Raw genomic sequence first — 57,671 nt, forward strand, 5'->3', positions numbered from 1 at the left:
AAAGGTTAAACACCACTCGTTTTCAAAAGCCGTGCCAACTCGGCGCGGCTTTGTATCCTTCTTCCGACCGGGGATATTTTAAGCAAAATACGCGCTTCTATTTTCCGAGAGGTTCTAAAAAATTCTATCTTCTTTAAGCAGAGAGAATTTGGTCTAATCTCTAGATTTTGATCGATTAGACTCTTGACTGGAGATGAGTCGGAATTCTATTATGTCCCTTACAATGCAGGATTTCGCCCACCTACATCTGCACACAAACTACTCCATGCTCGACGGCGCGATTCGAATCAAAGAATTGATGCAGCACGTCAAGGAATGCGGTATGTCTTCGGTCGCTATGACCGATCACGGAAACATGTTCGGAGCGGTGGAGTTTTACAACGAGGCGATGAAACAGGGAATCAAGCCGATCATCGGCAGCGAATTCTACGTTTCTCCGAACCGCAAACAGGAAACGGAGATGGTAAAGATCGCGGACGGAAACGCGTATCATCTTATCCTTCTCGCAAAAAACGAAGAAGGTTACAAAAATCTAATACGTCTTTCGAGCAAATCCTACACCGAAGGTTTTTACAAAAAAGCGAGAATCGACTACGACCTTCTCGACAGACACAGCGACGGCCTTGTCTGTTTAACGGCTTGTCTTGCGGGAGAAGTGAATCGGAAAATTCTCGAAGGAAAAATCGACGAGTCGTTTCAACTCGCTGGAAAACTGAACGAGATCTTCCGCAAAGAGGATTTCTACATGGAAATCCAAAACCACGGAATCCCCGAGCAGATGACCGTGGCAAAACAAATCTACGACTTCGGAAAAAGAACCGGAATTCCGCTCGTCGTCACGAACGATTCCCACTTCTTAAAAAAGAACGACCAGGAAGCGCAGGATATTCTTCTCCGAATCGGAATGCAGAAACGCATCACCGACCCGATGGAATTCGGCTTCAACGGAGAATTCTACGTCAAGAATCGGGACGAGATGGCGAGACTATTCCCCGAGATTCCGGAAGCGCTCAATAACACATTAGAAATCAGCAATAAAGTAAATTTAAAACTTCAGTTCGGAAATTATCTTCTCCCCGAATTCGAAGTTCCGGACGGATACGACGCGGACTCGTATTTGGAAAAATTGATCTGGGAAGGAATCGAACGAAAGTATCCGAGTCTTTCTCCCGAGATCAAGGATCGCGTCGTTTTCGAACTCAACACGATCAAGAATATGAAGTTTGCCGGTTACTTCTTGATCGTTCAGGATTATATCAACTACGCCAAAAGAAACGGGATTCCGGTCGGACCGGGAAGAGGTTCGGCCGCCGGTTCCATCGTAGCTTATGCGCTCGGAATCACGAACGTAGAACCACTCCAACACAATCTTCTCTTTGAAAGATTCTTAAACCCAGATCGTAAGGACATGCCCGATATCGATACGGATTTCTGCGTGGAAAGACGGGAAGAAGTCATTAATTACATCCGTAGAAGATACGGCGAAGAAAGGGTCGGACAGATCATCACGTTCAACTCTCTGGCTGCAAAGGCCGCGCTCAAGGACGTCGCTCGCGTATTGAATCTTCCGTTCGGTGAAGCGAACGAAATGACGAAGGCGTTTCCGAATAAACTCGGAATGTCCATCGCGGAAGCCTTGAACACTTCTTCGGAGCTGAAAAACTTTTCCGAAAAGGACGATATCAATCATAAGATTTTTGCGATCGCCCAAAGGCTCGAAGGAAACTATCGTCAGCCGGGAAGACACGCCGCGGGCGTTGTGATTTCTCCGTATCCATTGGAAGAAGTCGTTCCTCTTTCCACAGTCGCGGAAAAAGAAAGACCCGGTTCCCGTTCGATCGTAACTCAATACGATAAGAACAACCTCGAAAGCATCGGTTTGATCAAGATGGATATCTTGGGTCTGAAAAACTTAACGACCTTGGATTACGCGATCAAACTTATCGAACAAAGAAGAGGAATTCGAATCAACCTCGACGAGATTTCGTACGAGGACGCGAACACATATGCTTTATTAAGAAAAGCGAATACACTCGGTATCTTCCAGTTAGAATCCACCGGTATCACGGATCTGGTCGCGAAAAGTCAGGTGAGCAATTTTGACGAGATCGTGGCCTTGATCGCGTTGTATCGTCCCGGTCCGATGGGCGAAGGGATGTTGGACGAATATTTGGATCGTAAGTCGGGCAAAAAACAAGTCACCTATCCTCTTCCTTCCTGCGAACCGATTCTGAAGGAAACGTTCGGAGTTCCCGTGTATCAGGAACAGGTGATGAGCATTTCGCGCGTAGTCGGCGGTTTTTCGGTCGGAGATTCCGACATGTTGCGAAAAGCGATGGCGAAGAAGAAAGCCGATCTGATGGAAAAGCTCAAAATCCAGTTCGTGGAAGGTGCGGTTAAATTAGGGAATCAGGAAAAAGTCGCCAAGGATCTCTTCGAACAATTGGAACGTTTCGGTGGTTACGGATTCAACAAATCCCACTCCGTCGCGTACGCAATTATCACGTATCAAACCGCGTATCTCAAAGCGAATTATACGATCGAATATTTGACCGCGCTTCTCGCATCGGATCACGGTAAAACGACCGATATCGTAAAATACATCAACAACGCTCGGGAGATGGGAATTCGAATTCTCAACCCGGATGTTTCCGAATCGCAAGCGTCTTTCAGCGTGATCGACGATACGACGATCCGTTTCGGTCTTTCCGCGATGAAGGGCGTGGGAGAAACCGCGGCCAACAGCATCATTCAAGCAAGAACGAAGATCGGAAATTTTAAGACGTTGCAGGATTTCGCTCTCAACATCGATACGAGGTTGATCAACAAAAAGGTTTTCGAAGCGCTGATTCAAGCCGGCGCTTTAGATTCCTTCGGTTATACTCGAAAATGTCTTTTTGAATCGGTGGATTCGATTCTTACCTTTGCTCAAAAAGAGCAGGAAAGAGCGAACGAAGGTCAGTTCTCCTTGTTCGGAGGCGCGGAAGGTTCTTACACTCTCAATCTTCCGAAAGACGCGCACGAATGGGAGATCGATGAAAAACTCAAACGGGAAAAAACCGTGGCCGGACTTTACTTATCCGGTCACCCTCTTGATAAATACGAGAAACAACTCAAGAGCCTCAAAACGATTCCGATCGAAAAGTTCGACGATCTCAAGTCGGGAACCAAGGTGGAAGTCGCGGGAGTGATCGCATCCAAAAACATCAAACTGAGCAAACGCAACGAAGAATTCGCCAACTTCAAATTGGAAGATCGAACCGGCGAGATCGAATGTGTCGCCTTCGCAAAAACGTATCAGAAATATAAGGAATTCATAAAGGAAGATCAGGCGATCTTCATCAAAGGGGATTTGGATAAGATCGAAGTAGGAGATGCCGAACTACGCGGTCAGATCAAGGTGAACAGCATCGAGATCTTGGACGATTCGACGATCGAAGAAAAACTCGAAAAATCGCTTCACCTTCGTTTGGAAGAAAGGCATACCGAAGATCCGGAACTCATTCCAAAACTCTACGCCCTTCTCGCTTGTTACAAAGGAGAATCCTCCGTTTACTTTCACATCGTGGAAAACCAAGAGGAAAAGAGCGTAATTCGAGCGCACGACGCGTATTCGATTCAACCGATCAGCGAACTCTTTCTCCGATTGGCGGATCTATTGGGCGATAGTACCGTTTTTTATTCCGTCGGAGAACAGATCAAACCGATCAATCGAAACCAAGTCGCGGGCAACGTCGGTTAAAACGCTCTTCATCGCCCATCGACGGGAATTCTCCTATCGAAATTGAATCGGAAATTTTCCGGAAAAGAATCCTTGCTCGTTGATGAAAGAAGATTCCTTTCGTGATCTTCGTTTCCTCTATTCGCCAGGAATCATGCTCGCAGCTTAAATCGAAAATTTTCCCTCAAAGACGACTAACGTAGAAGGTAAAACTTCTTTCGTTCACGTTGCCGCGAAAGTCCCAAGCCACGACCTTGATCGTATTTTCACCGGACTTCAAATTCAGATTTCCGATCAAATATTGGTCTTTGTGATACAGACTCGTGAACGAATAACCGTCCGGATTCTTCCATTCGGAAGTAGAATACTGCAAAGCGCCGAAGTCCGCCGAGCGAAGCGCTTCTCCGTTTAAAAAGTATTGAACCTTGGTGATTCCCCTTCTCTGGGACTTTTTCTCACCCGCGTCGACGATCGAAACCGTAAACGGAAATTCTTTGGAAAGATTGATGTTGTCCCCGTCGTTGATGTTCGTAAACTTCCCGTTTACGTGAACGAGAAGGCTGGAAATCTCGGGAACGGCGCTATCCGGAATGGGAGAAAGAAATTTAAGAGGGTCTAAAATTTCCAATCCGTGTTTGCGAAGTACAACAAAGTGGAGGTGTGCTCCGCTTGAGTGACCGGAGTTGCCGGTAACTCCGATTTTATCTCCGGCTTTGATCAGATCCGGTTTTAACAGCTTTGAAATTCGGCCGTCTTTCAAATGGTAATAGGCAGTAAAGTTCCCGGAACCGTGGTCCAACCAAACCGAGTTTCCGGTTCCGAGTTCGTCTTCAAAAGGATGATCTTCCGCATAACGACTGTATAAAACTTTTCCGTCGGCCATCGCGAGGACGGATTCGTTCATGGAAGAAATATCCATTCCGTTATGAAAGTGATCCCCCCTGGATTCCCCGAAAGTCGAGGTGATTTTGTTTTCCAGCTGATCGGTTTTGACGGGGACAAGATAATTTATTACTTTATTATTTTCCGCTTCCATGCTCAGATGGAACGCGGTCCAGACGGCGATTAAGAGAAATCTTTTCATTCAGGACCCAAACCCTAGTGCAAGTAACTCATACAAAATGAATTTGTCAAAAGATAAAACCCTGGATCTGGTTTCTCGCTGTGGAGACGGAGAAGAAGAAGCTCTTAAACAATTCTTCGAAATCTATTCGGAAGATATCTACAATTTCCCGATGAAGATCTTTCATCTGAGCGAAGACGACGCGGGTGATTTTTTTATCTATGCGTTCGAAAGGCTGAAAACCGGTTCCCGCTTCGGCAGCTTTAAGGGAAAATCCAGTTTCAGAACTTGGTTTTATTCGGTCCTCAGAAACATGCTGATCGATTGGCAAAGAACCAAACGGGAACTCAAGGTCACCAATTTAGGAAAGATCAGCAAAGAAGGAAAAGAATACGCGACCATCGAGGACGAACCCGACAACCGTCCGGAAATGCAGGAAGAAGCGAGCGAACTTTCCGATCGATTCAACCAAGCCTTGCAGGAAATCGGAGTCGATAAACGGGTTATTTTCAAACTCTCTTATATTTATTATCTCAACTTAAACGAAGACGAAGTTCAGTATCTTTTGGAAAAAACCGGATTATCCCCGGATGCGCTGAAAGAAAAAATTCTTCATTTGCGGTCGGAACTTTCCAATCGGGAAGAAGAGAATATTAGAATGGAAGACAAAATTACGTCTCTTTATTTGAACATTCTCGACTTAAAGGAAAAACAGCAAAACACCGCGAAAATCGCACCGATTCTCCCGATGGAAGTGGATAAAACGTCTCATGCCTTAAAGAAAAAATACGAACAGCGCAAGAAGCTATTGGAAAAGAAGAAGAAAGGCCATTTTCTCGCACGAACTCCTTACCGCGAAGTCGCCGACCTAATCGGGATTTCGGAAGGAAACGTAAGCGTGACGCTTCTGCGTTTAATTGAAAAAATTCAGAAAAAGCTAGATTTTAGTGATTTGGATTTCTAAAAAATTCCGTCTTTTTATGCTATTGGAGAACCAAAATGGATTCGGGATCTGAATTGAACCAAAAAAACGAGCTTCTGCTCTCACTCTTGAATGGAGAAGAAGCCAATGCAGATAAAGATACAAATCTGCAGAACCAGCTCATCCAACTGGAAGAGTCGATCCAAGCCGGTATCAGCGCGGCAACCTTGTCGTATTTAAGGGAAGCTTCTCAAATCGGAAAATTTTCCGAACTTCAAGAAGCGATCGATCTGCAAAAGGCCGATCTGTCAGGCTATCTTTCGAAAGAAGTACCCGAGTATTTAAAACGTTATGTCACTCTTGAACTTGCGAGAAAGGCTCCTACAAAGGAATCGATCGTCGTAAAACTGGGGAAGTCGGGCGCCCGTATCTTCGAAAGTCTTGTAGAATCTCTTCAAATTAACACAAGAGTTGACTATGCGCCTTCCATGCGTTCGGCTTTGACAAAAGATCCGTCCGAGTTTGTCGTTTTTGAGGAAAAGGTTCTCGATAACTCGAAATTTACGTATCAACTCGTTCAGGAAACTCCCGAAACCGCATTCTTAAGTGTTAAAATAGAAACTCCGGACGCGGATTCTTTTCAGAGAGTCAATCTTTACAAGGATACAAGATTCATTCTTTCCAACCAATTCAACAACGAAGGAATCGCGAATTTCTCCGGGTTGAGAGAAGGAAAATACACCGTCGAGTTTCAAGGAAAAGAGAATTCCAAATCTTTGGATCTCTTCATTCTTTTAGAAGCCTAAACCGGAAAAATCCTAGGAAATAAATTTCCATCGCTGCGTGAATTCCAAAACGCGGCGAGGGATTTTCGTTTTTATTTTTCCGTATAAAAAGAATTCTGGAAAAAACACTCCAGTGTTATAATCTGATCCTGGATTTTCAACCATGCTAAACCTGATTATCGATAGAGTCGGAACCGTAAACGTATTCAACATCTTGGATACGTCCGGAAGCGGGTCGGAATCCCATTTACAGTCAACAATCGACGAAGACCTCATCTTAGAGTATATTAAAGAAATCGAAAATTTAGTTCGAGTTTCCAATGCGGTTAATTCCAAAGGGATGAACCACAAAACCCTCGAAACCGAAATTCTTCACGAGCTGAAAATCCTCGGTGAAACGTTTTACGATCAATTTTTTCCCGCTCCGATTCAGGAGAAACTCAGACTGACTACGGAAAAATACCTCCATTTAAATATGGATCCGAAACTCGGAGTGATTCCGTGGGAACTCCTACACGACGGAACCTGCTTTTTGTCGGATAAATTCTTTATCGGAAAAACCGTCCGCGGAGAATCCAGTCAAAGCACATTTAAAGAAAAAGAAAAGTTGAGAATGCTCATCATCGCCGATCCGACGGAAGATTTGGAGTGGGCCCAAAAAGAAGGAGAACAGCTCTTCAAAGTATTGAGTGAAAAAGTTTCTCCGTCCCGTTTGGAAATCGAGTTCATCGGAGGGAAACAAGTCACAAAGCTGAAACTTCTTTCCTTGATTAAAGGTAAGAATATCATTCACTACTCCGGGCATCTTTACTTTTCCGACGATCCTTTGGAAAACGGATGGTTGATTTCGGAGGGCAAAATTCTCAAAGCGAGAGAAATCAAGAACTCCGGCTTTAACACCGATTTAGTGTTCTCCAATTCGTGTCAGTCAAACTCGAACGCGTCCAGAACTCTCAACTCGGATTTGATGAACAATTTCGCCGGAGCGTTTTTGATGTCCGGGATCAAAAGTTTCATCGGAACCAACTGGGAAATCATCGACAATCAGAACACGATCGATTTCACGATTCAGTTTTATACGTATCTATTCAGCGATCGAAGCATCGGGGAATCTCTCTTCTTGGCAAAAGAATACGCTAGAAGAATTTTCGATACGAACGACTTGACTTGGACCAATTATTCCCTTCACGGAATTCCGAACCAACAAGTGATGATGGATCCGACCAAAGGAAAGCCGATCCAAAAGATCATCAATCCGTCTCTGATCAACAAATTCTATCCTTCGAACATCGCCTCTTCCTATTCGAATTTTATCCAAAAACAAAAGGAAGAAAGCGAATCATCGTTCGAGTTGATTCAGTCCCTGATTTTTTCCTTCGAGGAATTTTCCAAGATCGTGGGTGGAATCATTTTCAGCGATCACCAACATCATTCTTTGGGAAAATACATTCCGAACAATCCGGACGACGCGGTGGAAATCAAAAAATGGTGGGAGCTCATCTATCAATGCCTCGCCGACTTCCGAAAATTGGAAATCAGTCCTTTGATCAGCAATATTCAGGAAGTGTTGCAGGTGAACAAGGACACGATCCAAAAAATGATTCAATGGATCGAACTTTACAGAAGAGGACAGATTCTACGCGATTCGGCGGACGGTTATCTGATCTCCTTTCAGTATTATTACGAAAATCTTTTGATGGAATTGGAGGAATTGGAAAAGACGAGCATCTTTCTCGTATCCACCAACTCGAACAACCATCTCTTTTTCCGGGGCATCAAACCGGAAACTTCTCTCGTTGTAGCACCCGTCGTCAAACAGGATTACATCGGGGAACAGATCGAAAAGTTCCGCGGAAAAGTGATCGTGTTCAACGAAAACCGGATGACGATTATTCCGATGCTCTGCAGCGTTATCGAAAATCCAGAAACGAAGGATTTGGAACTTAGTTTTCCGGGATTTAAATCGGAAAGAAACTCTATTCAAAATCTTTAATATCTTGTGAGCCTTTGCCAACCCGATCGGGGTAATTTTTCATGCGGTTCCTGTTGCGGAATTTTTAATCTGGATTTAAGCCCGGACGAAATCCGAACGTTGATTCTCGAAAGAACCGAAGAATTCAAAACCGCGGTCGATTTCGAAAAGCCGTGGACTATGGCCGAATACAGAAAAGTCCGAGAAAAAAAAGAAGAATCGATTCGAAGAAAGGATGAACTCACGTATAACTGTCCGTTCCTCGGCGCGTTCGGAAAAAAAATCGGATGTATGATTCATCCGGTTTTCAGCGGAGATCCTCTCAGTCAAAATTATTCCTTTTACGGCTCATCCATCTGCCAAGGTTATGAATGTCGAAACATGGAACGTAAAAGTTCCAAACTCTGGGAATCCTTTTTAGGCGAAATGGAGTTGGATTCGTTCACTTACTCAGCGATCGCATCCGATTACAAAACCTTGGATTTAATCGAACAAACCTTTTCTCAAAAAGGAATTTCAACGGAAGAATTATTTCAAACTAAACGCGATCTATTAAAACGATTGATCGAAAGAAAAATCGAACGCAATGTCGCGATGATGAATACTTCTTTCGAAATTCCGATGGAAGAAGAAAAAGAGTCCGCTATTTACAGACTGATCCAAAGACTCGATCTGAATTCTGCTCATGACCTGTTGAAAGAAATCGAAAGTTGATCGCAACGTTCAAGATTTCGAAGAATTCCGAACCGAAGACTCGATAATTTTCGATTTCAAATCTATCTTTCTAAAATTCTATATGTCGCGCTGAAAAGAGCAAATTCTCGAATCTTCTAAAATTTAATTTTCTTTATCACAAGTGTTGTTTGATGTATGCGGAGAAAAGAGGAGGAACAAAATCCTTCCTGCATTGAAAACACAGGAAGGAAAACGATTATTGTTTAGTGGTAGAGTCTGCTTTAGCTTTTGAAGATCCGTTCAAAGTAGCTTTTGCAGATGAAACGCCTTGACCAACTTTCGATTTAACTTCCTCTACCTTCGAGTTGACTTGACCTGCAACACCTTCCACTGAGTGAAGAGCGTCTTCGATATACTTTCTAAGGTTGTTGGCAACCTCGGATTGATCTTGAGCTCCTTTGGATGCAAGTTCCTTAAATTCTTTTTCAACTTTCAGGAGAATGCTGTCAGCTTGCTCGCGGAGTGATTTCGCAGCTCCAATCGCAAAGTTAAGCGCTTCCTTGATTTCTTTTTCCATAATTTTTTCCTCTGTCTTCTACACTGAGAATAAACCAATTTTATGCGGCGCACAATAAAGTGTCAAGTGCGAATTGGAAGCGGTAGAATTAGTAATAAATCCTTACATACATCCTAATCGAAAATTCAAAAGGGTTGGTTCGCGCTGGATCAGCAAATTTTATACGACATAAGATTTTCTATTTATAACTTCAATTGATCATTAATAAAAACTCTATTTTAGAAATTACTCTTTAGTCCCCCTATTCAATCTATCACTCAGCGTAAAAACACGCTCGTAACGAAAGCTTCATTACATATAAATATATCCTAAGTAATAATATGGTTATTTTTACTAATCTTTTGTTTTCAATTAATAAAATCTAATTTATTAGGCGAACTGATCAAAGACAGTACACTCTGATTTTAACTTTACAGGCCTACGCGGTGAATTATTCTCAACTCAAAATAAAATCTAAACCCAGAAATAAAATTCTGGAGGATCAATTTTGAAACATACTGAATTTTTCAACCTTGTTGTTATTGCTTTTATAAACCTTCTCCTCTTTGCACACTGCAGTTCGATAGATCAATTGAATACAATGCGCGTAGTCAAATTAGATACGGAAATTAGCAATTTTAAATCAGAAACAAGCGAGAATGCTAAATCAATCGTGATTGTTGAATTCGAACTTCCGAAAACGAGTCCTTCTAATCTTCTTTATTCATCAGAGGTATTAGTCCGAAGAATTGATGGACCAATTTGGGAAGTAAATAGTGAAATCAAACTTTCTGATAAAAACGAAAGAGAGTGTATCGCCTTATTTGTAAAAAAAGGTGAGTATGTTCTAAGCGATTATACACAGCGTTCAGGCAACTACTTTTATTTTTTAAAAAGGCCGACAGAAAAAAAATTTAGCGTTACTGAACCCGGAATTTTCTACTTAGGAATTGTAAAGACAAGGTTCGGTGATTTATTTGTAGATACAAGTAAAGAAGGAAAAGAGTCTTGTGTCAATACACTCAAAATTAAATATCCCGCAATAAGCTGGGGACCGATTAAGGATATAATCACAAGTAAATATTATGAGTAAAATAATAAGACAAATTACAATAATGTCCGCACTACTAATTTTAAATTGTGCGGTATTTGAACATCCTAAGACATTCAAAGAATTCAAACCCGAATCAAATAACAAACTCGCAAAATCAACTTTTTTAATTCTTACCGATGAACAAAATTCATACAATTCAACTCAGCTTTGGAAAGAATACAATAATGCCGTGGGCCGAAAAGGTATGTTCACGGATTTTAATGTCTATTTAAATTCAGAACCTGATCCGAAAGATAAATTTAATTTTCAAATTCGTTTTGATTGTAGGCGAAAAAATAAAATACCAACGAAAAACATTATTTTAGGTTTAGTAAATATCCTTTCAATTGGCTTAATTCCAGTTTGGGTTGATGATACAGTCAGCTACTCGGCAGAAATATTCGATTTCGCAAACGGAAAAACAATTAAATCGTTTCGATATGAAAATAGAAAAACTACATACATGCATTTATTTTTAATTCCTGTTTCTGCTAACCCTAAATATTCTCCAAACGATCTAATCTTTGAACATTTCTTAGAAACGATATACAAAGACGGATCAATTCCTTTCGAAAATGAAAGTACTCCCGCAGTCACAGAAGTTATAAAATAACTTATAAGTCATTTTATAAAAAAGAGGAGACCCGATGGATCTCCTCTTTCTCTTAAGAACCGATTGTAAAAATCGAAACTTAAATTAAACCTTAGGACCGAAAGCGGTAAAGTCGAAGTCTTTAGAACCTTCCGCATATTGCTTAAAGTTCTTAATGAACATCTCCCCTAACTTCTTAGCGGTTTCGTCGTAAGCTGCTTTATCAGTCCAAGCTTCTCTTGGATCCAGGATAGCGCTATCGACACCGTCAATCGTCTTCGGATAAGAAACTTGGAAGATCGGGTGAGTCACGAACTCGGACTTCTCGATGTTTCCGTTTAAAATCTCGTCGATGATTTTACGTGTGGAAGGAAGGTTCATACGTTTTCCCACGCCGTAAGATCCACCGACAAGGCCGGTGTTCATCAGATACGCTCTTACGTTGTGCTTCTTCATCTTTTCACCGAGTAATTTTGCATACTTAGTCGGGTGAAGAGTCATGAACGCCGCTCCGAAACATGCAGAGAAAGTAGCGGTCGGTTCTTTAATTCCTCTTTCCGTTCCGGCAACTTTCGCGGTATAACCGGAAAGGAAGTGATACATCGCTTGTTCGATGCTCAGTTTAGAAACCGGTGGAAGAACTCCGAACGCATCATACGTTAAGAAGATGATGGTTTTCGGATGTCCGCCTTTGGAAGGAACCTGAATGTTATTGATGTGGAAAATCGGATACGATACGCGAGTGTTCTCGGTTTTTGCAGCGGAAGAATAATCCACGACTTTCGTTTGAGGATCATAAACCACGTTCTCGAGAAGTGCATCTTTACGAATCGCTTCGTAAATGTCCGGCTCGGTTTTCGGATCTAAGTTGATCACCTTAGCGTAGCAACCGCCTTCGATGTTGAAGATTCCGTTGTCGTCCCAACCGTGCTCGTCGTCTCCGATCAGTTTGCGGTTCGGGTCCGTGGAAAGGGTCGTTTTACCGGTTCCGGAAAGACCAAAGAAAAGAGCGGTGTCACCGTCTTTACCTACGTTCGCGGAACAGTGCATACTGAGAATTCCCTGTAACGGAAGTTTGTAGTTCATAACGGAGAAAATACCTTTTTTCATTTCTCCGCCGTATTCGGTTCCACCGATGATACAAATTTTCTTAGCGAGATGGAAGATAACGAAAACTTCGGAATTCATTCCGTGTTGTTTGAAGTTCTCGTTTTTGATTCCGCAAGCGTTGATGATCGTGAATTCAGGATCGAGGCCCGCCAATTCTTCCTTAGTAGGACGAAGGAACATGTTTGTGCAAAAGTGGTGTTGCCAAGCTTTTTCGGAAACCACGCGCAGGCTTACTCTTGTCTCCGGGTTTGCTCCCGCGTAACCGTCGAAAACGTAAAGTTTTTTGTGACTCAGATAGTTCACACATTTCTTATAAAGTTCGTCAAAGATCGCTTCGGACACTTTGAAGTTGATGTGGCTCCACCAAATGTTTCCGTTTGAGGAAGGTTCATCTACGAAATACTTGTCTTTCGGGGATCTACCGGTAAAAATTCCGGTGTCTACCATCATCGTTCCGTTGCTGGAAAGTACGGTTTCTCCGTTTTTTTTCTCGTGCTCATAAATTTCGTCATAGGAAAGGTTATGGAAAATTTCAGAAGGTTCGATTCCGAGTTCCTTCAAGCCTTTTACCTGAGTCTGGGCCTGCATTTGATTGCTCCTTGGGAATTCTATTTCAATTATTTTACGCTAAAGCTGAAAGTCAACCGATTCAAGGGGAATGCGGCTGGCGATTTCCCTTCTCTCCAGCCCCGTTCGGGTTGGCTTTTGTGAAAATCATCTTTCCGGCTGCCGTTTGGATGATCGAAGTTACTGTCACCTTGACTTCTTTTCCTACAAGATGACCGCCGTTTTCGATCACCACCATCGTTCCGTCTTCCAGATAACCGATTCCTTGATTCTCGTCCTTTCCTTCTTTGATCACTTGGATTCCAAGCTCTTCTCCGGGAAGAACGACCGGTTTCAGTGCATTAGCGAGGGTATTCAAGTTTAGAACCTTGACTCCCTGAAGTTCGGCTACTTTATTCAAGTTGAAATCGTTGGTTACGATTTTACCGCCGGTATCTCTCGCTAACTTGATCAACTTCGCGTCCACTTCGCGAGTGTCGGAATAATCTTTATACGTGATTTTAACTTCGATGGAGCCTTTGCGTTGAAGTTTGTTCAACATCTCCAGACCTCTTCTTCCTCTCGCTCTCTTGATCGGATCCGAGGAATCGCTGATGAGCTGAATCTCTCTCAATACGAAGTTAGGGAGAATCAACGGCCCATCCAGGAAGTGCGTATCGGCGATGTCTAAAATTCTTCCGTCGATCACGACCGAAGTATCCAGAATTTTGTCTCTTACTTCTTCCTTTTCAATGCCGACGCCGAAACCGTTGCCCTGACCTCCGCCGCCTCCGAAAATTCCGAGACCGGGTTCTTTCGCAAAAGAGATCCCTGCAAGAATTCCGAACAGCGCGAACAAGAAGTAAAGCGCCACATTCAATTCGGCAAAGTGAACGACTTCTCCCACAAACCAAGCGATTGCAAGTCCGAGTAGAGCGCCGAGTCCGGCACAAAAAAGAACGTCTGCTTTCAGTTTTGGAAAAAGACTGGATTCTCCATAAAGAAGAATTAGGGAAACTACGAGAACGACTCCGGCGATAGAACCGGCTAAATAGAGATCTCCGGCTTGCTTGTGTGTTACAGCAAATGTAATTCCGGAGAGGAATAGAGACGTGAGTACTTTATAGAGATGAATCATAACTCAAATCCTTAATTGTATTTGAGTTTTTGCGGAATTTTACTCTTCTTCTTCTGCCTTTCTTTCACTAGGAGAGAGAGTGCTCGCTAAAACGTCGGACACAAGGTTCCCCGCTTCTTCTTGCGTAACACCTTTGCTCAATGCAACTTCCATTTTCACAAGATTATAGGCGCTTTCGTAAAGCTTTCTTTCCATAATGGAAAGTTCCTTTCCATTCGCTCTACGAAATAGGTTTCTGCAGACTTCTCCGACCTCATAAATCGATCCGGACTTGATCTTGTTGAGGTTATTTTGGTAGCGGATCTTCCAGTCTTCTTCGGTATCGACTTCGTCCTTTTTCAGGAGTGCGATGACTTTCTTGATCTCTTTTTTATCGATGATAGGGCGGATTCGAACCTGTTCTGCTTTGTCAACAGGTATCATAACCTTCATCTTACTACCCTGGATTTCTAGAACGTAGCAATCCTTCTTTTTACCAAGGATGTTCTTTTTGGAGATTTCGAGAATTTCTCCAACTCCATGGATGGGATAGACTACGTAGTCGCCTACCTTGTGTTCGATTTCGGAATTTTTCTTTTTGGCAGCCAAGTAAGTATGATAACTTCCGTTAAAACTCTGCTTAAGAAAATAGCATAAATTTGACGAAAGTCAACAAAATTATCCCAAAAGGCTACTAAAGTTTAAGAGAACGAACTTTTGCGGAATGAAATGCCGGATCATTCAGAGGTTGAACCTTTTCCAGTGCTTCTTTCGCTTCTTCCTCGGAATAAAAATAACCGAGATACAGTTCGCCTTTGGAGGAACGGAAAATTCTTCCTTTGAATTCGTTGCGGGCCATCAAAAGCCGTTTGCCGAGTTCGACGGCTTGCAAAGAATCCTCCGTCGCGATCACAATGAGATAGTTCGTTTCACCGGTTTGCGGAGGAAAAAGAAGTTTTGCCTCGTTCCCGTTTCCGGAAGAATTCTCTTTTGGATTGAGCTTGGAAAGAGATTCCGGATTTTTCAGCGATTCAACGGATTCCGGTTCGTTCGAGGAAGAAAACAAAGAACGAAGACCCCCGTGCGAATTCTTTCTTTCCTGCGAGGATACGTTTCGAAACGTCTGAAGTTCGTTTTGCGCGAAAGTTTCTTCTTTTTGATCGAGTTTAAGTCCTACGACAAGCCCTGCGGTAAAAAGTGAAATCGAACCTAATAATAGAACAAATGCCGAACGTGTGGAGGAGAAAATTTGAATCGGCGATCCCGACTTTTTGCTGTGTTGAACCGTTTGGATGGTTCTGTCGAAATCGGAACTTTCTCGGACCGGAGTTCGGATCGAAGATTGTTTGAGTCTTCTGGAATAATCGATATTCTGCATTCAGGAATCCTGGATTCTATTTTTAAAATCGGATTAAATGCCCAATTTCCGTCGAAAAAATTTGATAAACGAAGAGAAGTTTCGATTTTAACCGTTCGGTTCGCAGTTTGCAAACGCTCGGAAAAGCCGGAGCAAACCGAACCTGAGACAAAAACCCGCGAAACGTTTTCGAATTCAATTTCTATCTTTTCCGGCCAATTTTAAGGCTTCTTCCTTTGTGATGGTCCCTTTCGGCTTACCGATCGCTAAAACCCAGAAAAGATAAAGAAACACGAAACAACTCGCATAGAGCGCAAAGATCAGAATTAAAGAAACATCGTGATAAAAGAATTCTCGGCTTAAGCTGTAATTCTTGGAAATCCAATCGAATTGAATGCCGTGAAAATAACCCTCAATTACGAAACATCCAAACGCGCCGCTGAACATTGAAAGAAGCAAAAATCCGATCGGATATTTACAGCAGAGCAAAACCCATTTCGGGAGACTTTCAGGAAGATATTGAATGTCGAGAACCCAGCGGATTTTCATAGCACGATATATTCCCAACAAGCGCGTTAGCTTCACTTGAATCTTTTTTAAAGAGCCTTTTAAAAATAAAAAACCCCGGGGTTTGAAGCCCAGGGTTTTGCTGAAAATCGAATCGTCTATGACGATCGTTCGATAGAGTCGGAACTATATCGTATTATCCCACCAAATAAAGAAGCGGGAAGAGATAGATCCAGATCAAGTCGACTACGTGCCAGAAAAGACCAACGCCTTCTACCGGTGTGTAATAAGAAGAATTCACTTCTCCCTTAATCACCTTAATCATCACCCAAACGATCAATCCGGCTCCGATCAAAACGTGGGATCCGTGAATCCCGGTCATTACGAAGTAAAAACCGAAGAACATTGCCAAGTTTTTGATGTCCGGCATTTCAGTGTTCGTGAAATATTTTCCGGGAAGAAGTCCGTGATGGATCTTTGCGGAATATTCGAAATACTTCACAACCATAAACGTAAGAGCGCAAAGAACGGTTATCGCAAGTGCGATGATCGCCTCTTTCTTCTTATCCACTTGGACGTAATGAATCCCGAGCGCCATCGTAAAGGAGCTAAAGAGAAGAACCACTGTGTTGAACGCTCCCATCGGAACGGACAAGTGATGGCTTCCTGCGTGGAACACTTCCGGATACAAAGAATGGTAAATGGTATAACCCACGAAAAGGGCGCCAAACATTAGAATTTCCGTAACAAGGAATAACCAGATTCCTTGTTTAGAAGCGTCATACTGATGCTCAGCACTGTCAAAGTGATGAGCATGATGGAATTCCGCGTGCTTAGCGGTACTCATAAGGTCCCCCCGTTACTGTTGGAGTTTTTTCAAAGTTTTCATGTGTAGGTGGAGAAGGAATCGTCCACTCGAGGGTTTTTCCGCCCCAAGGATTCGCTCCCGCTTCTTTTCCTGCGATCAATCCGTGAATCACGGCCGCAAGTCCCACCAAGAATCCCATTCCGATCAGCCAAGATCCCACTGTGGAAATTTGGTTGAGGCTGGTAAATTCAGGTAAGTAGTCGTAGTATCTTCTCGGCATTCCCATGGAACCGAGAATGAACTGTGGAAAGAAGGTTACGTTAAATCCGGTGAAGATAAAGACCCAGGAAATTCTTCCTAAAAGATCGGAAGTCATTTTACCGGTAACTTTCGGAAACCAGTAGAGCAAGCCGCCCATCACCGCCATCAAAGTTCCACCCACCATCACGTAATGGAAGTGCGCGACCACGAAATAGGTATCATGAAAGTGAACGTCCATCCCCGTGGAAGCGAGGAACACACCGGTCAAACCGCCGATGGTAAAGAGAAACATAAATCCAATCGCGAACAACATAGGCGCGTCCAAACGGACGGATCCTTTATACATCGTCGAAATCCAGTTGAAGAGTTTAATCGCCGTAGGAACTCCCACGAGCATTGTGATGAAGGAGAATAAAACCCCCGCAAACTCAGACTGACCGGAAACGAACATGTGGTGTCCCCAAACCAAGAAGGAAACCGCAGCAATCGCAAGAGAAGAATACGCAATCGCAGTGTATCCGAAAATGATCTTTCTGGAGAAAGTGGACACGAGTTCGGAGATCACACCCATTGCAGGAAGAATCATGATGTAAACCGCAGGGTGAGAATAGAACCAGAAGAAGTGCTGAAAGAGAACCGGATCGCCGCCGAGAGTAGGATCGAAAATTCCCACGCCCAGAGTTCTTTCCGCTACAAGCAGAAGAAGAGTGATCGCGAGAACCGGAGTAGCAAGAACCTGAATGATGGAAGTTGCATAAAGCGCCCAAACCATCAAAGGAATACGGTTCATTGTCATTCCAGGAGCTCTCAGTTTATGAGTAGTTACGATGAAGTTCAACCCCGTAAGAATCGAGGAGAATCCCATAATGAACGCACCCATCACCAGCATAATCACACCGTTAGAAACGGAGTTTGAAATGGAATACGGAGTGTAAAACGTCCAACCGGTATCCACTTTTTGGGTAAAAAGGGAGAACGCAGCGGTTCCCGCTCCCAACATAAAGATATACCAGCTTGCGAGGTTCAGTCTTGGGAAGGCAACGTCCTTTGCTCCGAGTTGGATCGGGAGGATGAAGTTTCCGAAGATCGCAGGAATTCCGGGAACGATTACCATGAACACCATGATAGCGCCGTGGTAGGTCATCATTCTATTGTAAATGTCCGGAGTTACGAAACCGAGAGTTTGTCCCGGAGTAAAAAGCTCGATACGAACCAGAAGAGCGAAAATCCCTCCCAAGAGGAAGAATGACATAATCGCAAAGAAATACATGATCCCGATCCGCTTGTGATCGATCGTAGTGAGCCAGGACCAGATTCCCTTTTCGTGGTTGAGGTAGTTGTCAGTATGACTTGCAGTTGCTGTAGACATGTCCTCTCCTATTTAAGGGTTTTAATATACTCGATCAGAGCGTTGATTTCGTCGTCGGAAAGCTGTCCCTGATAAGAAGGCATCGCAGGCGGATAACCTTTTACGACTTGAGCAGTCGGTTGCAAAATGGATTTACGAATGTAATTCTCATCCGCGTTCGCACCTGGACCGGCTTCGAATTCTCTCGCGCTTCCAAAAAGTCCTTTGTAGGTAGGTCCTACTAAACGGGAACCGTCGATCGAGTGACAACCCGCACAAGCTTTTTCAGCGTAGAGTTTTTTACCGAGTTCCGCAGGAGGAACTTTGGAAAGATCCACGTTTCCAGCCGCAGCATACCATTTGTCGAACGTTTCGGAATCCACGACACGAATCGCGGAAAGCATATTCGAGTGAGAAGTTCCGCAAAATTCAGTACAATAAACTACGAAATCTCCCTTTTCAGTCGGAGTGAACGTCAAAGTTGTATAACGTCCCGGAATCGCATCCATCTTATTCCGGAAAGCGGGAACGTAGAAAGAGTGAAGAACATCCTGAGAAGTCATAACGAGACGAACCGTTTTTCCAACCGGAACGTAAATTCCGTTCGGTTGAAAAAGAGAATTCAACTTTTCGGTCGCGTTAGGAGAAACGACGGTAACTCCGTTCGGATATTTAAAAGTCCATTGCCATTGTCTAGCGGTTACGTGGATTTCGATATCGCCTTTATCGTGAACTCTTCTGAGATCGGCGAAAATCACCCAACCCCACCAGAAGATCACGATCATGATTACTAAGGGAATAAAGGACCAAAGGAATTCTGCCAAAGTATTGTGGGTAATATAGGCAGTTTTATCAGTGTCGGTCTTTCTCCTGTATTTGAAAATAAACCAAGTCATTCCCCCGATGAGAATGACAAAGGAGATCAGACTGGATACGAGTAGAAAGAGATAGAGATTATCTACATTCTTTGCTACTTCGGAAGCCTGAACCGGCATGAAACTTGTTGCCGTAATGAGGTTCAACCAGGTCATTTTTTTGAAGTTACTCCTTCCTAATGAGTTCGGAATTTCTGTTATGCCTGATCCAGAATGGGATCAAGAACGCCGCCAGAATAAGAAGAGTGAAGAATCCACCCAACTTCATCATATTATAAGCGTACAAAGTATAAGTATTTTTTCCTGGATCAAATTGAAAGCAAAAAAGGGCGAACTGGTCCGTGAAATCCCCTATTTTACCGTCGGACGCTTCCAGAAGAGAAAGTCGCAACGTTCTTTCATCGAACGTGATCCCATGAAGATAACGGGAAATCTTTCCCGAAGGTGTGATGACATAAGCAACGGAAGAATGAATCCACTGTTCGTTTTCCGGATTCCATTTATAGGAAAATCCTACGGATTCGGATAATGCCGTAATCTGCTTTTGATCGCCCGTAAGGAAATGCCAACCTCTTCCATCTCCGCGAGAATATTCTTTGATGTAAGCGTTCTTCTTCGCTTGTGCGAGTTCCGCGGTTTCTTTCGGATCAAAGGAAACGGCTACATATTCGAATTCGTTTCCCACCTGCCAGTTCAGCTTTTTTAACGTATCGGTAATACCGTTGAGATGGAAGTTGCAAAGAGTGGGGCACTTGTAATAAACGAGAGAAAGAAGAACGGGTTTGTCCTTTTTGAAAAAAGAACCGAATGGAACCGGCTTTCCCGTTTCGTCTCGAAACATAAGGGAAAGGTCGAGTTGATTTCCCAACCTCTCCTTCACTCCGACCCCTTCCAATTCTTTCGGCTTTTCGTTTTTATCAAACCGAGCGGCAGGATCGTAAGCGAACAGAGAAGCGGAGAATGAGAAAAATACAATCCCTGCGATTAGGGAAATTCTAAAGATCAAGTTCGTAAACTCCGGAGAAATTCTTCTCCGATATTATTTCGCCTGAGTGTTCGCAGGAAGATTCAGAGAATGTTCTTTTACTCCCGGATGAAAGAAAGAAAGATAAGTAAAGAATACTAAGTTTCCTACGAGAACTACTACGAAAGTCCAGAATCCAGGTTTATTATAATCGTGTTGTGCCATGAAAAAGGCTCCTGTAATTGATTCTCATTCTCTTAAAGATGAAAATCGAAAGATTCTAGGACAGGTTCGAATGAATCTCTTTTTTTGGAAGTAATATTTAATTTTTACTTTCATTGCCCTTAAGGACCGATTTTCGAGTATGGTATTTTAGAAGCCCGAGAGGGTTTTCAGGAAAGAATGAGCGCTAACTCGAACCTTTCATCTAAATTTCATTTATTTTACAAAATCTCTCTGTTCTTGAGCATTCTTATTTTTTTGAATTTGCTCTACGGACCTTTGGTAAGAGCGACCGGCTCCGGGCTTGCTTGTCCGGATTGGCCTTTTTGTTTCGGGAAAATTTTCCCGACCTTCGACTTCCAGATTTTTATGGAAGTTTCTCATCGTTATTATTCCGGTTTCTTAGGTTTGATTCTTTTAGGACTTACGATCTGGACTTTTGCCGATGCAACTCTCCGTAAAGAATTCGGAATCTACTTGGGATTGGCGGTTCTTCTTTTGATTTCGCAGATCAATCTGGGAAGATTGACCGTAACGTTAAAACTAGACCCCACTTCCGTTAACCTTCACTTGTTGAACGCGATCGCGTTCTTTTTAGTCATTCTCACTGTCGCGATCGATTCGAGAGAAAAGGCCCTGCATCAAAGGGAAACGTTCGTAAAGGCCGATTCCATATTCAGAAAAGATAATGTTTTATTCTTTCTTCTTTTGATCGGAATCACGGTTCAGATCGTTTTGGGAGGACGCGTTAGTTCTCATTATGCGGGACTCGCTTGTCCCGATTTTCCGACTTGCTGGGGACAATGGCTTCCCGACAATCCTTTGGAAATCGTAAAAATCCAGGTGATCCATCGATTCGGCGCCTACACGGTCGCCTTGCTTCTTTCAATCGCGCTCGGTTTCGCAATTTGGAAAAAATTCCCGACGACTTCCAAACGATTTCTTCAGATTTCCATGTATCTTTTGGTCGCTCAAATCATTTTAGGAATTTTGAATGTATTTTTCGGACTCCCAAAACTTGTTACGGCGCTGCATACCGGTTTTGCGGTTTTACTGCTGACTTCTTCTTATCTTTCTTTGATTTCTCGAGCCGTTGTTCTGACTTCGGAAAACGAACGGAGGCCTGAAAGATAATTTCAGGATACGATATGACGAATACGTTCTTGTCCGATTGGAATCAAATGATCAAGCCGAGAGTTACGACTCTCGTTTTGGCTACGATCATTCCGGGTTTATATCTCGCAGGGGAACAATCCCCTTCCGGCTTTTTGATTGCCGTAACTCTTTTCGGAACGTTTTTGATGTCTTCTGCTTCGTTTATCTTCAATCAAGTGATCGAAAAGGATCGGGACGCGAAGATGAAACGCACGTCCAATCGTCCCATTCCGGCAGGGAGAATCGGCGTCGTTCAAGCTACGTTAGTCGGCTTTGCGATGACCGGACTTTCTTTTTATCTTCTTACGGTCTATGTGAATCTTCTTACGGCGTTCTGTGCGTTTGCGGCGCTGATTTCCTACGTTTTCTTATATACGATTCTTTTAAAGCCGAGAACCACGCAAAACATAGTAATCGGCGGCGTTGCGGGTTGTGTCGGTCCTTTGATCGGTTATGCGGCGATCGGTAATTCTCTGCCGATTCAAGCGTGGATTTTGTTCACGATGATTTTCCTATGGACCCCGGCGCATTTCTGGGCCTTGGCGATTTTTCTCAAAGACGATTATTCGGACGCGGATTTTCCGATGTTGCCCGTCGTCAAAGGAATCGATAAAACAACGAAATCGATTTTCTTTTATACGATTTTGTATTCCGCTTCGTGCATCAGTTTTTATTTTCTCGAACCTTCGATGGGATACTTATACTTGTTCACGGCGGTTGCGGTTTGTATTTGGATGGGAATTCTTTCGTATCAATTGATTCAAAAACCGGAACGTCAGTCCGCGAGAAAGTTCTTCTTCTTTTCCATTCTTCACTTGTTCATCGTGAACATCATGATCGTAGTCGATCATCTTGTTTAAGGAACTCGTTTCCTCAAAACGGATCGATCTAAAACGGAGCATACTCGTACGATCGCCACGAGCCGGGCATCGGTCTTTTTCAATCGAACAAGTTTTGCCGCCTTACCGAAATTAGGCGTTGAATTCAAGAATCGCGGTGGAACCGGAGCTCGAAAAAATCTCAAAACTTCCTTTGATCTGTTTCGTTAAAATCTGAATCAGTGTAAAACCCGAAGTTTTCGGTTTTTGCCAAACCTTAGAATCGGAAATTCCCGAACCGTCGTCCACAATCCGAAGACGATACTTGTTTCCTTCCTTTTGAAAGCGAACATTTACCGTTCCTTTATCCCCCGGAAACGCGTGTTTTAGGGAATTGGAAAGTAGTTCACTGAAGATCATCGCGCACGGAAGAGCGCTCTCGATTCTTAGATAAGTTTGCTCCGTCGAATTTTCAATTTTAACCGTTCGTTTACCGAGTTTATCGGAGAGGTTTTTGATGATCCCGTCGATCACCTCCGCAAAATCGATGTCGAAATAATTTTCGGACTTATACAGATAGTTGTGCACTTCCGAAATCGCAAGGATACGATCCTGAAAATCCGAAAGAATACTCTGAAGATTTCCCTTGTCCGAACCGCTGTGCATTTCCACCAAACCGGAAAGAACCTGGAGATTATTCCGCACACGATGGTGAATTTCCTGAATCAATTCGTTTTTCTCTTTCACCGAACCGTGAAGCGTTCTTACGGCGATGATCGCTACGATGGAATACATGATAAACAATGCGATACGATCGGCGATGTGAATTACGTTGTTATCCTGTTCCTGATAAAATTCTTCCACAAAAATCAAAAACAAACAGTAAAGAGCGATGAGAATGGTTTGTTTTACGTTCGTAAAATATAAGAAAATCATAATGAATATCGAGAGTACGATATTTCGATTCGCTTCGTCCAAGGCGACGGCTCCCTTTGAAAATCCGAAAAACCAACCCACGCTGACGGATACGACGCTTGCGACCAAAACGATTTTCAACGCGATCTCGAATTTTTTCCGAACCAAAAGGATCAGGGAAAGTAGAGAGGCGATCATCATGATCGAAAAACCGGGACGCAGAAAATAACCTTTCGTCAACCAAATGTACGAGTTTACGAATAAACCCAAAAGAACCGAAGCTACGTTGAAGATAAAAAGATGAAACGCTTTATTGCGAGTCAGATAATCCTTCTCTTTATAAATACGATCGGTAAATCTCAAAAGGCTCATCCTACTCATCTCCGGCGAACGACAAGGATTTCGAAAAACGTTTCCTCGAATATCATAAGACGAATTTATCAAACCGATACGATCAGAATTCAAACGAGGTAAATGATAAAATCGGAATTCGATACGATTGATTCTAAACAACCGGATCGAATAAGAAATAACTTTTTACAACGTGAGAATTCCTCCGCCTCCATGTCCGCCACCGCCGTGACCTCCTCCTCCCCCGCTGCTACCGCCGCCTCCGCTATGACCGCCTCCCCCTCCGCCGCCGCTTTTTCCGCTCCCACCTCCGGTTCGGCCGCCCGTGCTGGGTCCGCGGGTTCTCGAACTACCGTTGGAAGAACTTCGGGTTCCGCATTTATCTTTGCACATATGGCAAAGCTCGTAACAAAGTAAGGAGATGGGTAACGTTTGATTGTTTTGACCGCCTTGAAACGCGACTAAGAGACAAGCGGAAAGTTGACGATCACAACCTTCTTCGCATCGGGTCGTATCGATCGTGCAGCTTTCAAAAAATAAAATGAAAATACCCGGCAGAAAAAATCGAAGCGGTTTCATTGTTTTTTACCGGCCCCGGCCTGCAGAAGAATTTCCTGAACTCTTTTAGAATCTTCTAATGTAGCTTCGCTCCAAGCCGTATGTCCCTGAACCGTCGTCGCATGAATATCCGCTCCGGAGCGGATCAAAAGTTTTACGATTTCCGGATATCGATTGAATGCGGCCATCATGAGGGCGGTATGACCGTCGCGCGTTCTCGCATTCACGTCCGCGCCGTTTCGAACGAGATATTCCGCGATCAGATATTCCCCTTCTCTCGCTGCGACCATCAAAGGAGTATAATTACGGAAAAACGGATCCCGTTGATTGATTCCCTTGCCGGCCCGCAGAGAATTTTCCAAACCCTGCAAATCGCCTTTGTAAACGTAATCGGTGGGGTTCAGATCCGAATCGGGAATGAATCGTTCCTGCGGAAGAATACAACCGGACCAAACGAAAAAACCTGCCGCCAAGAACGAAACCCTCGCCCGAAGGAAGCCCGTTTTAAGAAAGTTATTTCCAAACTCGTTGAGAATGAAATTCAAAAGTTTCATGGAATTTTTCCTCGAATACCGGAACATTCTAACGTTTCTTGAGGCGTGAACAATAGGTGTGAACGGCAATTGCGGGAACTACTCAGAAACGATTTTCCGTTTAGTGGTTTTCACCTATGAATTCGGGAACGTCATTATTCCGATTGACTCGTAAAACGAAAGGAATCGAATTTAATCCGAACGAATACTGAAACCGGGAATTCCTAAAAAGAAAACTTGAGTTTTAAAACGGTCGATGGAAATTTTTCCGAAAGGTTAGCATGAAACTCTGGTTTCCCCAAGAAAAGCGGTTCTACTTTTTTTCACTTTATGTTTTTCTAATATTACTTTGGATCTTGGAAGAGATTCTTACGTTTGCGTTCGATATAAACTGGATCGAAAGATCCCAGGCCTATTTTACGTCGATCGAAGCCGCCTTCGGACTTTTATCGATCGTTGGAATTTTCTTTTTATTTCAGGAAATCCGGCATACGCAAGCGGACATCGAATCCGCGAAAGTCGCGATCGAAGGTTTAAAAAATAAGAATCAGCTCTTGGTTCATACCGATCAGTCCTTTTGGGAATCCCTGCAAAGACAATTGGAAGAATGGGATCTTACCGATAAGGAAAAGGAAATCGCGCTTCTTCTGCTCCGCGGAATGTCCAACCATCAAATCGCGGCCATTCGGGGCAAAAGTCTCAAAACCATCGAAAACCAAACCTTCTCCATTTATCAAAAGTCGGGAACGACGGGAAAACTTGAATTCATCGCTTACTTTATTTCTCCGCTTCTCCCCGATGAGGATTAATTTTTATGCGTCAATAAAAACATGAGATCCTCGGGAACTCCCGCTCGTTTCGCAGCTATATTATGAATTTTGAAACTTCTTTTCTTTCTGCCGATTACCTGAAACACGGAAATACGAAACAACGGCGTCTTTGGAAGGATTTAGAGGAACATTCGATTTTAGGAAGAATTTCGAAATTCAATCCGGTCCTTGCAGGAACCATTCCCTTAGAGATAGATCACGAGCAAAGCGACGCGGATATCCTCTGTTCCTTTTCCCAAATCGAAGAATTCTCCGAAGTCTGCACTTCTTCCTTTTCCGTTTTTTCGGACTTTAAACTGGAACGAAAAAAATTTCAAGACGCGGATTCGATCGTTGTCCGTTTTTATACAAGAGAATTTGCATACGAAATTTTCGGACAAAGAATTCCGGTAATCGATCAGATGGGGCTCGTTCATCTTCAAGTGGAACACAAAATTCTTTCCATTGCTGGAACGCGCTTTCGAGACAACATAAGCGCTTTAAAAAGGAAAGGATTGAAAACGGAACACGCGTTTTGCGATCTGTTGGGAATCAAAGGGAATCCGTATCAGACGATATTCGATCTGCATCTTTTTTCGGATGAAGAACTGAGAAATTTCGTTCTGACGTCCGAGTTTTTTTCAGTTTCGGATACGTGAAAGTAGAAGCGACAGCTTTGTACGCGCATTTTTCGCAGAATGAAAAGAGATTTGAATCCAGCTTGACAAGTGAAATTTTTTGACGATCTTAGTGATCCCGTATAAAAAAATTTTTTCTTATAGGTCTCGAGAACATGAAAAAATCTTTCAAATCCTTGCTCCTTACCGTCGGAACTTTATCGATTTGTTTAACCCTTGGAGCTCAAAAAAGCAACACGATCAATTTCGATGCGGAACTCTATGCGCAGATCGTCCGCCAAAGCTCCTATCAGTACGGAGCGATTCTTAAATCCCGCAAAGTTCTCAAAGACCACAACAATTGGAAGAAGCCGATCGATACGGCGTTCCGCAAACTTGCGGATTCTTCCGGAAATCCGACGTTCCCGATCGTTTACAATCTAATCCAAGACAATTCGTTTAACGCGTTCGCTATGGCGGGCGGTCAGTTCTGCATCAACTCCGGAACTTTGGATATTTTGGATCAGGTGATTACGAACTCAGAACCGGACGCAAAAGATAAGATGGGCTTTTACCGCGAACGTTACATCGCGGGCGTTTTGTCGCACGAGCTTTCGCACTATTACAACAAACATACCTTCAACGCTGTTAAGAAATTCTATCAGTTAAAGGAGAATCCGACGGGCGAAGCCGTACTGGACAACGTGAAGTTCTCCCAAGAACAGGAAGTCGACGCGGATCAAACGGGATTTCAACTTCTTAACAAAGCCGGATACGGCGGAGAATATATGATCCGCACTTTGGAATTGATGAGCGACATCGACAATCAATACAAAGAATACATCGTGAGCAAAAAATTGGATAAAGTAAGTCCCGAATCCATGACCTCCTTGTATTTTACGAGTCATCCGTCTCCGAACGATCGTCTTTCAAGATTCAGCGGGGATAAACAGGAACTCTATTCTCTTCTTGCGACTTTGGAAAAAACGTACGACGATATTCAGTTCGGAAAAAATCTGGATCAGGCCAAGTCCAATCTGGAAAAGGCTCTTTCCAAATTTCCTGGAAACACGCATTTGGAAAAATCTTACGCGGTTTGTCTTCATAAGATTTGGATGGCGACTGCGAGCAACGACGATCTGAAAATCAAACCGGTCATCGATATGCCTTCCTTCCGCGATTCGATGATCTTCCCGGGAGGACTTCGCAAAAGAGCCGTTATGCGGGCAATTCCCGGAAATCAAGCCGCTTACAACAAAGCAAAAGAAGCCTATCAAAAGGTGATCGTTAAAACCGAAGATCCGTATTTTATTTCGAACTACGCAGTTCTTCTTTCCTATTCCACCGAAGAAAACGATATGAACGTGGCTAAATCGCTCGCCGGTAATACGGTTCGAGCGGAGAATTCCATTCCTCTTGCGAATAACTTCGGCGTGGTTCTTTACTGGACGGACGATCAGGATAAGGCTTTGGAAGTATTCAAATCCGTCGCTACGATGGTGGACAAACGCGTTCAATCCTTCGGAGAAAAGGCGAAATCCAATCCGGACATTCAAGCGTATCTACAGGGAATCGGAAATTCGATCCGTCAAAAAACCCAACTCGATCCGGATTACGTTTACGAAAACTTCACTCCGATTTTGAATTACGTTCTTCTTGAATCCTACAAGGAAAAAACTCCGAAAACGAAACAACTCGCAATGTATTATCTGGAGAATTACGATTCTTCTTCCGGTTGGGCTAAATACACCGCGGATCTTCACGGAATCACCCTTCCCGATCCTTCTCAAACTCCGAAACAAAACGTGTTTAAAGTCGGAGGCGTTGGTCCGGGAGACAAACTCGAAGACTTATTAAAACTCTGGGGAAAACCGGACAAGATCCAAGTCGATAAATCTTCCGGCAGCGAATTTTATATCTACAGCAAGAAAGAAACTTCTTTTCTTTTGAGCATCGGATCGATTCTTCAAGTGAACGCGTACGGAGACAACAGTCCCGGTATCGACAAGGGAGTTCCGATCGGAGCGGATCGAGGTTCGGCGGAAAGGGTTTTCGGAAAACAATTCCAGAAAAGCGGCCCTTATCTCGGTTACACGCAAAACGGAAACGCGTTCGTGAAATACAGAAAAAACAAAGTGGATCAGATCATTCTTCAGTAATTTAGAATATACGAATGCATCGTGAAAAAGCCTTGGAAAGAATCGAACCGATCCAAGGCGATCTCACTACGCTGAAAGTGGATGCGATCGTAAACGCCGCCAACAATTCTTTGTTAGGCGGTGGCGGAGTAGACGGCGCGATCCACAGGGCCGGCGGGCCGGCCATCCTCGAAGAATGTTATAAAATCCGAGACAAACAAGGCGGTTGTAAAACCGGAGAAGCGGTTATCACGACTGCGGGAAGAATGCCCGCTCGATTCGTAATCCATACAGTCGGTCCGGTTTGGAAAGGGGGAAAAAATCAAGAAGATCTACTTCTTTCCAACGCGTATAAAAGCAGTCTTATATTGGCGAAAGAATATTCTTTGACCACGATCGCCTTCCCGAATATCAGCACGGGCATCTACGGTTTTCCTAAAGATCGAGCGGCAAAAATCGCGATCGAAAGCGTTCTTGAATCTTTAAAAGAAAACGACCCGATCGAAAAAGTATTCTTCGTTTGTTTCGATACGGAGAATTTCGAAATTTACAAAGCCTTGCTTTCGTTTTCAAAATAACCCCGCGTGAGCGATCGAGGCGGAATCAAGCGATTGCAATTTCTTTCCTATTCTTGGACGAGTTTAGATTCGATCGCTTGATTGGAGCAGAGAGCGCGACTCCGCGCGGACTCGGAATATTTTTTATTTTTCTAAAAACTCCGCGGAGACACGCCCCGAGAAATGCCTTCGAAATCGTTTAGACCTTTTTTAACTTGTTCTGATAAGCTCTTTTTTACGTTTTATAATCATTTAAGCAGAACATTCGTTCTGTTTTAGAACAATTCTATGTTCGATTCGCGTGAAAAAAACCTTTCCTCCCCGCATAGCTGTTTTAAACAGGTTCTATTCCATTGAAAATCCAAGAATTGGTATAGTTTCATGAGAGAGATAAAAACAGTTACAGTATTAGGCGCGAACGGTACTATGGGCGCCGGTTCAGCAGCAATCGTTGCCTCATTCGGGAAGGCAAAAGTCCACATGCTTGCACGGGACATAAGCAAAGCGAAAGAAGGTATTGAGAAAGCGATCGGCTCGGTTAAGACGGATACGATTCGTCCAAGACTGATTCCCGGTTCTTACGACGCGGATTTGGAAAAAGCCGTGGCGGAATCGGATTGGGTCTTTGAACTCGTTGCGGAAAGCTACGAAGTAAAAGAACCGATCAACAAAAGAATCGCGAGCTCGAGAAGACCTGGCACAATCGTTTCCACGGTTTCTTCCGGTCTTTCCATCGAAAGACTTTCCAAAGCCTTCGACGAAGACGGACAAAAGCATTATTTCGGAACTCACTTCTTTAACCCTCCTTACAAAATGATTCTTTGCGAACTCGTTTCTCACAAAGGATCGGATAAGAAAGTTCTCAAACAACTCGGAGAATATCTGGATAAAGTTTTAGGACGCGCGGTCGTTTATACGAACGATACTCCTGCGTTTGCCGGAAACAGAATCGGATTTCAGCTCATCAACGAAGTCGCTCAAATTGCGGAAAAGTATTCCGATAAGGGCGGGATCGCTCTGATGGACGCAATCATGAGCGGCTACACCGGAAGAGCGATGGCTCCTCTGGACACTGCGGATTTCGTAGGACTCGACGTTCACAAAGCGATCGTGGACAACCTCTATGAAATGACAAAAGACGCGGCTCATTCCACTTTTAAAATGCCGGGTTATTTCCAAAAGCTCATCGATAAAGGTGATTTGGGAAGAAAGGCGGGCGGCGGACTTTATAAGATGTCCAAAACTCCGGACGGTAAGAAGGAAAAATTAGTCTATAATATAGGCGCCGATCTTTACGAGCCGGTTCCTAAGTTCGACATCGATTTTATTCGTCAGGCGAACCGAAGAATTTCCGAAGCGGACTACACTGGCGCAATGAACATCGTAAAAGAAGCAAAAGGTTTCGAAGCGGACCTCGCGAGATATTTCATCGCAAGATACGTTAGTTACTCTCTCTCGATCGTTGGCGAAGTGGTGGACACAAAAGAAATGGCGGATCTCGCAATGGGAACAGGATTTAACTGGGCTCCCGCTTCCGCATTCGTCGATTTCTTAGGCGGACCTAAGGATGCGATTCAACTGATCGAAAAAGCAAAACTTCCGGTTCCTGAAGTATTAGCAAAAGCGAAACCAGGGAAGCCGTTCTACGAGCTGAAGGAAAAGCTTGACGCTCGTTCACTTTTCAAAGGATAATTTAGGGGAGAAGGTATCACCATGAGCGATAAAATTTACGTCCTCGGCGGGGAACAAACCGATTTTCAAAGAAACTGGACCAAAGAAGGAAAGACCTTCATGTCCTTAATGCGCGAAGCCGTTCAAGACGGACTCGCGGCTGTCGGAATTACTCCCGATGAAATTAAAAAACTGAATAAACAAAATCGAATCGGAATTTTCGTAGGAAACTTCGACGCGGAACAGTATGCAACTCAAGGTCACTTGGGCGCATTCTTAACCGAAGTCGATCCCGCATTCTACGGAATTCCAGGCGGTCGTTTTGAAGCCGCTTGCGCTTCCGGCTCTATAGCGCTCGACGCTGCCGCTACAAAAATCCGTGCGAAAGACTACGATGTTGCGATTGTTCTCGGAATCGAGATCATGAAAACCGTAAGTTCTTCCGTAGGCGGGGACTTTTTAGGAACAGCCGCTTACTACGAAAAAGAAGCGAAGGGAGTTCAATTTCCTTTCCCGAAACTTTTCGGAAAACTCGCGGACGTAATTCTTGAAAGATACAAACTTCCGGAACAGAGATTCATGGGAGCTCTTGCAGAGATTTCCAGAATCAACTACGACAACGCAAAGAGAAACCCGAAAGCGCAAACTCGTTCTTGGTTCATGAACAAAGAACACGCAAACGCAAGAGGCGGAGAATACAATATGGCTGTCGGAGGAAGACTCTGCATCACCGATTGTTCTCAAGTAACCGACGGCGCTGCGATGGTAGTTCTCGCGAACAAATCTTATACTGAAGAATACGCGAAAAAAAGAGGAAAGAAGATCAACACGATCCCAAGACTGAAAGGTTGGGGACACAGAGTTGCTCCGATCACTTTTGACGCAAAGGTTGCGGAATCTAAAGGAGACAAATACATCCTCCCTTGGACCAGACAAACCGTAAAAGACGCTTATGACAGAGCGGAACTCGGAGTGAAAGACATCGACGTTTTTGAAACTCACGACTGTTTCACTTCTTCCGAGTATGCGGCGATTTCCGCTTTCGGAATCACTCAACCCGGAAAAGAACACGAAGCGATCGAAGACGGCGTGATCGACATCAACGGTAAAAAACCGATCAACCCGTCCGGCGGACTTATCGGAGTCGGCCACCCGGTTGGAGCTTCCGGAGTTCGTATGATGCTCGACCTCTACAAACAAGTTACCGGCACTGCAGGCAACTATCAAGTAGAAGGCGCTAAGAACGGATTGATGCTGAATATCGGCGGGTCCGCAACGACTAACGTGGTGTTTATCGTAGGAAAATAAGAATGAGTTTAAGAACTGCGAAAGATTGGAATCAATTTCTTTTAAGGCTGTTTATCGCCTTCGGTTTTTGGGAAGTAATTTCCGTACCGCTTCGCAGTTTGCTCTTTTCTCGTTTTTACTACGACCCTGCCTATAAGGGTTTCTTCCAATCCGTTGGTATGATCTTATGGGTGGGGCCGATCGTCGCGGATCTGATTCAGGTTTTCTTTTTGGGAATTCTGATTCGTCTCGCGAAAGATTCTCTTCCTACCGGCATCGTCGGTGGATTGATCGTCGCAATTTGTTTTTCTCTCGCGGCCTATGTCGGTCCCGCAATTTCCATTTTGAACTTTATCAACGCGCTTCCAAGCCTCATCGTTTGGCTTTGGGTGTTCTCGCAATTTTTACTCACTCTCATTTCTTCTTTAATCTTAGCCTACACTTCCGACGAAGAGTTTTGAATCGGAGAATTTTTTCTCCGGTTTAATACGAAGGGTTCCGTTTTTCTTTTTTTGTGGGAGTTCCAACATTTCTGGATCAAAAATTGAACTTGCGTGAAGTTTGATTTTGTGATATTGGGAGATTTCCGGATTTCCTTCCCACCGCCGCACCCCCCACCCAAGTTCAGGGTGGGGCTCGTTTGTTTTACGGAAGATTCAGCTCAAACAAGATGCACCGAATTGCAATGCATACAGGTCACTCCGAATCGGAAAGTCCATCTACAGTCGCCTTAACTTCCGTTTTTCATTTAATTTCTTTTTTGAAATCGGATGCCCGTTTTTAAATTCTCCCTCAAAAACGGTTCCGTCGGAATATTTCAATTTTCCGAACCCGTTCGCAAAATCATTCGCGAAGATTCCATCAAAGCTTTCTCCATTTATGCAAACATAGCTGCCCTTCCCTACTTTTTGGTTTTCTCGAAACATTCCCCGAAAAACACATTCTACGTTCGAATCCGGGACAAAATTTGCCCAGGTTTTACATCCCTTATCATCGCAGTCCCCGTTCTCAACCCAAGTTCCGTAAACGACTTTTCCGGTATTCGGGTCGGTTCGTTGAGCCTTGCCTCTTATGGAAGAATCTTTACGAACTCCTGAAACCGTTTCCCGATTTTTGAATTTAACTTCCGCGTATCCTTCTAAGATTCCGTTTATAAAAGTTCCTTTGTATTCATTCCCGAAAGAATCGATCAAAACGCCGTTTCCATTCTTACAATTCCCGGCTAAACAAGTCGTCGGCGATTGAGGAAAAATGGAGAAGAAACCAAAACAAAATAGAACGAATAGATTTATTCTCAATGTAGAAGCATAACGATCTCGCGAATCGCCAAAAAGTAAAAACTTCAAACTTTGAATCAATGAACGCTGCATCGTGTTTATAAAGTACAACCTAAAACGACTGAAAAGTTTCCCTATTATTGAACTCAACTCGAAACAATCCTTTTTTCAATCCGCAAACTCAACACCCTCACGCCTTGGGTGTTTATTCGCCTTTCGACTGAAAGTAATTTTTTCACTGGATTCATTTGTCGGAAGAATTATATTTTGACCGAAAAATACTTGCATGTATCGAAAGAACGAACTATGCAACGAAAATTCAGAGGGGAAAACGGATGAATCGAATTCTAAAATACTTCGCCCTTAGCGTCGGTTTCGGAGCCGCGTTGCTCTACGCTTTCTATTTCGTATTCTCCAGACCCAAAGAAATATTAGAATTTTATGATCCGTATCACGAAAACCGGCCTCTCGCGGAAGGTTCGAAGCTGATGGTCGCTTCCGGACATCCACTGGCAACAAAAGCTGCGCTTCAGATTTTAGGACGAGGCGGCAACGCAGCGGATGCGGGAATCGCCGCCTTACTTGTGTTAAACGTAACACAGGGAGAAGAGGCTTCTTTTCCGGGCGTCGCTCCTTTGTTATATTACGACGCAAAAAGCGGACAGGTCGAAAGTTATATCGGGGCCGGTAAGGCTCCTTCCAAAGCAACGATAGAATACTTTCGTTCGAGAGGTCACAAAACGATTCCTAGTTTGAAATATTCTTCCCAACTCGTTCCTGCCTCTCCGGACGTAATCATAGCCTTTCTAAAAAGATACGGAACGATGAGTTTCGAACAAGTCAGCGCTCCTGCGATCGAAATAGCCGAACAAGGTTTTCCGGTTCACAAAATCTTGATGCGAAACCTGAACATGAATATTTTCAAACGAATCGGATTCTCCGTTCTCCTACCTTACAACGCGGAAATCTATTTGGAAAATCGATGGTGGAAACCGCTGTATCATAAGGAAATTTTCAAACGGCCCGTTCTTGGAAAAACCTTACGCGAACTCGCGGATAAGGAAGCCGAGGCGAGACGTTCCGGTGCGGATCGAAGCCGCGCCTTAGAAGCCGTGCGAACGTATTTTTACGAAGGACCTATCGCGCAAAAAATCGTAAAGGCGCACGAAGAAAACGACGGCACGATTACGCAAAAAGATCTCTCAACCTATTCGGGAGATTGGGAAAAACCGCTGCGGGGATCTTACGGTCCTTATATGATCTTTTCCAATCAAACTTGGAATCAAGGCGCGGTCGTTCCGATCGTTCTTCAAATTTTAGAAGGAATCGATCTGAAATCGATGGGACACAATTCTCCGCAGTACGTTCATACGGTGGTCCAAGCGATCGAACTTGCTATGGCGGATCGGGAAAAATTTTTCGGAGATCCGGCATTTGTAAACGTTCCAAGCGAGGGTCTTCTCAACAAGGAATATGCAAGCGAACGAAGAAAACTTTTACAACCGACCGCCTTCGGTAAAACACCTCCACACGGAAATCCGTTCGCATATCAAAAGAAGAATTTAGGTCATTCTTCCGATTGGAAACGTCTGAATCCCGAAAGGAATGAATCACAATCAGCAGCGAGATTCCTCGAAAACAGCTCGCGTGGATTCGGTTCTGTTTCGGATTCCGACTCGCTTCTTGCCTCCAATCAGGAACTTTCTTTTTGGGAACGAAGCGGGAAAATCGGAAGGGACACAACCTATCTCAGCATCATCGACGCTCAGGGAAATTCTCTCTCTTTGACTCCGAGCGATTTTCCGCAATCTCCGATGATCGATGGGGACATTACGCTCGGGATTCGTATGACCCAATTCCGTCTTGATCCGGATCATCCGTCCGCTCTGCTTCCCGGTAAACGGCCAACGATTACGCCTAACGCGTCAATGGTTTTTAAAAACGGAAAATTCCTGATGAGTCTCGGAACGCCGGGAGGCGATATGCAAACCCAAGCGACCATACAAGTTTTTTTGAATATGATCGTATTCGGAATGAACGCTCAAGAAGCGGTGAACGCACCCCGATTCCGTTCTCTCAACTGGCCGGATTCTTTTGCGCCCCACAATTATTATCCGGGCCGCATCGAATTGGAAAAGGATATTTATGAACGACACGGCAAGGTTTTAAAAGAACTCGGATATGATGTAATCGGAAGAGATGTTTGGGAGTATGATTTCGGCGCGCCTTGTATTTCCCTAAAGGATCCGGTTACGGGAAAACTTTACGGTGGAGCCGATCCAAGAAAAGAATCCTGGGCCGAAGGTCGATAAAATAGAGAAAAACGAATCTTTTCGTGAGATCCTATTTTCGTCCTTCTTTCTTAAGCTACTGCTTTTCTTCCCGTTATCCCTGTGGCGCATCCCCCGAAGTAGGTTTTGCGTTCCACATCCAATCCAGCGGATTCGAAAATTCTCGCGATCGAATCCGAATTCTGAAACGATTCCGTATACTTCCATAACATCTTGTATTGGGTCGGATTCCCCAATATCAATTTTCCGAAAAACGGAACTACGTATTTCAGATGAATCTTATACAAAAAATATAATAAGAAGTTTTTAGGACTCGAAACTTCGATATAGGAATATCTTCCGCCCGGTTTCAAAATGCGTTTGGTTTCTTGCGCCAAAATTTCCATCTGCCCGCGATCGAACGTCTTCAAACCGAAGGCGGATATGACAATATCGTAATGATTCGCCTCAAGACGGTTTTCTAAAACGTTCTCGTGAATGACTTGGATTTCGTTTCGGAAAGATCGCCGATTCTTCGCGTTCGCGTATTCAAGCATACCGTCCGAAAAATCCAGTGCAGATATCCGCGAATTCGGAAAATTCTTTCTGAGTCCTCCCCATGTTTCGCCCATTCCAGTCATCAAATCGATGATCTCGATTTTTTCGTTCGTTCGAGGAATCGAATTTAAGAATTGTCTGCGCCATCGAATGGAAAAGCCGAAAGAAGTGATGAAGTTCACCCTTTCATAGGTTTTACTCATTCCGTTAAATAGTTCTTTGATATATTGGGGATCGTAGTTTGCGCTCATGGATTCGGTTCCGCAACTACAACAAAACCGATCACAAGTTTTGAGATAAATCGAGCTGAAATTCAGCCTTCTTTGTTTTGCCTTTGGAATTCTTTTAAGTCTTCTTCTAAAACGGCTCGCACCTTTGGCGGAATCGGAATGCTGGATTTTTTCACGTGATCGAACGTAACTTGAACCGTTCTGGCAACTGCAAATACTTCCTTCGTATTCGATTCCACGATCTTGGATTGAAAGTCCCAAGAACTGTTTCCGATCCGAGTCACGCTCGTCTGCACTTCCACCTTGTGATGCATTTCGATGGATTTCTTAAGATCGATCTCGATTCTCGCGAGAATAAAAGGAACCTCGAAAACGCCCTTCACGTTAAAACGACGCTGACAATAATCCACTCTTCCGATTTCAAGATACGCCACAAAAACCGAATTGCTCACGTGCGCGAACGGATCCATATCCATCCATCGAGTCTGAATCGGAGTGGAAATCATATTAGAATTGTTTTAAGAAACGAAGGTTACCCGATTGGAAATAACGGATATCATGAATTCCGTAACGCATCATCACGAGTCGATCCAAACCGAGACCGAACGCAAAACCGGTCCATTCTTTCGGATCCAATCCCGCGTGGGATAAAACGTTCGGATGAATCAAACCGCAAGGTAAGAGTTCCAGCCAACCCGAATGTTTACAAACGGGACAACCCTTTCCGTCACAAACGAGGCAATTGATATCCAATTCGAAGCCTGGCTCCACAAACGGGAAATATCCGGGTCTCAACCTCGTCTTGATTTCCTTTTCGAAAATTCTGGAAAGAAGAACCTGCATCGTATCAATCAGATTCGCTGCGGAAATATCCTTTCCGACGACCATACCTTCGATCTGGTAAAACGTATGTTCGTGGGATGCGTCGACTTCTTCGTAACGGAACACTCTTCCCGGAGCGATGATTCGAAACGGTGGTTTCAATTTTCTTAATGTTCTTACTTGAATCGCGGAAGTATGAGTTCTGAGAAGATTTCCGTTTTCCAGATAAAACGTATCCTGCATTTCTCTCGCAGGGTGATCGTCCGTAAAATTCAACGCGCCGAAGTTGTTCGTGTCCGTTTCGATTTCGGGCCCGTCCATCACGCTGAATCCCATCGATGCGAAGATGTCTTCGATCTCGTATTGAATCTGAGTGATCGGATGAAGACTTCCGTTGGAAGCTTTCGGAAGAGGACGAAGGGAATCGAAAAACTCGGAAGCGGCCTGCGTTTCAAAGAGTTTTTTCTTCAATGAAGACTTTGTCTCGGCGACGAACGCTTCGAGTTTTTTGGAAAGTTCGTTGGCCTTTTGACCGACGGTCTTTTTTTCCTCGATGGAAAGAGAGGCCACGTTCTTCAAAACTGCGGTGAGCTTTCCCTTTTTACCGATAAAGTCGTTCTTATTCTTATCCAGATCCTCTTCGGAAACGGAAGAGCCGATTTTCTGGATCGCTTCCTGATAAATTGAATCGAGTTCTTGAGATAAGTTCATACGTGCTTCCGCGCTAATTCAACCAGTCCGGGATATATTCCGCCGAACGAGCCGTTGGACATAGCTAAGATCAGAATTTTCTCTCCCGTAAATTGGGGAATCATTTTCTCAAGTTTTGCAAGCAGCTCTTGAGGATCTTTTGCGTAAACCGGAACGGTTTTGGAATTTTTCAAAAGTTTTTGAACGAGCTTCTTTACATCCAAACGAATGTCCTTTGAAACCTTCTTCAAATTGTGGATCTCGGTAAGAATGGTTAAATCCGCACCTAAGAAAGAATACGAATATTCCTTTTGAAATACGTTTCTATGAGAGGTCGCGCTTCTCGGTTCGAACAAGGCGACGATCTTATAATCGTGAAATCTTTTTTTGACCGCGTGGATCGTTTCGTGAACGGCCACCGGGTGATGCGCGAAATCCTCCATAACGACCGCCTTCGGCGATTGAAAGAGAATATCCTGTCTGCGTTTGACGCCCGGAAACGAATCGATCGCCTTCGCGATTCCTGCCTTATACCCGGTCGGGTTGTGAGACTTTAAAATTTCGGAACAAACGCGGATCGCAACTTCGATGTTTCTGTAATTGTGATCTCCGAACAGAGCCGGGTCCAGTTTCGTTCCATCCCAGAAGAGCTCGTGCTTTTTCCAAGTAAGGGAAGAATCCTTCCGATTCCATTCGAATCCTTCCGTCTTCGTAAACTTAACGTGTTGAACGAGTTTTTTGAGAGAACCCGAACCGCTCCAATAAAAGATCTTCCCGTTTCCGGGTACGAGATTGATGAGACGTTTGAACATGGTTTCGATCGCGGTTATATCGGGAAAAATATCCGCGTGATCGAAATCCAGAGCGTTTAACACCGCATAGGTGGGACGATAATGAAGAAACTTGGAGGACTTGTCGAAAAAAGCTGTGTCGTATTCGTCGCCTTCGATAACGAAGTACGGCCCGTTTCCGAGCTCGAATCCCGGAAAACCGTCCTTCCGAATTCCTCCGACAAAAAGCCCGGGTTCGACTCCGTTCTCTTTCAGAATATGATGAATCAAAAACGTAGTCGTCGTTTTTCCGTGTGTTCCCGCCACTACGATGACCTTCTTGCCTTTGAGAAAGAATTCGCTGATCGCCGCCGGCATCGAAAGATAATTCATCCCAGAGTTCAGCATTTCCTCGACCTCGGGATTTCCGCGGGAAATGGCGTTCCCGACGATGATCAGATCCTGACCTTGGATATTCTCCGCTTTAAAACCTTCAAAGTATGGAATATTCCATTCTTTTAATTTATCGGACATAGGCGGATAAACGCCCGCATCCGAACCGGATACGTCGTGTCCGCTTTTTTTGAGCATATAAGCGAGATTGCCCATGGCGATCCCGCCGATTCCGATCAGAAAAATCTTCAATTGAGAACGGTCCTAATTAAGTTGTAGATGACGGTCAGAAACAAAACACCGGTCAGCAGATATGCGAGACCGGACAAAAAGAACATTAGAATTTCCTTATCATTCCACCCGAGAATCTTTTTCAAACTGCGGACGGACAACGCACAGGAAAGAAAAAACGAAATCGCAAGAAAGACCGCCTGCAGCGGAGAAGGCAAAATCCAAAACACGGAGGAAGCGCTGAACGGCAGAAAGGAAACGAGAAGAATGTTCGCAGGCGGAAGAGTTTCCCCTTTCGTTCGATCGGCCTTCTTCATAAAAATGCGGAACACGTCGAATTGCGTGACCAAAAACAAAACGGCTGGATATATTATGAAAGAGAATACGACTCCCGAAAAAAGACTCCATTCTCCCTCGTCGTAACGGACAAAAGATAAAAGGGAAAATACGATGTTGGAAATCAGCTTTGCCGCAGGAGCCAAAATCCAAAGCAGAAAGTGCGTTCTTAAAATTTCGGAATAACCGAAACCGTCCGTCTTTTGATAGAGTTCGTAAGCGTTTTCGGGCGATTGAAAAACTTTTTGAAGAAGGCCGGTGCGAACTTCGGAGAAGTCTTGTTCTTTATCTACGATCATTTGTGGGGATGCGAAGCGTTCGGATTCTTAGGAATCGTATTGAGATTCAACGGTTCCTTTCTCTGCTCCGCTTTGTCCAAGTTCGCCGCAATTTCTTTTAACCGCAAGAAACTATCTTCGCGGATATAAAAAGGAGGTTCGGAAAATTTCCCGTTTATGATACGAACCGTTGGCCGATAATCGACGGAATTGATATTCGTCTTCGGATAATAACGCAACGTAATCCAATCTCCGTTGGAAAGTTTGATCTTTAAGGAAGCGTCCGCAGGAACGCTAGCCAGACTTTTAGCGACTGCATATCCCGCTCCGTTCGAATCGTCCGGATATAATTCGGCGAGCTGACCCACGACTTGGTTGTTCCAAGAGTCGCCCAGGTGTTGCTCCAAAGCAATCAGCTTTCCGGAAAGTCTTCTCCAGAAATTCTTTTTGATCGTCTGTTCCTTGAAGGGGTGATTGTCGAGACGAAGCGTTTTTCCTTCTTCTTCCCAAATTGTTTCGACCACGGATTCGTCTCTGAGGTTGACGAGTTGTTTTTGTCTAAACTCCGCGATTCCTCTCGTGAATCGATCGGCTGTGTTTCCTTGAATCACGAGAATCTCGTTTCCATCCTGAACGATTCTCGTCGAATCTCCGGTTTTCTTTTTACCGATACGAACGGTTTTGCGGGTTTTACCGGAGGATTTCAAAACGATTTGCGGAGAATTTTCGTTTAACGCCAATGAGGCGGGAATCTTTCCTTCGACGATCGGTTCGACGCCTTTGGATTTTAAAACGGAAAGTTCTCGAAAAATATTTTCGGTATTATATCCGCCTTCGAATACGATCGTTTCCCCCGTTTCGAGATCCTTGGATTGAACGGAAAAAAATTCGCGTCCTTCGCTGATTCCCTTTTGCCTCTTGAGAATCACGGGCGACGGATAAAACAACGAGGCGTCTTCGGCTCCCCATGAACCTTTCGGAGGTTGGTATTCGATTTCGTCTACGTCGATGTCCCAAACGGAAATTTCCGTTTGATCCTCTTTTCTTTCATCCAAAAAGAAAAAACTAACGACAAGAACGACTAACGCAAGAAAGAGAAGAATCCAACGTTTCAAGATTCCGCTCCTTCTCTTCTTCGTTTTTGAATCAGAACCGCGGACGAAACGAGCGCGATCAAACCGGGAAAGATAAACATTCCCAAAATCCAAACCGCACGTTTTTGAATGTCCGTCAGCGATACCGTGTTCACTTCTTCTTTTTTCGGCTGAATCGAAGAAAGAGAAAGATCCTGATACATCCAAGTGATCGCGGAAGTCGCAAGTTCGTAGTTGGTTCCGTAAGAAATAAATTGATCGGTGATCCAGGAAGTTCCCGAAAAGATCACGACCCTTCCTTCCTCTTTCGAATTTGCGTTCGCCGCAGAGGAACCCGTATTTTGCGAAGCGGAGCCATTCTCCGTTTTTAATCCCGGAAGCGAGGAAACATTCGGATCATTGACTGCGTCTTTTTTCGGTTCCGAACCCGTAAGTTCGGGAAGACCGGTCGCAGGATTTTGTTTCGTTTCGGTAGATTCGTTTTGGAACTTCGGAATCGTCTTCAAAATCATCCCGAGGATTACGTTTCTTTTTTCCTCGCCCGAATCCTGTTTACCATTATTATTTTTATCTAATATAGAATCCCCTCCGGATTCCATCAAAGGAAACGATTCGAGCGTTCTCCCGGCCGGTCCAAGCGTTGCCTGCGGAACGAAAAATCCGGCAAAGGGAAACATCGCTCCCATTTCCTTTCTCGTGAGAGTTTCTTCGATCGGATGTTTACGGAAGGATTTCGCGAGAACCATTCCCGCTTGTCCTTGGATTTGAGAAAGAGGTCCTTTTTCGAATTCATAACCCGATCGCTCCAAAAGCCAACGGAAGTTTTCCGTTCCTTTCGGATCGATTGTGATAAAGACCTTGCCTTTTTTCTTTTCGATAAAATCGAGAACGGCGGTTTGCGCTTCTTTGGAAAAAGCGACCGTCGGTCCGGTAATCATCAGAACGTCCGCGTTTTCCGGAATTCTTCCGGGCCAACCTTCCGCGATTCCGAGCCCTTTGACTTTGAAGTTTAAGAAACTCAAGGAGTTGGAAAGAATTCCCACTTTTTCGTTCGGAAGATTTTGAAAGATCGGCGAGAATCGTTCCCCGTTGGATTGAGTGAAATAAATATTCTTTTCTTCGGTCGTGATGTTTACGACGGCTTGCACGATTTTGCGTTCGAGGTCTTCCAAATCGGTTTTTTCGCGAACCGCAAGTCTTTGTTCCGCGTATTGTTTTCCGTCTTCGGACAGCGGCTTTTTCGTTCTTACGAGAATCAATCCGTTGGAAACCTGACCGAACTCGGCAAGATCGTCCAATTCCACGTCTGCGTTGATAAAACGGACCTTAAACTGCGGACTCAGAGATTTGAGCTGATCCAGATAAATTTCGAGATCGGGACGGATTCTTCTCAGCGAAAACGAGTTCGCTTTGTCGCTTGAGGAAGAATTCTCCAGAGGACGCGGATAAAACGCGATCACCTCGACTTCTTTCGAAACGTTTTTCAGAATCTTTGTCGCAGTCGGACTGAAAGAATATTGTCCTTTGGAACTCAGGTCGAAGTTGTGATTTCGCATTACGGAAATGTAATTTACCACCACCAAAGCCACGAAAACGATCGCGAGGTTCATGATAAAATAGCGAACGAGCGCTTGTTTGGAGGTTTTTAAAACGCTCTGCGCTCCCGCGGAATCCTTTCCTAATTCCTTGAGCAAGGTAAGAATCAAGAATCCGATAATGGATAAGATCAAAAGCACCAGAAGGATCTCGCGGATTCTTTCGTTGCCCGATCCGGTCGTGTTCGATTTAAGTGCGAGTTCCTCCAAGAAGACGCGCAGATGATAGATTCCGAACGAGAGCAAACCCAAACCCGCGGCTATATAAGAATTCCATTCTTCTTGAATATTCTTTTTTTGAAACCACCGATAGCCCGGCTCCAGGATCAGAATCGCCAACACGAAACCGAGCCATAGCCAACGGTTTGCCGGCAACTGAATGCTGTCGCGAACGGGAAAATACAAAAGCAGGGACGCAAGCGAAACCCAAGGAAAAATTCTAAGCAAAACGGATTCCTTTTTCATCCTCTCCATCTCCTCGATTCCAAAACTTTTACGGTGAGATACAGAAAGAATAACGCGCCGCTTACAAAAAATACGATTCCGTTCAAAGGCAGAACTCCCTTACAAAATGCGATGAAGTGCGAAAAGATATGCAGGTGATACAGAACCTTTCTCGTAACCGAATCGAATAGATACGAAAAATATCCCGAAACCCAGAGGGTTAAAATGATGACGATCGAGATCAAAAGGGAAATCATCTGATTCTTCCCCAGACTGCTTCCGAAAAGTCCGACCGAAAAGGAAAAGATTCCCAAGAGAAAAACTCCGATCGTTCCCGAAACGACGATGTAAAGAGGAGCCTTCCAAAAAGAATACAGAAAGATCGGGAACAAACCGTTTACGAAGACCGAAATCAAAAAGCAGATGAACGTTCCGAACGCGAATTTACCTGCTACGATTTCAAGATCGGTGATCGGAGCCGTAAAAAGAAATTCGAGAGTTCCCCGGTTCTTTTCTTCCGTGATGCTTCCCATCGCAAGGATCAACATCGCGATGATGATCGTGGACATAAACGAAAGAAACGTGATCACGGTCGTGTCCACGTAATTCGTGCCTGAGTTAAAATTCAGGATCAGCACGAACAAAGAATTCAAAAAGGCGGTTCCGCCGAAAACCAAAGGAGCCATAAAGGTTCCGAAGAACACCTTTACTTCCTTGAAAAAAATCCATTTAATATTCTGAAACATCGTTTCTTAAACCTGATTCATAAAGATCTGTTCTAAGGTGACTTCCTGTTTGCGGATGTATTCCAAACGCGGAACGGAAGAAGCGGAAGCGAAAAGTTTTTCCTTGAATTCGCGCTCGAGAGAAGTGGAAACGAGAAACGTATTCCCTCTCGAATCTTCTCCGATCGATTGAAGTTTTTCCGCGTTCACTCCGGGCAAAGAGGAAAGATATTTTTTACCCGAATCCGCGTCGGCGCCGGAAAGAGTGACTTCCAAACCGGAAAGTTTTTCCATCTCTTCTTCGAGTTGTTTTCTATCGCGTTGATATACCATTCTTCCCTTATGCAAAAACAAAAAGCGCGTACAGGTCTTATAAACCTCGGGAAGAATATGACTCGAAAGAAGAATCGTATGTCCTTCTCTCAACGAATGAATGAGATTTCTGATTTCCACGATCTGTTTCGGATCGAGTCCCGAAACGGGTTCGTCGAGAATGATGATTCTCGGATTTCCCAAAAGCGCCTGCGCGATCCCGACGCGTTTTCTAAATCCCAACGAAAGAGTTTCGATGTTGCTTCCTCGGACGTCGGTTAGAAACGTTCTTTCGCAAACTCTTGCAACTTCGGAATCGATCGTTTCGGATGACACTTGTTTGATCCGAGCTGCAAACTTGAGATAATCTTCGACGGAGAGTTCGGGATACAACGGAGGAGTTTCCGGAAGATATCCGATCTTCTTTTTTACTTCGAGAGGATTTTCGAAAGTGTTCGTTCCGTCGATCTCGCAGATCCCGTCGGACGCGATTAAGTAGCCGGTAAGAATTCGGATCGTCGTGGTTTTTCCGGCTCCGTTCAAACCGAGAAGTCCGACGATCTCTCCCTCTCCCAACTCAAAATTCAGACGGTCTATAGCGAGTTTTTTGCCATAGAATTTGGATAGGTTTTTGACTTTGATCATCTTTGTTTAAACTGCTATCGGTAGCGTTCGTAGTTTTAATACGCAGGAAGTCCGATGCTATGGAATTTAGGATTCAGGAAAAATAGAAAAATTTTCCCGGATAGGGTCAACCCCTTTTCTCGACTGCGAGGTTTACCTGGATTCTCAAAAACGGAACAATCTGCGTAGGTTTGTTTCGACCGAACCTAACGTAGAATTGTTCCAATGGTGGATGTTAAATGAGCGACGGGCCGATGGAACGGCCTCTGTTTATCTGCCTTTACTTTCCATTTTCGTAAATCTGCTCGATCTGTTTGGAATATTTTTCCGCGATCAAAAATCGTTTGAGAGAAAGTTTTGCGGTCAGTTCTTCTCCTTTTTCCCAGGAACGGTCGAGCAGACTAAAACCGCCGATCCGTTCAAAGGACTTAAAACCGTTTTGGTCGCTTATCATTTTGGAAATTTCGGAACGAATCAGGGCTTTCACTTCCGCGTTCGACGAAATCGTTTTCAGATCCGATCCGTATTCCTTTAGGTTTTCCAAACTCGGAACGACGAGTACGCCCGGAAATTTTTTATCCTGACCGACGACCATACAAGATTCGATCAAAGGAGATTCCTGAAGTTTCGCTTCGATCGGAACCGGTTCCAAGTTTTCGCCGTTGGAAAGTACGATCGTTTCCTTGATTCTTCCCACGATCTTTAAGTAAGAATTGGCCGTGAGCAAAGCAAGATCTCCCGTCTTGAACCAACCTTCTTGAAGAACCTTTTCGGTGGCCTCGGAATTTTTATAATACCCTTTCATCACCTGCGGTCCTTTGACGATCAGTTCTCCCTTTTTACCGAACGGATTGGAACCCGGATAAATATTCTTGCCGGTTGCGATGTCCACGATCCGAATTTGAGTTTCCGGAAAAATCTTTCCGACGGTTCCCACGATCAGTTCGTCCGGAGTTCTCATGGAAAGAATCGGACTGGTTTCGGTAAGTCCGTATCCTTCGAGTACGGGAATTCCGATCGCGTTGAAGAGTTCGTCCACGTGAAGAGGAAGGGCCCCTCCACCGGAAACGCTGGCTTTGAGATTTCCACCCGTCGCCATTCTCACTTTTTTCAAAACGACGATGTCGAGAAGTTTTGCGGGAATCGCGATCCAAGCTAAAATGATAAGCGAAATCAATTTTTTGAATATGCTTACCGCAAAGAATTCCGGATTCAGCTTCAGTTGTCTGTTTTTTAGAACCGCCAAATTTCTGTATCGAATTCGATTCGTTTTCAACGCGGCCGCAAAAAGAATTTTGGAAATTCCCTTCATCCCTTGCAGTTTCGTTTGAATTCCCTGAAAGATGCTTTCCCAAAGTCTCGGAGCAGACGCCATAAAACTCGGTTTAACGATTTGCAGGTCCTCTTTGAGGGAACGGATGTTCGTGTAATAGGTTTTGCATCCGAAGGTTATCGAAACGATTTCGAAAATTCTTTCGAAGATATGCCAAACGGGGAGAATGGAAAGAATCTTATCCTCTTTCTCCAATCCGAGCGGTATGTTCCGGATTTGCGAAAGAATGTTCGCGTGCGTCAGCATCACCCCCTTCGGATTTCCGGTCGTTCCCGACGTATAAATCAGCGTTAAAAGATCGTCCGGTTCGATTCGATCGATGCGCGCGGAAATTTTTTCCTTGGACAGACTTCTTCCTTCCTCCAAAATCTTTTGAAACGAAAGGACCTTTCCTTCCTTAAAAAGTTCCGGAGTTCCGTCCATCAGAATCACGTATTCCAGGCGAGGCAGTTTATCGCGGATCGAATTCAGTTTTTTGAATACGTTTGCGTTTTCTATAAATACGATTCTGCAATCGGAATGAGAAAGAATGTATTCCATATCCTGAACCGTTGCGTCGCTTCCGCGCGGAACGTCCGCGGCTCCTGAAAACAGAACGGCGAGATCGGTCTGAATCCATTCCAGACGATTGTCCGCTATGATCGCGACATTCTCCTGCGGTTTTAAAGCGCAGTTTTCGATCAGATAGGAACCGAGGGAAAGCGCGTCGTCATACAGTTCCGCGTAGGTAGGACCGTCGAAAATTCCTTTCGTATTTTTTGTGAGGAAGGATTTTTCGTTTTGATACTTCCCGACGGAATTTCGAAATACCTGTGCGAGGTTTTTACAGCCTGTCCACGGATTTAATTTTCTTTTATCGGAAGAATCAAGCTGCAAGGTTCCGTCCTGAACGGATGGGTTCTTGTAATTCTTAAAGTTTGCATGGGTCATGCAAAAGAAAATACATCGAAACGGCGCAAGGGTCGACGGGATTCATGATTCCATACCCTTTTTTCGGAGATATTCCGTGGGAGTCGTTCCGGTTTCCCTGCGAAAGGATTCGTTAAACGAACTCTTGCTGTTAAACCCGCAACGCATCGCGACGTGAATGATCTTCGCTTCGGGATCTTTTTCCAAAATCCGAATCGCCTCCCGAATCCGATGATAGTTCAAAAATCGATTGAAGTTCATCCCGTACGAATCGTTGACCACCTGCGAAAGTTGATCCGGCCGAAGAGAAAGCTGATTTCCGAGCGACTTGAGGGAAAGCTCGTCGTTCAGATAAATTTTTTCCTCTTCAAAAAGGACTTTGATCTTTTCCAAAGCTGAATCCTTCAGATCGGAGTTGATCCTGCTTTGTTTCCTTCTAATTTCACGAACCCCTCTGCGGAGAATTTCCAAAAAGTCCGGATAACGCGACAGAAGAATAAAGATCAAAAAAACGCCCGTCGAGAATCCAAAGGCGCCTAACGTTTTTAAAAAGGAGAATTCTCCCTTGATAAATCCGCTGAACGTGATCAGCTTAGAAACCCCGAACCAGCCTAGGATCAGATAAAAAACGGACAACGATCGTTCCTGACCCGCGTTGAAAAGAATTCTCGAGTTAAACAAAAATCGAAACGAAAACGCGATATAAACGCCCGGCACGAGATAGCTCATATTTAAGAAAAACAGAATATAGTTTCTGAAGAGCGGGGAAACGACCGATTCATTTTTGCGGAAAATTTCGAGTTTATCCTGAGTCGGTAAAAGTCCGATCGGGAGAAATAACGCAATTAGGAACAACACGAACAAAACGTGAAACCACTGAACGCGATTCCATAAGTATTCCATCTTGAAGATGGATTGGATGAAGAGATAAAAAAGAGGACCCGTTGCGATCGCAAAGGGAATATGCCAGAAAATCAACGCCGGAAACTCGAATAACTTGCCCGATGTGAACAGATGAAGCTGTCCGAGCCAAATCGAAATCGACAGAAATAAAAACGCTCCGATCTTAAACGTAGGGGACTTTTTACGATTCAGTCCCAGCATGATTCCGATCAACGCGGAACAAAATGCGCTCGCATATCCGTACAATTCAATCCACATCGGGCTACCGATTCGCAAAACTAGACTTCCGTTTAATTCTGCCAATATCATTTTTTTTATGTCAATTCGAAGACTGCGACCTGCAAAAAAGAATTGCGGAACCGACTATGAAACGCGATCCATCCTTAAACACCTAAGGAAAACAAAAGTTCATGGCAATCGCAAATTTTCTGAACCAAGTCAAGACATCCGGAGGAAAACTTTTCCTTCAATTCGGAGGACAAGGATCTCCTTTCTTGAAAGAACTCTCCAAACTTTATGAATCCGAACCTTCTCTTAAAGAATTCTTCGATATTTCTTTCAAAGCCATCGCTGAGGAAGTTCCTAAACTCGATAAAAAGATCCTCTACGGTGGTTACGATTTCGAAAGCTGGGTAAAAAGCCCGGATACAGCGCCGGATGAAAATTATCTCTGCAGCGCGCCCGTTTCCATCGTGGGAATTTTTCTCACTCAAATCGCAAACTACATCGCGTTTACGAACAAAGGCTTTCCCGTTCCCGAGCTGATCGCAAACTCCATCGGAGTTACCGGACATAGCCAAGGAGTCATCTCCTCCGCGTTAATCGCTCTCGGGAAAGAAGGCGCCGATTTTAACGCTGCCTATGTGAAATTCTTAAAGTTCGTTTTGTATATCGGATATAGAGCGCAGGAACTCGTCGGACCTTACAATCCTTCCGAAGCGTTGCTCAAAGCGAACGAAGAAATCGGCGACAAACAACCCGCTCCGATGGTTGCCGTAATCGGTTACTCTCAGAAAGAACTCGAAGACAGAGTGAAACAAACCAACGACGCTCTCGGTTTGAGCGGAAACAAAGCGATCTACGTAAGTCTTTTCAACACTCCGGATTCCAACATCGTATCCGGAAGTCCCGAATCCCTTCTCGAACTCCGTAAGAAGTTCAAAGCGGAAATGGACGAGAAAAAAGTGAAGTTCGTATATCTGAGAACCACCGCTCCTTTCCATTCTCCCCACATGGAAGAAACGAATAAAACCGTTCCTCTCGATATGGAAAGAATCGGTTTCGATTTCAAAGGTTCCGATCTAAAGGTTCCCGTTTATTCCATCTTTGACGGAAGAAACATGCAGTCCGATGCGGGAATCGGTCTTCCGCTCTTCCAGGAAATGTTGATCAAAACACTGTATTGGGACAAGGCGGTAAAAGCTTTTGCAAGCACGTCTAACGTTACAGGTATCGACTTTGGGCCGAGCGTTGTGAGCCAAAAACTGACTCAAGCGAACATGGGAACTTCCGAAAACAAAATTTACGCGGTTTCCAGCCCTAAGGATATCAAGGTTCTTTTGGCCTGAAAAACCGAAGAACATCGATTCTAAAAAAGATCCCATTTCGGAAATTAATTCCGAAATGGGTCTCCGTCCTCTTATCTCTTAAACGCCCCGAAAAAGAAATTCCGAAGCTCACAAAGGCCGATTTTACCACCGGACTTTTTTGCGAATATCATCTATGGCTGAACACGTATCAGCGACGCGCAGATTTCGATCCTTTCGAACATCAATACATTTCTCCGAAACAGAAATCGCTTTTGCGCGATCTTTCCCATTCCTTTTATCCTAAATCGAAAAACGTCCGTTACTCGCAAGCGGAAACCAGAAGAAACTTAAAATCGGGAATTGGGGTCCGATCCGCGTGTTTGGAAACGGAAAAATTTTCCATGAAAGCGGAATACATTCTTCCCAACGAGGAGTTACCCGGATCGTTCGAACTCGCGGTCCTCAAAGCTTCGAGTTCATTCAAAAAACAACATATTACAGAAATCGCATATCAAAAATTCGTAGCTGAAGAATCGGGTTTCCCGATCTCCAAATGCACTTTGATCTTCGTAAATTCCAAGTTTCTCTATCAGGGTGAAATTCGGATCGATTCTTTCTTTGTGCGTAAGGACGTTACGGCCGAAGTCGCGCTTAAGGCCAAAGAAACGAGGGAAACTGCCTATACTTTGCACGAACTTCTTTCCAATAAGAATCTTCCGTCCCGGTCGATGAGCAATCTTTGTTCCCACCCGAGAAACTGTTCTTATCCCGAGGTTTGTCTCGCGCCGAAAGTTCCCGGCGATATTTTTACGCTTCGGGAAGGAAAAGAAGAATCCGGTAAACTCTACGATCAGGGAATTCTTCATTTAAAGGACATCCAAGAAACGGAACATTTGACTTCGCGTCAAAAAACGCAGATTCAAACGATGCAAAGCGGAGTTCCGTATCTGAATCAAAAAGTCTTTTCCGAGTTTTTCGGAAAGATCCGTTATCCGATTTATTTTCTGGATTTCGAATCGATCAATCCTCCGATTCCCGTATATCAAAATTCCTATCCGTTCCAGCACGTTCCGTTTCTATTCTCCCTTCACGTAATCAAGGACGATCTTTCCAAGGAACCGGAAAGTTATCATTACATCGAGGACGGAATCGTCGATCCTCGAAAAGGAATATTAGAAAAACTGAAAGAATGGATTCTCCCGGGAGGAACCATCGTCTGCTTTAACGATAAGTTCGAAAAGAGATGTTTGGAGGAATCCGCCGCGGCCTTTCCGGAATACAAACCCTGGGTGAAATCCATCCTGGACGACTTCACGGATCTCGCAAAGCCGTTCTGGGAATACGATTATTACCATCCCGATCAAAGAGGAAGCACTTCCTTGAAAACCATTCTTCCCGTTATCACCGGTCAGTCTTATAAGAATCTTGGGATCCAATCGGGGCAGATGGCTAATTCAGAATTCCTTCGCGCCAAAACCGAACCGATGCCTGCGTCCGAAAAATCGGAGATCGAAAAAAATCTCATCGAATACTGCAAACTCGACACGTATGCGATGGTTTTGATTCTTCGTAAAATTCAGGAATGGGTCAGAAGTCATCCGAACCCGGACGCATGAAAGAATTCTAATGAACGATTTGATTCTTCTTCCGCGTTCGGGAGAATATACATTCTTCCTGATCTATTATCAAAATTCCTGGGTGGATTTTAAACCGAAACGAATCCTGAATCTAAGATCGGAAGAAAAAACCGTCCTTGTCGAATGAGACAGTTTTGCTTTTTATACGCCCGATCGTTTTTAATTTTCCGAGTCGATCCTGCGTTTTTCCGGAAATGACGTTTGAACGAAAACGGCTTTCATCGGACTTAAAGTCCGTTTTCGATTCGTTTCGGGAATACCGATCTTCGGAATCGCTCCCGCAAAAGATTCCTTCTTTCTTTAATAAATATTTTTTTTCTTTCGATTCCCGGATTGAAATCTAAAATAATTCGTCTATTCTTTCTCATTGCGGAAAAACTTTCCGAAACAGATCATTCTTTGGAGAAACTATGAAAAAATTTTTAGTGTTTTGTTTGACCTTCGCTTTATTCACAACTTCGGTTTATTCGGAAACTCCGGCGCCGCCGAGTGAGGAAAAAGCAAAAGCGGATCTTCGTTCTCATTGGGCAAAAAAATACAAAGGGGAAACGATCGAGTCCATTGAAAGCGGCGGAGAACCGGTGATCTTAGAAAAGACCGACGCAAAAGGAAAGGTCGTCGAAACGAAATATAAAATTCCTTTTATCGTAGTTTCCAAAAAAGGAAATTCCAAAACAAAATTCGAGGCCGGCGCAAACTACATTCTTACGAAAACCAACCAGTGGAATTTTTCGGAAGTGGGTGTAGGCAACGTCGAGAAGATGGCCGGCGGAGATCAAGCCGCGCCTGCAAAACCGAAAGTGAAAGAAATCATTCTCAAAGCTCTGAACGATAAATATTCGGGAGAATATACTTTTTCCGATCTCAAAATCGACGACGGAGAATTCGGAAATTCCGGTGAAAGATTTTGGTATCGATACCAAGGAGATATGAAACGAAAAGCCGCCGACGGTTCCGCAAGTACCTGTAACGATTCGGATTTTACGATTCAAAAACAAAATGCGAACGCCGATTGGACCGTTGAGATTACGTCTCTTGGAAGAGGGTGTTATTGACTTTTCGAATCATTCAATTGCCGGTTCTTCCGGCAGTTGAAGAATCGTTTTCGAATGTAGATTCTTCCCCTTTTTATCCTTAAACTTTCTTAGATCCTTAAATCCCGTTTCGGAATCAGGAAAATCCGGTTGTCCACAGACCTGGACCGATTTTCAGTGTTCTCAGAATGGCGCAAAGCAAACCTGTTAAGAAAATCGTCCTCGCGTATTCCGGTGGATTGGATACGTCCGTAATTCTCACCTGGCTGAAAGAAACATACGGTTGCGAAGTGATCGCTTTTACCGCAGACGTAGGCCAAAAGGAAGAACTTTCCGGCCTGGAAGAGAAAGGAATCAAAACCGGAGCTTCCAAAGTTTATATCCAAGACCTTCGCTTGGAATTTGCACGCGACTTTATCTTCCCCGCAATTCAGGGGAACGCGCTGTATGAAATGCGTTATCTTCTCGGAACGTCCTTAGCAAGACCCCTTATCGCAAAAGCGATGGTGGAAGTCGCCGAAAAAGAAGGAGCGGACGCGTTCGCTCACGGCGCGACCGGGAAAGGAAACGATCAAGTTCGTTTCGAACTCGGAGTTAAATCTCTCGCTCCCGAAAAAACGATCATCGCTCCCTGGAGAATCTGGAATTTCGGCGGTCGATCCGATCTGATCGAATACGCAAAGTCGAAGGGAATTCCCGTTCCGGTCACCGCGGAAAAACCGTATTCCATGGACCGCAATCTTATGCACATCTCTTACGAAGGTGGAATATTAGAAGATCCTTATAGAGAGCCGAACGAGAACATGTTTCTCCTAACGACTTCTCCCGAAAAAGCGCCGGACGCTCCCGAATATCTCGAACTCGATTTTCAGGAAGGAAACTGCGTCGCAGTCAACGGGAAAAAGATGAATCCTCTCGAAGTGATGGATACGCTCAACACGATCGCCGGCAAACACGGCGTGGGAAGAGTGGACATCGTGGAAAACCGCCTCGTAGGAATCAAATCCAGAGGCGTTTACGAAACTCCGGGCGGAACCGTGTTGTTTGTCGCACACCGCGATTTAGAATCGATCACGATCGACCGCGACACGCAGCATCATAAAGACAAATTGTCCATCGAGTTTGCGGAACTGATCTACAACGGTCATTGGTTTTCATCCAGAATGAAAGCGGTTCGCGCATTCATCACCGAAACACAAAGATACGTGACCGGAACCGTAAAAGTAAAACTTTATAAAGGAACCTGTTCCGTCGTGGGAAGAAAATCCTCCGTTTCCCTTTATAATCCGGAAATGGCTACCTTTGAAAAAGAGGAATTGTACAATCAGAAAGACGCGGAAGGATTCATCAATATTTACGGATTGCCCGCTCAAGAAACGGCTAGGCTTCGTAAAAAATGAAACACTTAGCGATTTATCCGGGTTCCTTTGATCCGTTGACGAACGGACATTTGGATATTCTTCAGAGATCCTTGGGACTATTCGACAAGGTGATCATCGCGATCGCCGTAAACTCGAACAAGTCCACGCTGTTCTCGATCGAAGAAAGACTCGGATTTATCCGCGAGGTTACGAAAGGAATGGAAGGTCTTGAAATCGATACCTTTCAGGGATTGACCGTGGATTATTGTGCGAAGGTCGGAGCGAAGAGCATCATTCGCGGCCTCAGAGCGGTCACCGACTTCGACTACGAATATGCAATTTCTCTTATGAATAAAAAATTGGCTCCCGAAGTGGAAACGATCTTCTTCATGTCCTCGAACGAGTATTCCTTTATCTCTTCCACGATAGTAAAGGAAGTGGCGAGACACGGAAGGGACGTGAGCAACCAAGTTCCGGAACTTGTCAGCAAAGCATTACTTAAAAAACTCTCTCAATAAGGAAAAAAAATGTCCAGAACGTTCATCATGATCAAACCCGACGGAGTAAAAAACAAACACGTCGGAAACATTCTCGCGAGAATCGAAAAAGAAGGATTCAAGATCCTCGGTTTAAAATACCTGAAACTCTCTCTCGAAGATGCAAAACAATTCTATAAAGTACACGCCGCTCGTCCGTTTTACAACGACCTTTGCAACTACATGTCTTCCGGACCGATCGTAGCTGCGGCTCTTGAAAGAGACAACGCGGTTCTCCATTGGAGAGAAGTGATCGGAGCGACCGATCCGAAAGAGGCGGCTGCGGGAACGATTCGCGCTCTTTATGCGGAAAGCAAAGAAGCGAACGCGGTCCACGGTTCCGATTCAGACGATAACGCGGCTTTAGAAGTTTCTTTCTTCTTCAAAGGGAACGAATTGTTCTAAAACCTTCTCCGGGAGCCTGACGTCTGTTAGGCTCCGATTTCCTTTCTTTTTTCAAGATTTCCGATTAAATTTTCGGACTCGACCGATTCCCGTTCAAAAATAAGCGATTTTTTGGTTGTACTTTTTGGAAAGAAATTATTAATTCTTACCGAAATCTGTTATTAAAAGGTTCTTTAAACCGACAATTCTAATATGAACGCAAGCACTCGGGAACAGCTCCAAAAACACAGCGAAATCATGAAACAGTACAGAGCCAACGATCCGTTCGGCGATCCGAACCACGGAACTCCGGATTGGATGGACGACGTGATGGAGTTGATCTACTCCAGGGAAGAGTTCTTAGTGGATTCGGAATCGGATTTTGAAATCGAGTGATCGTTCGAATCGCTTACGTTGATTGAGTGGTTTCGGTTTTAAGCGTTTTTCATCCTTTCGATCCAACCTCCATCCAGTTTTCATAGTCCTCCCTTAGAATCCATTCTCCGTTTTCCCTTTTTCAAAACGTAGTAGTTCCTACATTTTTCAACATACAAAGCCCGATCGGAAGGAGTTCCTACCTTTTCTCGGAACATTCCGAGATACACGATGATTGGTAGTAGTTCCTACACTGGAACGAAACCATCAAACAAATGTCCCGACAAACTATCCAACTTCAATTTCACTTGTCAAAACGTCGGCGTTTTCCGCAAGTTCCATTCTTCCCATAATGGAAGGGAATTGACCGTTGATTCCGTTCTCGATCTATTTGAAGTATTAGGAGACGAGAATGTCCGAAAAAACCAAAATCGCAATCGCATACGGAGACGGAATCGGTCCTGAAATCATGGACGCCACTCTAAAAATTCTCAACGCGGCCGGGGCCAAAATCGATCCGATCGAAATCGAGATCGGAGAAAAAGTATATAAGGACGGACATTCTTCCGGAATCAAACCCGAGGCTTGGGACGTTCTCAGACAAACGAAAGTATTCTTAAAAGCGCCGATCACCACTCCTCAAGGAGGAGGTTACAAAAGTTTAAACGTGACCGTTCGAACAACATTGGGCTTGTTCGCCAACGTTAGGCCTTGCTTCTCCCTATATCCGTACGTCGAAACGAAACATCCCTCTCTCGACATCGTCATCATCCGTGAAAACGAAGAAGATCTTTATACGGGAATCGAACACAGACAAACCAACGATACGGTTCAATGTCTTAAATTGATCTCGCGCCCCGGTTCCGAAAAAATCATCCGTTATGCGTTCGAATACGCGCGCGCGTATGGACGCAAAAAAGTGACCGCGATGGTAAAAGACAATATCATGAAACAGACGGACGGTTTGTTCCACGATATCTTTAAGGAAGTCGCGAAAGAATATCCGGAACTCGAAGCGAATTCTCAGATCATCGACATCGGCGCGGCCAACCTCGCGGACAGACCGCAGAACTTCGACGTGGTCGTAACGTTAAACCTCTACGGAGATATCATCTCCGATATCGTAGCGCAAATCGCCGGTTCGGTCGGAATGGCCGGATCTTCCAATATCGGAGAAATCGTTTCGATGTTCGAAGCGATCCACGGTTCCGCACCCGACATCGCAGGGAAGAATCTCGCAAATCCGTCCGGACTTTTGAATGCCGCCGTGATGATGCTCGTCCATATCGGACAACCGGACATCGCCGCCAAGATCAACAACGCATGGCTTTTAACGATCGAAGAAGGAATTCACACGGGCGATATTTTCAAACCCGGAGTCAGCCGAATCAAAGTCGGAACCAAAGAATTCGCCGAAGCCGTGATCGGAAACCTGGGACATCTTCCCGAAAAATTCAAACCGGTCTCCTTCGGAAAAGCGAAGAAAATTACGATTCCTGAATATAAGAGAACCGTTCAAAAGAAGGATCTCGTCGGAGTCGATATTTTCCTGGATTGGATCGGAAACGATCCCGAAGAACTCGGCAAAAAACTCAAGGCCCAATCCGACGATCTGACGTTGAAGATCATCACCAATCGGGGAGTGAAGGTTTATCCGGACGGTCAGCCGGAAACGTTCTTGATCGATCATTGGAGATGCAGATTCGTAAGCAAGGAAGCGCTGATAAAACCGGAAGATCCATCGTATCATCCGATCTCTCACAAACAAATCGCCGAACTTCTTTTGAAACTAGACGCGGCGGGTTTCGATACCGTAAAAACGGAAAACCTTTATTACTTCGACGGTAAACGAGCCTTCTCCTTAGGCCAAGGGGAATGAAGAACCTCAAAGGAAAGACCGTTTGCATCACGGGGATCGGCGGTTTTATCGGGAAACGTCTCGCCGAAATCGCACAGGAAAAAGGAATCCGAGTCCGAGGCATCGAACTCGATCCGGGCCGCGCGGACGAACTCCGTAAACAAGGTTTCACGGTAATCGTAGGAAGCACTTCCGATTCGAAGGCGCTTGCGGAAGCCGTAAAGGGATCGGACTATGTTCTTCATACAGCGGCCATCGTGCGCGAAGGCGGATCTCTTGAAGAATTCAGAAAAGTGAATGTACATTCTTCCGTCGAGCTTGCAAAAATCGCGAGAGAAGCCGGAGCCAAGGGGATCGTCCATTATTCTTCCGTAATGGTTTACGGTTTTACTTATCCGCCCTTTGTCACAGAAAAAGGTCCGTTTCGAGGAGAAGGAAATCCGTATTGTATCACCAAGATCGAAGGAGAATCTGCTTTGCTGAAACTCAACGATCCGCCTAAGTTCGGAATTCTTTTCATTCGCCCCGGAGACGTTTACGGCCCCGGTTCCGGTCCTTGGGTCGTACGTCCGATTCAACTGATGAAGAAAAAACTCTTCTCTCTTCCGAACGGAGGCAAGGGAAGAATCAATCTGACTTACGTTGACAATCTTGTGGAAGGAACTCTTCTCGCTTTGGAAAAACAAGCTTGGGGTGAAGCCTTCAACATCACCGATGGAACTACGATGACATGGCGCGAATACTTTGATCGACTTGCGGAATCCGCGGGACTCTCCAAACCGTTTTCCGCGCCCGCTTGGTTTTTGAAAGGTTTGATCCTGTTAATGAGCGCCGCGTACAAGTTAATCGGCAAAGAACCTCCCGCAACCAAAGAAGGAGTGAATTTTATTTTAAGAAAGAATCCGGTCTCGATCGAAAAAGCAAAATCGTTGTTAGGGTATCGACCAACGATTGAAACCGAAACCGCATTGAAAAAAACGTCGGATTGGGTGAGGGTTTACGCCAAATCGCTATAGAGTTTTTGAATATGATCTTGAGTGAGGGGTTTGGAAAGATAACCTTTGACTTCCGGAAAGGAATTCGCTTTCACGATATCTCTTTCATCCACGGAAGAACTGACCATAAAGATTGTGATTTTTTTTGCGAGGTCGCCTTGGATTTTTTTGAATTCGTCTAAGAACTGCCAACCGTCCATAAACGGCATGTTGATATCCAACAGAATCGCATCGGGGAGTTCTTCCCGATCGGAACTCAGAGTTT

At 44.3% G+C, this 57,671-nt stretch carries 57 protein-coding genes (2 of these 57 cut by a window edge); 29 read left to right on the forward strand and 28 right to left on the reverse strand.

The window, feature by feature from the left end:
- A protein-coding gene (gene gatB, locus DLM76_RS04555) for an Asp-tRNA(Asn)/Glu-tRNA(Gln) amidotransferase subunit GatB (RefSeq protein WP_118964454.1) crosses the window boundary here: on the forward strand, nt 1–9 show its final stretch. Its footprint begins 1,452 nt before the window's first position; only the last 9 of its 1,461 coding nucleotides appear in the window; its start codon lies beyond the left edge, outside the window; the stop codon is at nt 7–9.
- A gap of 214 nt (nt 10–223) precedes the next feature.
- A complete protein-coding gene (gene dnaE / locus DLM76_RS04560; protein ID WP_118954745.1) occupies nt 224–3,742 on the forward strand; it encodes a DNA polymerase III subunit alpha in 3,519 nt (1,172 codons plus the stop codon).
- 163 nt (nt 3,743–3,905) lie between these two features.
- Here the strand turns inward: dnaE and DLM76_RS04565 are convergent, their stop codons facing one another.
- A complete protein-coding gene (locus DLM76_RS04565) occupies nt 3,906–4,805 on the reverse strand; it encodes a M23 family metallopeptidase (RefSeq protein WP_167450718.1) in 900 nt (299 codons plus the stop codon).
- Nucleotides 4,806–4,842: 37 nt separating this feature from the next.
- On the opposite strand from DLM76_RS04565, the gene DLM76_RS04570 reads away from it, so the two are divergent.
- From DLM76_RS04570 to DLM76_RS04585, 4 genes are all read left to right on the forward strand, one after another.
- Nucleotides 4,843–5,748 (forward strand): RNA polymerase sigma factor, encoded by a 906-nt coding sequence (locus DLM76_RS04570; RefSeq protein WP_118954744.1) that lies wholly within the window; start codon nt 4,843–4,845, stop codon nt 5,746–5,748.
- 35 nt (nt 5,749–5,783) lie between these two features.
- Nucleotides 5,784–6,512, forward strand: coding sequence for a hypothetical protein (locus tag DLM76_RS04575; protein ID WP_118954743.1), 729 nt, complete (start codon nt 5,784–5,786; stop codon nt 6,510–6,512).
- 142 nt (nt 6,513–6,654) lie between these two features.
- Entirely contained in the window at nt 6,655–8,484 is a 1,830-nt protein-coding gene (locus tag DLM76_RS04580) for a CHAT domain-containing protein (RefSeq protein WP_118954742.1), read from the forward strand.
- Between the two features lie 6 nt (nt 8,485–8,490).
- Complete coding sequence (locus tag DLM76_RS04585; RefSeq protein ID WP_118954741.1) at nt 8,491–9,177, forward strand: hypothetical protein; 687 nt, start codon at nt 8,491–8,493, stop codon at nt 9,175–9,177.
- A 217-nt stretch (nt 9,178–9,394) separates the two neighbouring features.
- On the opposite strand, the gene DLM76_RS04590 is transcribed toward DLM76_RS04585, so the two are convergent.
- Nucleotides 9,395–9,715 carry a phasin-related domain-containing protein gene (locus DLM76_RS04590; protein WP_118954740.1) on the reverse strand — a complete coding sequence of 107 codons (321 nt, stop codon included), beginning with the start codon at nt 9,713–9,715 and terminating at the stop codon, nt 9,395–9,397.
- A gap of 487 nt (nt 9,716–10,202) precedes the next feature.
- Here DLM76_RS04590 and DLM76_RS04595 point away from each other — a divergent pair, with 487 nt between their 5' ends.
- A complete protein-coding gene (locus DLM76_RS04595; RefSeq protein WP_118964455.1) occupies nt 10,203–10,787 on the forward strand; it encodes a hypothetical protein in 585 nt (194 codons plus the stop codon).
- A 22-nt stretch (nt 10,788–10,809) separates the two neighbouring features.
- Complete coding sequence (locus DLM76_RS04600; protein ID WP_147455778.1) at nt 10,810–11,400, forward strand: hypothetical protein; 591 nt, start codon at nt 10,810–10,812, stop codon at nt 11,398–11,400.
- Nucleotides 11,401–11,484: 84 nt separating this feature from the next.
- Here the strand turns inward: DLM76_RS04600 and pckA are convergent, their stop codons facing one another.
- The 4 genes from pckA to DLM76_RS04620 form a co-directional block, all read right to left on the reverse strand.
- A complete protein-coding gene (gene pckA, locus DLM76_RS04605) occupies nt 11,485–13,077 on the reverse strand; it encodes a phosphoenolpyruvate carboxykinase (ATP) (protein WP_118954739.1) in 1,593 nt (530 codons plus the stop codon).
- Between the two features lie 61 nt (nt 13,078–13,138).
- Nucleotides 13,139–14,173 (reverse strand): PIN/TRAM domain-containing protein, encoded by a 1,035-nt coding sequence (locus DLM76_RS04610; RefSeq protein ID WP_118954738.1) that lies wholly within the window; start codon nt 14,171–14,173, stop codon nt 13,139–13,141.
- Nucleotides 14,174–14,212: 39 nt separating this feature from the next.
- Entirely contained in the window at nt 14,213–14,761 is a 549-nt protein-coding gene (locus DLM76_RS04615) for a CarD family transcriptional regulator (RefSeq protein ID WP_010573325.1), read from the reverse strand.
- Between the two features lie 85 nt (nt 14,762–14,846).
- Nucleotides 14,847–15,530, reverse strand: coding sequence for a hypothetical protein (locus tag DLM76_RS04620; RefSeq protein WP_118964457.1), 684 nt, complete (start codon nt 15,528–15,530; stop codon nt 14,847–14,849).
- Here DLM76_RS04620 and DLM76_RS21865 point away from each other — a divergent pair.
- The gene (locus DLM76_RS21865) at nt 15,495–15,734 is read left to right on the forward strand and encodes a hypothetical protein (protein ID WP_135581346.1); all 240 of its coding nucleotides are present in this window, start codon (nt 15,495–15,497) and stop codon (nt 15,732–15,734) included. The two genes, DLM76_RS04620 and DLM76_RS21865, sit on opposite strands and share 36 nt — an antisense overlap.
- On the opposite strand, the gene DLM76_RS04625 is transcribed toward DLM76_RS21865, so the two are convergent.
- The 6 genes from DLM76_RS04625 to DLM76_RS04650 form a co-directional block, all read right to left on the reverse strand.
- Nucleotides 15,705–16,058: a hypothetical protein gene (locus DLM76_RS04625; protein ID WP_118954736.1), complete on the reverse strand. Its 354-nt coding sequence runs from the start codon at nt 16,056–16,058 to the stop codon at nt 15,705–15,707. The two genes, DLM76_RS21865 and DLM76_RS04625, sit on opposite strands and share 30 nt — an antisense overlap.
- A 154-nt stretch (nt 16,059–16,212) precedes the next feature.
- Nucleotides 16,213–16,863 (reverse strand): cytochrome c oxidase subunit 3 family protein, encoded by a 651-nt coding sequence (locus tag DLM76_RS04630; protein ID WP_118954735.1) that lies wholly within the window; start codon nt 16,861–16,863, stop codon nt 16,213–16,215.
- Nucleotides 16,850–18,454, reverse strand: coding sequence for a cytochrome c oxidase subunit I (ctaD, locus tag DLM76_RS04635; RefSeq protein WP_118954734.1), 1,605 nt, complete (start codon nt 18,452–18,454; stop codon nt 16,850–16,852). Before ctaD ends, DLM76_RS04630 begins: the two co-directional genes overlap by 14 nt.
- Nucleotides 18,455–18,462: 8 nt before the next feature.
- The gene (gene coxB / locus DLM76_RS04640) at nt 18,463–19,464 is read right to left on the reverse strand and encodes a cytochrome c oxidase subunit II (RefSeq protein WP_174714570.1); all 1,002 of its coding nucleotides are present in this window, start codon (nt 19,462–19,464) and stop codon (nt 18,463–18,465) included.
- 10 nt (nt 19,465–19,474) lie between these two features.
- Entirely contained in the window at nt 19,475–20,314 is an 840-nt protein-coding gene (locus DLM76_RS04645; protein ID WP_118954733.1) for an SCO family protein, read from the reverse strand.
- Between the two features lie 33 nt (nt 20,315–20,347).
- The gene (locus DLM76_RS04650) at nt 20,348–20,497 is read right to left on the reverse strand and encodes a hypothetical protein (RefSeq protein WP_118954732.1); all 150 of its coding nucleotides are present in this window, start codon (nt 20,495–20,497) and stop codon (nt 20,348–20,350) included.
- A 177-nt stretch (nt 20,498–20,674) separates the two neighbouring features.
- Between DLM76_RS04650 and DLM76_RS04655 the strand changes: the two genes are divergently transcribed.
- Both DLM76_RS04655 and cyoE read left to right on the forward strand, forming a co-directional pair.
- The gene (locus DLM76_RS04655; RefSeq protein WP_118964458.1) at nt 20,675–21,628 is read left to right on the forward strand and encodes a COX15/CtaA family protein; all 954 of its coding nucleotides are present in this window, start codon (nt 20,675–20,677) and stop codon (nt 21,626–21,628) included.
- A gap of 14 nt (nt 21,629–21,642) precedes the next feature.
- Entirely contained in the window at nt 21,643–22,509 is an 867-nt protein-coding gene (gene cyoE, locus DLM76_RS04660; protein ID WP_118954730.1) for a heme o synthase, read from the forward strand.
- A 111-nt stretch (nt 22,510–22,620) separates the two neighbouring features.
- On the opposite strand, the gene DLM76_RS04665 is transcribed toward cyoE, so the two are convergent.
- The 3 genes from DLM76_RS04665 to DLM76_RS04670 all read right to left on the reverse strand — a co-directional run bounded on the left by DLM76_RS04665 (nt 22,621) and on the right by DLM76_RS04670 (nt 24,845).
- Nucleotides 22,621–23,754 (reverse strand): sensor histidine kinase, encoded by a 1,134-nt coding sequence (locus DLM76_RS04665; RefSeq protein ID WP_118964459.1) that lies wholly within the window; start codon nt 23,752–23,754, stop codon nt 22,621–22,623.
- 165 nt (nt 23,755–23,919) lie between these two features.
- A complete protein-coding gene (locus DLM76_RS21665; RefSeq protein WP_167450719.1) occupies nt 23,920–24,312 on the reverse strand; it encodes a hypothetical protein in 393 nt (130 codons plus the stop codon).
- On the reverse strand, nt 24,309–24,845 hold the full coding sequence (locus tag DLM76_RS04670) for an ankyrin repeat domain-containing protein (RefSeq protein ID WP_118964460.1): 537 nt from the start codon (nt 24,843–24,845) through the stop codon (nt 24,309–24,311). Before DLM76_RS04670 ends, DLM76_RS21665 begins: the two co-directional genes overlap by 4 nt.
- Before the next feature lie 260 nt (nt 24,846–25,105).
- Here DLM76_RS04670 and DLM76_RS04675 point away from each other — a divergent pair, with 260 nt between their 5' ends.
- The 7 genes from DLM76_RS04675 to DLM76_RS04705 all read left to right on the forward strand — a co-directional run bounded on the left by DLM76_RS04675 (nt 25,106) and on the right by DLM76_RS04705 (nt 32,364).
- On the forward strand, nt 25,106–25,633 hold the full coding sequence (locus tag DLM76_RS04675; RefSeq protein ID WP_118954727.1) for a helix-turn-helix transcriptional regulator: 528 nt from the start codon (nt 25,106–25,108) through the stop codon (nt 25,631–25,633).
- Between the two features lie 62 nt (nt 25,634–25,695).
- Nucleotides 25,696–26,292 (forward strand): DUF4269 domain-containing protein, encoded by a 597-nt coding sequence (locus tag DLM76_RS04680; protein ID WP_118964461.1) that lies wholly within the window; start codon nt 25,696–25,698, stop codon nt 26,290–26,292.
- 134 nt (nt 26,293–26,426) lie between these two features.
- A complete protein-coding gene (locus DLM76_RS04685; protein WP_118954725.1) occupies nt 26,427–28,409 on the forward strand; it encodes a M48 family metallopeptidase in 1,983 nt (660 codons plus the stop codon).
- A gap of 14 nt (nt 28,410–28,423) precedes the next feature.
- The gene (locus DLM76_RS04690; RefSeq protein ID WP_118964462.1) at nt 28,424–28,966 is read left to right on the forward strand and encodes an O-acetyl-ADP-ribose deacetylase; all 543 of its coding nucleotides are present in this window, start codon (nt 28,424–28,426) and stop codon (nt 28,964–28,966) included.
- Between the two features lie 360 nt (nt 28,967–29,326).
- On the forward strand, nt 29,327–30,637 hold the full coding sequence (locus DLM76_RS04695) for a 3-hydroxyacyl-CoA dehydrogenase family protein (protein ID WP_118954722.1): 1,311 nt from the start codon (nt 29,327–29,329) through the stop codon (nt 30,635–30,637).
- 21 nt (nt 30,638–30,658) lie between these two features.
- Complete coding sequence (locus DLM76_RS04700) at nt 30,659–31,924, forward strand: acetyl-CoA acetyltransferase (protein ID WP_118954721.1); 1,266 nt, start codon at nt 30,659–30,661, stop codon at nt 31,922–31,924.
- A 2-nt stretch (nt 31,925–31,926) separates the two neighbouring features.
- The gene (locus tag DLM76_RS04705; protein WP_118964463.1) at nt 31,927–32,364 is read left to right on the forward strand and encodes a hypothetical protein; all 438 of its coding nucleotides are present in this window, start codon (nt 31,927–31,929) and stop codon (nt 32,362–32,364) included.
- A 258-nt stretch (nt 32,365–32,622) separates the two neighbouring features.
- On the opposite strand, the gene DLM76_RS04715 is transcribed toward DLM76_RS04705, so the two are convergent.
- A complete protein-coding gene (locus DLM76_RS04715; protein WP_118964567.1) occupies nt 32,623–33,273 on the reverse strand; it encodes an MORN repeat-containing protein in 651 nt (216 codons plus the stop codon).
- 242 nt (nt 33,274–33,515) lie between these two features.
- Between DLM76_RS04715 and DLM76_RS04720 the strand changes: the two genes are divergently transcribed.
- Nucleotides 33,516–35,492, forward strand: a complete 1,977-nt coding sequence (locus tag DLM76_RS04720) for a gamma-glutamyltransferase family protein (RefSeq protein ID WP_118964568.1) — start codon at nt 33,516–33,518, stop codon at nt 35,490–35,492.
- Nucleotides 35,493–35,542: 50 nt separating this feature from the next.
- Here the strand turns inward: DLM76_RS04720 and DLM76_RS04725 are convergent, their stop codons facing one another.
- The 11 genes from DLM76_RS04725 to DLM76_RS04775 form a co-directional block, all read right to left on the reverse strand.
- Nucleotides 35,543–36,259 (reverse strand): class I SAM-dependent methyltransferase, encoded by a 717-nt coding sequence (locus tag DLM76_RS04725; protein WP_118964465.1) that lies wholly within the window; start codon nt 36,257–36,259, stop codon nt 35,543–35,545.
- Nucleotides 36,260–36,321: 62 nt separating this feature from the next.
- Complete coding sequence (locus tag DLM76_RS04730) at nt 36,322–36,744, reverse strand: acyl-CoA thioesterase (protein ID WP_118954717.1); 423 nt, start codon at nt 36,742–36,744, stop codon at nt 36,322–36,324.
- Nucleotide 36,745: 1 nt separating this feature from the next.
- The gene (pheS, locus tag DLM76_RS04735) at nt 36,746–37,771 is read right to left on the reverse strand and encodes a phenylalanine--tRNA ligase subunit alpha (protein WP_118964466.1); all 1,026 of its coding nucleotides are present in this window, start codon (nt 37,769–37,771) and stop codon (nt 36,746–36,748) included.
- Nucleotides 37,768–39,165, reverse strand: coding sequence for a UDP-N-acetylmuramate--L-alanine ligase (locus tag DLM76_RS04740; protein WP_118964467.1), 1,398 nt, complete (start codon nt 39,163–39,165; stop codon nt 37,768–37,770). The genes pheS and DLM76_RS04740 overlap by 4 nt, the downstream gene beginning before the upstream one ends.
- Nucleotides 39,162–39,779 (reverse strand): hypothetical protein, encoded by a 618-nt coding sequence (locus tag DLM76_RS04745; protein WP_118964468.1) that lies wholly within the window; start codon nt 39,777–39,779, stop codon nt 39,162–39,164. The genes DLM76_RS04740 and DLM76_RS04745 overlap by 4 nt, the downstream gene beginning before the upstream one ends.
- The gene (locus DLM76_RS04750) at nt 39,776–40,873 is read right to left on the reverse strand and encodes a DUF4340 domain-containing protein (RefSeq protein WP_118964469.1); all 1,098 of its coding nucleotides are present in this window, start codon (nt 40,871–40,873) and stop codon (nt 39,776–39,778) included. Before DLM76_RS04750 ends, DLM76_RS04745 begins: the two co-directional genes overlap by 4 nt.
- Nucleotides 40,870–42,912 (reverse strand): motility-associated ABC transporter substrate-binding family protein, encoded by a 2,043-nt coding sequence (locus DLM76_RS04755; protein WP_118964470.1) that lies wholly within the window; start codon nt 42,910–42,912, stop codon nt 40,870–40,872. The genes DLM76_RS04750 and DLM76_RS04755 overlap by 4 nt, the downstream gene beginning before the upstream one ends.
- A complete protein-coding gene (locus DLM76_RS04760; RefSeq protein WP_118954711.1) occupies nt 42,909–43,637 on the reverse strand; it encodes an ABC transporter permease in 729 nt (242 codons plus the stop codon). Before DLM76_RS04760 ends, DLM76_RS04755 begins: the two co-directional genes overlap by 4 nt.
- A gap of 6 nt (nt 43,638–43,643) precedes the next feature.
- Nucleotides 43,644–44,573 carry an ABC transporter ATP-binding protein gene (locus DLM76_RS04765; protein ID WP_118964471.1) on the reverse strand — a complete coding sequence of 310 codons (930 nt, stop codon included), beginning with the start codon at nt 44,571–44,573 and terminating at the stop codon, nt 43,644–43,646.
- 259 nt (nt 44,574–44,832) lie between these two features.
- The gene (locus DLM76_RS04770) at nt 44,833–46,815 is read right to left on the reverse strand and encodes an AMP-dependent synthetase/ligase (protein ID WP_241548175.1); all 1,983 of its coding nucleotides are present in this window, start codon (nt 46,813–46,815) and stop codon (nt 44,833–44,835) included.
- Nucleotides 46,816–46,857: 42 nt separating this feature from the next.
- Nucleotides 46,858–47,955: an AraC family transcriptional regulator gene (locus DLM76_RS04775; RefSeq protein ID WP_158586369.1), complete on the reverse strand. Its 1,098-nt coding sequence runs from the start codon at nt 47,953–47,955 to the stop codon at nt 46,858–46,860.
- A gap of 152 nt (nt 47,956–48,107) precedes the next feature.
- On the opposite strand from DLM76_RS04775, the gene DLM76_RS04780 reads away from it, so the two are divergent.
- The 10 genes from DLM76_RS04780 to DLM76_RS04825 all read left to right on the forward strand — a co-directional run bounded on the left by DLM76_RS04780 (nt 48,108) and on the right by DLM76_RS04825 (nt 57,427).
- The gene (locus DLM76_RS04780) at nt 48,108–49,265 is read left to right on the forward strand and encodes an ACP S-malonyltransferase (protein WP_118964473.1); all 1,158 of its coding nucleotides are present in this window, start codon (nt 48,108–48,110) and stop codon (nt 49,263–49,265) included.
- 158 nt (nt 49,266–49,423) lie between these two features.
- Complete coding sequence (locus DLM76_RS04785) at nt 49,424–50,842, forward strand: DUF2779 domain-containing protein (protein WP_174714637.1); 1,419 nt, start codon at nt 49,424–49,426, stop codon at nt 50,840–50,842.
- A gap of 10 nt (nt 50,843–50,852) precedes the next feature.
- Complete coding sequence (locus DLM76_RS21525) at nt 50,853–50,990, forward strand: hypothetical protein (RefSeq protein WP_020985685.1); 138 nt, start codon at nt 50,853–50,855, stop codon at nt 50,988–50,990.
- Between the two features lie 283 nt (nt 50,991–51,273).
- Nucleotides 51,274–51,918: a hypothetical protein gene (locus DLM76_RS04795; protein ID WP_118964476.1), complete on the forward strand. Its 645-nt coding sequence runs from the start codon at nt 51,274–51,276 to the stop codon at nt 51,916–51,918.
- A gap of 167 nt (nt 51,919–52,085) precedes the next feature.
- Nucleotides 52,086–53,297, forward strand: a complete 1,212-nt coding sequence (locus tag DLM76_RS04800; protein WP_118964477.1) for an argininosuccinate synthase — start codon at nt 52,086–52,088, stop codon at nt 53,295–53,297.
- Nucleotides 53,294–53,776, forward strand: a complete 483-nt coding sequence (coaD, locus tag DLM76_RS04805) for a pantetheine-phosphate adenylyltransferase (RefSeq protein ID WP_118954703.1) — start codon at nt 53,294–53,296, stop codon at nt 53,774–53,776. Before DLM76_RS04800 ends, coaD begins: the two co-directional genes overlap by 4 nt.
- Before the next feature lie 9 nt (nt 53,777–53,785).
- Entirely contained in the window at nt 53,786–54,199 is a 414-nt protein-coding gene (locus DLM76_RS04810; RefSeq protein WP_118954702.1) for a nucleoside-diphosphate kinase, read from the forward strand.
- A 192-nt stretch (nt 54,200–54,391) separates the two neighbouring features.
- Nucleotides 54,392–54,574: a hypothetical protein gene (locus DLM76_RS04815; RefSeq protein WP_003005890.1), complete on the forward strand. Its 183-nt coding sequence runs from the start codon at nt 54,392–54,394 to the stop codon at nt 54,572–54,574.
- Nucleotides 54,575–54,965: 391 nt separating this feature from the next.
- Nucleotides 54,966–56,432, forward strand: a complete 1,467-nt coding sequence (locus tag DLM76_RS04820) for an NADP-dependent isocitrate dehydrogenase (RefSeq protein WP_118964478.1) — start codon at nt 54,966–54,968, stop codon at nt 56,430–56,432.
- Nucleotides 56,429–57,427 (forward strand): NAD-dependent epimerase/dehydratase family protein, encoded by a 999-nt coding sequence (locus DLM76_RS04825; protein WP_118964479.1) that lies wholly within the window; start codon nt 56,429–56,431, stop codon nt 57,425–57,427. Before DLM76_RS04820 ends, DLM76_RS04825 begins: the two co-directional genes overlap by 4 nt.
- Here DLM76_RS04825 and DLM76_RS04830 read toward each other — a convergent pair.
- Nucleotides 57,409–57,671, reverse strand: partial view of a response regulator gene (locus tag DLM76_RS04830; protein WP_118964570.1) — the 3' portion only. It continues 127 nt past the right edge of the window; 263 of the gene's 390 nt are visible here — the last part of the coding sequence; the start codon falls outside the window, past its right edge; its stop codon occupies nt 57,409–57,411. The genes DLM76_RS04825 and DLM76_RS04830 overlap by 19 nt on opposite strands.

Origin of the sequence: Leptospira yasudae (assembly GCF_003545925.1) — a bacterium.
Lineage (GTDB): Bacteria > Spirochaetota > Leptospiria > Leptospirales > Leptospiraceae > Leptospira > Leptospira yasudae.

Excerpts from the sequence above, each read along its gene's own strand:
- dnaE (WP_118954745.1), top strand. The coding sequence starts at position 224 with ATGCAGGATTTCGCCCACCTACATCTGCACACAAACTACTCCATGCTC.
- DLM76_RS04565 (WP_167450718.1), bottom strand. The coding sequence starts at position 4,805 with ATGAAAAGATTTCTCTTAATCGCCGTCTGGACCGCGTTCCATCTGAGC.
- DLM76_RS04570 (WP_118954744.1), top strand. The coding sequence starts at position 4,843 with ATGAATTTGTCAAAAGATAAAACCCTGGATCTGGTTTCTCGCTGTGGA.
- DLM76_RS04575 (WP_118954743.1), top strand. The coding sequence starts at position 5,784 with ATGGATTCGGGATCTGAATTGAACCAAAAAAACGAGCTTCTGCTCTCA.
- DLM76_RS04580 (WP_118954742.1), top strand. The coding sequence starts at position 6,655 with ATGCTAAACCTGATTATCGATAGAGTCGGAACCGTAAACGTATTCAAC.
- DLM76_RS04590 (WP_118954740.1), bottom strand. The coding sequence starts at position 9,715 with ATGGAAAAAGAAATCAAGGAAGCGCTTAACTTTGCGATTGGAGCTGCG.
- DLM76_RS04600 (WP_147455778.1), top strand. The coding sequence starts at position 10,810 with ATGTCCGCACTACTAATTTTAAATTGTGCGGTATTTGAACATCCTAAG.
- pckA (WP_118954739.1), bottom strand. The coding sequence starts at position 13,077 with ATGCAGGCCCAGACTCAGGTAAAAGGCTTGAAGGAACTCGGAATCGAA.
- DLM76_RS04610 (WP_118954738.1), bottom strand. The coding sequence starts at position 14,173 with ATGATTCATCTCTATAAAGTACTCACGTCTCTATTCCTCTCCGGAATT.
- DLM76_RS04620 (WP_118964457.1), bottom strand. The coding sequence starts at position 15,530 with ATGCAGAATATCGATTATTCCAGAAGACTCAAACAATCTTCGATCCGA.
- DLM76_RS04625 (WP_118954736.1), bottom strand. The coding sequence starts at position 16,058 with ATGAAAATCCGCTGGGTTCTCGACATTCAATATCTTCCTGAAAGTCTC.
- DLM76_RS04630 (WP_118954735.1), bottom strand. The coding sequence starts at position 16,863 with ATGAGTACCGCTAAGCACGCGGAATTCCATCATGCTCATCACTTTGAC.
- ctaD (WP_118954734.1), bottom strand. The coding sequence starts at position 18,454 with ATGTCTACAGCAACTGCAAGTCATACTGACAACTACCTCAACCACGAA.
- coxB (WP_174714570.1), bottom strand. The coding sequence starts at position 19,464 with ATGACCTGGTTGAACCTCATTACGGCAACAAGTTTCATGCCGGTTCAG.
- DLM76_RS04650 (WP_118954732.1), bottom strand. The coding sequence starts at position 20,497 with ATGGCACAACACGATTATAATAAACCTGGATTCTGGACTTTCGTAGTA.
- DLM76_RS04655 (WP_118964458.1), top strand. The coding sequence starts at position 20,675 with ATGAGCGCTAACTCGAACCTTTCATCTAAATTTCATTTATTTTACAAA.
- cyoE (WP_118954730.1), top strand. The coding sequence starts at position 21,643 with ATGACGAATACGTTCTTGTCCGATTGGAATCAAATGATCAAGCCGAGA.
- DLM76_RS04665 (WP_118964459.1), bottom strand. The coding sequence starts at position 23,754 with ATGAGCCTTTTGAGATTTACCGATCGTATTTATAAAGAGAAGGATTAT.
- DLM76_RS21665 (WP_167450719.1), bottom strand. The coding sequence starts at position 24,312 with ATGAAACCGCTTCGATTTTTTCTGCCGGGTATTTTCATTTTATTTTTT.
- DLM76_RS04670 (WP_118964460.1), bottom strand. The coding sequence starts at position 24,845 with ATGAAACTTTTGAATTTCATTCTCAACGAGTTTGGAAATAACTTTCTT.
- DLM76_RS04675 (WP_118954727.1), top strand. The coding sequence starts at position 25,106 with ATGAAACTCTGGTTTCCCCAAGAAAAGCGGTTCTACTTTTTTTCACTT.
- DLM76_RS04680 (WP_118964461.1), top strand. The coding sequence starts at position 25,696 with ATGAATTTTGAAACTTCTTTTCTTTCTGCCGATTACCTGAAACACGGA.
- DLM76_RS04685 (WP_118954725.1), top strand. The coding sequence starts at position 26,427 with ATGAAAAAATCTTTCAAATCCTTGCTCCTTACCGTCGGAACTTTATCG.
- DLM76_RS04690 (WP_118964462.1), top strand. The coding sequence starts at position 28,424 with ATGCATCGTGAAAAAGCCTTGGAAAGAATCGAACCGATCCAAGGCGAT.
- DLM76_RS04695 (WP_118954722.1), top strand. The coding sequence starts at position 29,327 with ATGAGAGAGATAAAAACAGTTACAGTATTAGGCGCGAACGGTACTATG.
- DLM76_RS04700 (WP_118954721.1), top strand. The coding sequence starts at position 30,659 with ATGAGCGATAAAATTTACGTCCTCGGCGGGGAACAAACCGATTTTCAA.
- DLM76_RS04705 (WP_118964463.1), top strand. The coding sequence starts at position 31,927 with ATGAGTTTAAGAACTGCGAAAGATTGGAATCAATTTCTTTTAAGGCTG.
- DLM76_RS04715 (WP_118964567.1), bottom strand. The coding sequence starts at position 33,273 with ATGCAGCGTTCATTGATTCAAAGTTTGAAGTTTTTACTTTTTGGCGAT.
- DLM76_RS04720 (WP_118964568.1), top strand. The coding sequence starts at position 33,516 with ATGAATCGAATTCTAAAATACTTCGCCCTTAGCGTCGGTTTCGGAGCC.
- DLM76_RS04725 (WP_118964465.1), bottom strand. The coding sequence starts at position 36,259 with ATGAGCGCAAACTACGATCCCCAATATATCAAAGAACTATTTAACGGA.
- DLM76_RS04730 (WP_118954717.1), bottom strand. The coding sequence starts at position 36,744 with ATGATTTCCACTCCGATTCAGACTCGATGGATGGATATGGATCCGTTC.
- pheS (WP_118964466.1), bottom strand. The coding sequence starts at position 37,771 with ATGAACTTATCTCAAGAACTCGATTCAATTTATCAGGAAGCGATCCAG.
- DLM76_RS04745 (WP_118964468.1), bottom strand. The coding sequence starts at position 39,779 with ATGATCGTAGATAAAGAACAAGACTTCTCCGAAGTTCGCACCGGCCTT.
- DLM76_RS04755 (WP_118964470.1), bottom strand. The coding sequence starts at position 42,912 with ATGAAAAAGGAATCCGTTTTGCTTAGAATTTTTCCTTGGGTTTCGCTT.
- DLM76_RS04760 (WP_118954711.1), bottom strand. The coding sequence starts at position 43,637 with ATGTTTCAGAATATTAAATGGATTTTTTTCAAGGAAGTAAAGGTGTTC.
- DLM76_RS04765 (WP_118964471.1), bottom strand. The coding sequence starts at position 44,573 with ATGATCAAAGTCAAAAACCTATCCAAATTCTATGGCAAAAAACTCGCT.
- DLM76_RS04770 (WP_241548175.1), bottom strand. The coding sequence starts at position 46,815 with ATGACCCATGCAAACTTTAAGAATTACAAGAACCCATCCGTTCAGGAC.
- DLM76_RS04775 (WP_158586369.1), bottom strand. The coding sequence starts at position 47,955 with ATGTGGATTGAATTGTACGGATATGCGAGCGCATTTTGTTCCGCGTTG.
- DLM76_RS04780 (WP_118964473.1), top strand. The coding sequence starts at position 48,108 with ATGGCAATCGCAAATTTTCTGAACCAAGTCAAGACATCCGGAGGAAAA.
- DLM76_RS21525 (WP_020985685.1), top strand. The coding sequence starts at position 50,853 with ATGAACGATTTGATTCTTCTTCCGCGTTCGGGAGAATATACATTCTTC.
- DLM76_RS04795 (WP_118964476.1), top strand. The coding sequence starts at position 51,274 with ATGAAAAAATTTTTAGTGTTTTGTTTGACCTTCGCTTTATTCACAACT.
- DLM76_RS04800 (WP_118964477.1), top strand. The coding sequence starts at position 52,086 with ATGGCGCAAAGCAAACCTGTTAAGAAAATCGTCCTCGCGTATTCCGGT.
- coaD (WP_118954703.1), top strand. The coding sequence starts at position 53,294 with ATGAAACACTTAGCGATTTATCCGGGTTCCTTTGATCCGTTGACGAAC.
- DLM76_RS04810 (WP_118954702.1), top strand. The coding sequence starts at position 53,786 with ATGTCCAGAACGTTCATCATGATCAAACCCGACGGAGTAAAAAACAAA.
- DLM76_RS04815 (WP_003005890.1), top strand. The coding sequence starts at position 54,392 with ATGAACGCAAGCACTCGGGAACAGCTCCAAAAACACAGCGAAATCATG.
- DLM76_RS04820 (WP_118964478.1), top strand. The coding sequence starts at position 54,966 with ATGTCCGAAAAAACCAAAATCGCAATCGCATACGGAGACGGAATCGGT.
- DLM76_RS04825 (WP_118964479.1), top strand. The coding sequence starts at position 56,429 with ATGAAGAACCTCAAAGGAAAGACCGTTTGCATCACGGGGATCGGCGGT.